The following is a 55,569-nucleotide window of genomic DNA, read 5'->3' on the forward strand; positions in this document are numbered from 1 at the left end:
CGCAGGCCGCCAGCAGACTGCCCAGACCGATCAAGGCCAACACGCTGCGTGCGCCGCGGCACAGTTTGCCCATCGTGGATTGCATCTTGCTTGTCCTATGTCAAAAGACCAGTCTACTGCCGCGCCGAACATCGCAAACGCCATCCGCCTCGCGACCCGTACCCAAAGGTAACATCGATCCATGCGCCAAGGTCTTCCGCCCCTTGCCCCATTTCGCCCGCGCCTGTTGCAGGCTCTGCGCGGCTACGACCGCGACAAGCTGGCGCGCGACGTCGGCGCGGGGGCCACGGTAGGCATCGTGGCGCTGCCGCTGGCCATGGCCTTCGCGATCGCCAGCGGCCTCAAGCCCGAAGCGGGCCTGTGGACCGCGATCATCGCCGGCTTCCTGATTTCGGCCCTGGGTGGCACCTCGATGCAGATCGGCGGGCCGGCCGGCGCCTTCATCGTGATCGTCTACGGCATCGTCGAGCGCTATGGCGTGGCCAACCTGCTGATCGCCACCGCCAGCGCGGGCGTGCTGCTGTTTCTGATGGGCCTGCTGCGCCTGGGCACCCTGGTGCGCTATGTGCCGGTGAGCGTGGTGATCGGCTTCACCAACGGCATCGCGGTGCTCATCGCCCTGTCGCAGGTGCGCGACTTGCTGGGCCTGGAGATCGCCCACATGCCGGCCAGTTTCTTCGGCCAGATGAACGCGCTGGCGCGCCACATCGAGAGCTTCAACCCGTTCGCCTTCGCGCTCGGCGGCCTGTGCGTGCTGGGCCTGGTGGTGTGGCCGCGCCTGTGGGCAACGGACTCTCGCTTTCGCCGCCAACTCGCCGCCATCGAATCGCTGGACAAGGTCAGCGCCCTCAAGGCCACGTCACGCCTGCCAGGGCCGGTGGTGGCGCTGGTCACGCTCACCTTGCTGGCCTGGGCTCTGGCGCTGCCGGTGGAGACCATCGGCACGCGGTTCGGCGGCATTCCTCGAGGCGCGCCGACGTTCGCGCTGCCAGATTTCTCCTGGGAAACGGTGCGCCTGCTGGTCACCCCCACGCTCACCATCGCGATGCTGGGCGCCATCGAGTCGCTGCTGTGCGCGCGCGTGGCCGACCAGCTGAGCGATGCGCCCAAGCACGACCCCAACCAGGAACTCATGGCGCAAGGCATCGCCAACACGGTGGTGCCCTTCTTCGGCGGCATGCCCGCCACCGGCACGATCGCGCGCACGGTGACCAACATCCGCTCCGGCGCGGTCTCTCCCGTGGCGGGCATCGTGCACGCGGGCACCCTGGCGCTGGTGGTCCTGCTGGCCGCACCGCTGGCCTTCCACATTCCGCTGGCGGTGCTGGCTGGCGTGCTGCTGTTCGTGGCCTGGAACATGGGCGAATGGCGCGAGTTCGCGCGCCTCAAGCAGTTCAGCAACCACTACCGGCTGATGCTGCTGTCCACCTTCTTCGTCACCATCGTGTTCGACCTGACGGTGGCGGTCGAACTCGGTTTGGTGCTCGCGGTGGTGCTGTTCGTGCGCCGGCAAAGCGAGATCTTCCGCGCCGAGGCGGTGGCCCGCACCGAGCAGCAGGCCACCTACAGGCTCGTGGGCTCGCTGTTCTTCGGCGCGGTGGCCAAGATCGATCCGATCGTGGCCGAGGTGGAGCGCTCGCCCACGCCGGTCAACGTGATGCTGGACGCCAGCCAGTTGATCTCCCTGGACACCACCGGCCTGGACGCGCTGGAGCAACTGCACAAGGCCGTGCACAAGCGCGGTGGGCACTTGGGCATGGTGGGGCTGCACCCGCAGCCGCGCTCGCTGATCGAGCGCTCGGGGTTCGCCACGCGGCTGAGCACCTGCCAGTGAACCTGGCTGGCGCAGGCGATGCCAACGGCAACGCGCTGCGAAAGCCGCCGCTCAGAAATGCACCACGGTGCGGATCGACTTGCCTTCGTGCATGAGATCGAAGGCCTCGTTGATCTCGCTGAGCTGGCGGGTGTGCGTGACGAAGGGGGCGAGCTGGATCTCGCCCGACATGGCGTCCTGCACCATGCCGGGCAGCTCGGTGCGGCCCTTGACGCCGCCAAATGCTGTGCCCAGCCACTTGCGACCCGTCACCAGCTGGAACGGCCGCGTCGAGATCTCCTTGCCCGCGCCAGCGACGCCGATGATGACGGACTGGCCCCAGCCCCGGTGCGCGCACTCCAGTGCTGCACGCATCACGTTGACATTGCCGATGCATTCGAACGAATGGTCCACGCCCCAGCCCGTCATCTCCACGATGACTTGCTGAATGGGCTTGTCGAAGTCCTTGGGGTTGACGCAATCGGTCGCGCCGAAGGTCCGCGCCAGGTCGAACTTCGACGGGTTGGTGTCGATGGCGATGATGCGTCCCGCCTTGGCCAGCTTCGCGCCCTGCACCACCGCCAGGCCGATGCCGCCCAGACCGAACACGGCCACCGAATCGCCTTCCTGCACCTTGGCGGTGTTCTTCACCGCGCCCAGGCCGGTGGTCACGCCGCAGCCCAGCAGGCAGACTTGCTCGGGGTTGGCTTGCGGGTGAATCTTCGCCAGCGAGACCTCGGCCACCACGGTGTACTCACTGAACGTGGAGCATCCCATGTAGTGGTAGAGCGGCTGGCCCTGGTACGAAAAACGCGTGGTGCCGTCGGGCATGACACCTTTGCCCTGGGTGGCGCGCACGGCCACGCACAGATTGGTCTTGCCGGACTTGCAGAACAGGCATTCGCGGCATTCGGCGGTGTAGAGCGGGATCACGTGATCGCCGGGCTTCACGCTGGTGACGCCTTCGCCCACTTCCACCACGATGCCCGCGCCCTCGTGGCCGAGGACGGCCGGGAAGAGGCCTTCGGGGTCTTCACCGGACAACGTGAACGCGTCGGTATGGCACACGCCGGTGTGGGTGATCTTCACCAGCACCTCGCCCTTTTGCGGTGCGGCGACGTCGATTTCGACAATTTGCAGGGGTTCTCCGGCCTTGAAGGCCACGGCGGCGCGCGATTTCATGGGTCTGATCCTTTGGACGTGATAGCAGCGCGCACAATACCGGCGATTGCGCGCAAGCGAAACCCCAGGCCGGGCGTCTCGCGCCCGATTGGCCGCAGCGCCCACCAGAATGGCCGAATCGGAACGGCACCCTCCCAACACACCCCTCGTCAGCGCATGAAGGATCCTCTGTACGCCTCGCCCATCCGGGTGGATCTGGTCGTGTATCCGGGCTTCAAGTCCCTCGAGGCGATCGGCACCATGAGCGTGTTCGAATACGCCAACATCCACCTCGCGAACAGCGGCCGTGCGCCTGGCTACACGATCCGGATCGCCTCCACGCGGGCCGCGGCGATCGCCTCGGACTTGCCGATGACCCTGGAAGCCACGCACGTTCTGGACGCGGACGACCTGCCCGACGTCGCCGTGATCGTCGGCGCCCGCGCCATCGAAGAGGCCCTGGCATCGAACCCTTCCCTGGTGGATTGGGCCCGTCTGGCCGCCCCCAAGCTGCACCGGTTGGTGGGCCTGTGTTCCGGCAGCTTCTTCCTGGCGCAGGCCGGCGTGCTGGACGGCCTGCGTGCCACCACCCACTGGAGCGCGGCGGATCGGTTGAAACACCAGTTCAAGAACGTGGAAGTCGAGGCTGACGCGATCTACATCCGCGCCGGCCATCTCTGGACGTCCGCGGGCGTCACCGCCTGCATTGACCTGGCACTGGCACTGGTGGAAGAAGACTTCGGCCGCTCCCTGGCCCTGGCGGTCGCGCGCGATCTGGTGGTCTACCTGCGCCGCACCGGCGGGCAGTCCCAATACAGCATGCACCTGGCCAGCCAGAACACCACCCACACCGGCATCCGCGAGACACAGGACTGGATCCTCTCGAACATCGCCATGCCGATGAAACTGGGCGAGCTGGCGAACCGTGCGGCCATGAGCGAGCGCAACTTTCGCCGGGTGTTTCTGAAGGAAGTGGGCATCGGGCCCAACCAGTACATCGACGCGGCCCGGTTCGACAAAGCCTGCCTGCTGCTGCAGGAAGGCCACCTGCCCCTGAAGTCGGTGGCCGGGCGCGTCGGCTATACCTCCGAACAGTCGCTTCGCAAACTGTTCCTGAGGCAATCGGGCATGACCGCGGAAGACTACCGGTTGCGCTTTTGCGGCGCGCCCGCCCGTTAAAATCGCCCACTTCTCCCTTCGCGCACCCTTCGAGCCCGCCATGTCCTTCTTCCGCCGCCCCGACTACCAGTCCGACACGACGCAGTTCATCGAACAGCTCAAGGCCAGCCGGCCGGGCCTGGAAGCCTCGCAGCGCCAGGGACGCGCGCTGCTCTGGGACAAGCAGATCGACCGCCAGTTCCAGGCAGAAGCGCAGGACGCCCGCGTTCCCCAGAAGCCCTACGTCTACCAGACCGGCTCCGACTTCACCTGATCACCGCCGACGACCGCGTCCCTACATGAGCGATCCGCACACGCTCAACGAGGCCCCGCAGGGCCTGGACGAAGTCCTGCCCTCGGTCGTGGACCATGTCGCGCTGGCGCGGCTCTATGGCGAACCGCTGTTTGCCATGCCGCGCGACCTGTACATCCCGCCCGACGCGCTGCAGATCTTTCTCGAAGCGTTCGAAGGTCCGCTGGATCTGCTGCTGTACCTGATCCGCAAGCAGAACTTCAACATCCTCGACATTCCCATGGCCGGGGTGACGCGCCAGTACCTGAGCTACGTCGACGAAATCCGCGCCAGCAACCTGGAGCTGGCCGCCGAGTACCTGCTGATGGCGGCGATGCTGATCGAGATCAAGTCGCGCATGCTGCTGCCGCCCAAGAAGACGGCCGAGGGCGAGGAAGCCGAAGACCCGCGCGCCGAACTCGTGCGCCGCTTGCTCGAGTACGAGCAGATGAAGCTGGCCGCGCAGCGGCTCACAGAGGTGCCGCAGTACGGGCGCGATTTCCTGCGCGCGCAGGTCTATGTGGAACAGGCCCTGGCACCGCGCTTCCCCGATGTGAGCGCGCTCGACCTGCAAAGCGCCTGGCGCGACATCCTCAAGCGCGCCAAGCTGGTGCAGCACCACAAGATCAGCCGCGAAGAACTCTCGGTGCGCGAACACATGAGCATCGTGCTGCGCCAGTTGCAGGGCCGCAAGTTCGTCGAGTTCGGCGAGCTGTTCGACGTCAGCCGAGGCTCGCCAGTGCTCGTGGTCACCTTCATCGCCATGCTCGAACTGGCCAAGGAAACGCTGATCGAGCTCACACAGGCCGAGGCGTTCGCCCCCATCTACGTGCGGCTGGCCTACACACCGGCCTGACCCCAACCCTGCGCACCCGACCGCCGCGAGAGCGGCATCCCTGCCACCCCGAGACACCATGACCGACCTGCACCGCTTCGACGTCCTCATCATCGGCAGCGGCCTGGCCGGCCTCACCACCGCGCTGCACCTGGCCAAGAGCCACCGCGTGGCCGTGGTCACCAAACGCGCCTTGAGCGACGGTTCGAGCAATTGGGCCCAGGGCGGCATCGCGGCCGTGCTGGCCGAAGGCGACACTGTGGACTCGCACGTCGAGGACACCCTGGTGGCCGGCGCAGGCCTGTGCGACCTCGAAGCCACGCAATTCACCGTGGAAAACGCGCCCGCTGCCATCGCCTGGCTGCAGGAGCTGGGCGTGCCGTTCTCGCTGGAAGACGGGGAGCTGCACCTCACGCGCGAAGGCGGTCACAGCCACCGCCGCATCGTGCACGCGGCCGACGCCACGGGCGCGGCGGTGCAGGCCACGCTGATGGAGCGCGTGCGCGCCACGCCGGAGATCCAACTGTTCGAGCACCACATGCTGGTCGACCTGATCACCGATCGGCAACTTCCCGCAGATGCCCAGGCGCGGCGCTGCCTCGGCGCCTACGTGCTCGACACGGTGCGCGACGAAGTGGTCACCTTCAGCGCCACACACACCGTGCTGGCCACGGGCGGCGCGGGCAAGGTCTACCTGTACACCACCAACCCCGACACCGCCACCGGCGACGGCATCGCCGCGGCCTGGCGCGCGGGTTGCCAGGTGGGCAACATGGAATTCATCCAGTTCCACCCGACCTGCCTGTTCCACCCCCATGCCAAGAGTTTTCTGATTTCCGAGGCGGTGCGCGGCGAGGGCGGCCTTCTCAAGCTGCCGCCGCACCTGGGCAGCCACCGCTTCATGCCCGACCACGACCCGCGCGCCGAACTCGCGCCGCGCGACGTGGTGGCGCGCGCGATCGATTTCGAGATGAAGAAGCACGGGCTGGATTGCGTGCACCTGGACATATCGCACCAGAGCCCCGAGTTCCTGCAACACCACTTCCCCAACATCCTGGCGCGCTGCGCCGAGCTGGGCATCGACATCACGAAAGAGCCCATTCCCGTGGTGCCGGCCGCGCACTACACCTGCGGCGGCGTGGTGACCGACCTGGCCGGCCGCACCGGTCTCGCCGGCCTGTACGCGGTGGGCGAAACCACCTGCACCGGCCTGCACGGCGCCAACCGCCTGGCCAGCAATTCGCTGGTGGAGTGCATGGTGTTCGCGCAAGGCGCGGTCAACGCCATCCGCACCGCCGCTGCACCGCAGACGCCGCCAGCCTTGCCATTGTGGGACGACAGCCGCGTGACCGATGCCGACGAACACGTGGTGATCTCGCACAACTGGGACGAGCTGCGCCGCTTCATGTGGGACTACGTCGGCATCGTGCGCACCAACAAACGCCTGGAGCGCGCGGCGCACCGCATCGCCTTGCTGCAATCGGAAATCCAGGAGTTCTACGCACAGTTCCACGTCACGCGCGACCTGCTGGAGCTGCGCAACCTGGTGCAGGTCGCCGACCTGATCGTGCAATCGGCCAAGCTGCGACACGAGAGCCGCGGGCTGCATTTCAGCCGCGACTACCCAACGCTGCTGCCCGAGGCGAAGCCGACCATTCTGGTGCCAGCCGCGCGCTGAGCGCTCAAGCCCCGGTCTCCAACACCGCCGGCAACCAGCCGCGCAGGCTGTTGAAGAACGCGATCTCGCGCACGCGCTGCAAAGCCGACACCGACACCACCGCCTCGCGCACCCGGCCCTCTTCCAGGGCCACCTCGCGCCCGATACCGGGCAACAAGCCACAGTCCAGCGCTGGCGTGACCCAGCCCTGCTCGCCTTCCAGGCGCAGCGCCACGTTGCCGCGCGTGCACTCGGTCAGCTCGCCATCGTCGTTCCACAGCAGCGTGTCGAACACGCCGGGCAACACGCATTCGGCCGCCTCGTAGGCCGCGCGGTGCGTGGTCTTGTGGCGCACAAACGGCGAATGCGCCGCGGCGAACGCGTGGCGGGCGAGCACCAGGCGCACCGGACCCGGCGTGGGCGCCATGGCGTGCGCGCTGGCCTGCATGCGCCCATCGCGCGCGCACAACACGCGCACGCGCCACAGCCCCCGGGGATGCGCGAGCACGAGTGCCTCCAGCGCCGCGTGCCAGGTTTCTGCTCGCCACACGAATCCCAGTTGCGCGGCGGAGCGGGCCATGCGTTCGCGGTGGCGCGCGCCGTGCTGCCATTGGCCTTCTTCCAGCGACAGCGTTTCCAGCAATTCGAAAGTTTGGGCGGCGCGCGCGGCGAAGGCCGCCTTGTATTGCCACTCGCGCCACTCGGCGCGCGGGCGCGACCCGGACGTGATGCCGCTGCCCACGCCCAGGCTCAAGGTGTCACCGCGCGCCACCACGGTGCGGATGCCCACGTTGAACGTGGCACCACCACCCGGGCGCAACACCCCGACCGCGCCGCAATAGACCCCGCGCGGGCCAGCCTCGTGCCGCACGATGCGCCGCATCGCCTGCCGTTTGGGCGCGCCCGTCACGGAGCCACAGGGAAACAAGGCTTGCAAGACTTCGAACAAGCGCGTGCCCGCAGGGGTGCGCGCGCGCACGTCGGAGGTCATCTGCCACACCGACGACAAAGGCTGGACATCGAACAAGCTGGGCACGTTCACCGAGCCCGGCAGCGCCACGCGCGAAAGATCGTTGCGCAGCAGGTCGACCACCATCACGTTCTCGGCACGCTCCTTCGGACAGGACGCCAGCCGCGCGGCCTGCGCCGCATCGTCGTGCGTGTCGCGACCGCGGCAGGCCGTGCCCTTCATGGGCCGGGTGAGCACCGCATCGCCGTCCCAGTCGAAGAACAGCTCGGGCGACACGCTGAGCACTTGCTGGCCGCCGCTGTCGACGTAGGCCGCGTACGCGCCCGGTTGTTCGCGCTGCAGAGCGGTGAACACATCGAGCGCACGGCCCTGTCGCAACGCGCCCTGCCAACGCGCGGTGTGGTTGACCTGGTAGACCTCGCCCTCGCCAATGGCCTGCAGCAGTTCGGCCAGCGTGGCATCAAAGCCGGCCCGTGCGCACGGCGCATCGGCCCAGTCGACCCGCACCGCTTCGCCGGGCGACGGTGCCGCACCGCGCTCGATGGGTGCATCGTGCACACCGAACCAGGCCAGTGGGCCAGCGGGTGCGTGCGTGGGCAAGGCGGGGTCGAAGGCGGCAGCGGCTTCATAGGCCAACCAGCCCACCACCCAGGCACCGCCACGCGCGGCGGATTCGGCGGCTTCGATCACCGACCGGACGTCGGACAAGGTATCGGCGCGAAGCACCTCGCGAGGTACGCCGAAGTCGAGTTGCAGCGCGCCGTGCGACGCCAACCCGCTCGCCGCAAAGGCGATGCGGGCGTGGACAGGGCTCACGCCGCGCCGATGTTGGGCACGAGCGCGCCCGGATTCTGGCCGTTGCGCTGCGCGCCGGTGAAGGCCAGCATGCGGTCGATCGGCATGCGCGCGCGCGGGATCAGCGCCGGATCGACGTGGATCTCGTTCAAGCCCTTCTCCAGGATCTGCGCCACACCGGCCAGGCCGTTCATGGCCATCCAGGGGCAGTGCGCGCAGCTCTTGCAGGTGGCGCTGTTGCCCGCGGTGGGCGCTTCGATGAACACCTTGCCCGGGTTCTGCTGGCGCAGCATGTGCATCATGCCGTTGTCGGTGGCCACGATGAACTCGGTGGCGTCAAAGGTGCGCGCGGCCTTCAGGATGGCCGAGGTCGAGCCCACGGCATCGGCCAGTGCGATCACGTCGGCCGGGCTCTCCGGGTGCACCAGCACCTTGGCCTTGGGGTGTTCCTTCTTGAGAGCTTCGAGTTCAAAGGCCTTGAACTCGTCGTGCACGATGCACGAGCCCGACCACATCACCATGTCCGCGCCGGTCTCGCGTTCGATGTAGGCGCCCAGGTGCTTGTCGGGCGCCCACAGGATCTTGTGGCCCTTTTCCTTGAGCGCACTCACGATGTCGAGCGCGCAGCTGGACGTGACCAGCCAGTCCGCGCGCGCCTTCACCGCCGCACTGGTGTTGGCGTACACCACCACCGTGCGGTCCGGGTGTGCGTCGCAGAAGGCGCTGAATTCGTCGATCGGGCAACCCAGGTCGAGCGAGCAGTTGGCGTCCAGGTCGGGCATGAGCACGGTCTTCTCCGGGCTCAGGATCTTGGCGGTCTCGCCCATGAAGCGCACGCCCGAGACCACCAGCGTGGTGGCGGCATGGTCGCGGCCGAAGCGCGCCATTTCCAGCGAATCGCTCACGATGCCACCGGTTTCAATGGCAAGGTCCTGCAGGTCCGGGTGCACGTAGTAATGCGACACCATCACCGCATTGCGCTCCTTGAGCAATTGCCGGATGCGCTCCTTGAGCGCGGCGCGCTGCCTGGGGCCCGGTTCGACGGGCACGCGCGCCCACGCGTGCTGCGTGGGGCAGGCCGGTTGCTCGTATTCGACGTCGATCACGTCGCTGGAATCGTGGGTGGTCATGTTTGCTTCAGAGCGTCTGGAAACGCATGGAGAAGTCGGTGGCTTTCACATCTTTGGTCAACGCGCCGATGGAGATGCGGTCAACCCCGGTTTCTGCAAGAGCGCGCACGGTGTCCATGTTCACGCCGCCCGAAATTTCGAGCACCGCGCGACCGGCATTGCGGCGCACGGCTTCGTGCAGCGTGGACAGGTCCATATTGTCCAACAGCACCATGGTGGCGCCGCAGGACAGGGCTTCGTCGAGCTGCTCCAGCGTTTCCACCTCGATCTCGACGAACTGCGCCGCTGGCGCGGTCTCGCGCACCCGCTGCAGCACCTGGGCCACGCCCCCGGCGGCAGCGATGTGGTTTTCCTTGATCAGCACCGCGTCGTACAAGCCGATGCGGTGGTTCACCCCGCCACCGGTCTTCACCGCGTACTTTTGCGCCAGACGCAGCCCGGGCAGGGTCTTGCGCGTGTCCACGATCTGGGCCCGCGTGCCCGCCACGGCATCCACGAAAGTGGCCGTGCGCGTGGCCACGGCCGAGAGCAATTGCAGAAAATTGAGCGCCGTGCGCTCGGCGGTGAGCAGCGGTTGCGCACGGCCTTCGATGGTGAGCACGGTCTGCTCGGCCTCGCAGCGCTGGCCTTCGCGCACGTGCCAGGTCAATGTGGCCTGCGGGTCTAGCGCGAGCACTGCCGCTTCCACCCACGGCGCGCCGCACAGCACGGCCGCCTCACGCGCGAGAATGCGCGCCCGCGCGGGGCGCTCGCGGTCCACCAGGGCGGCGGTCAGGTCGCCGGCTCCGACGTCTTCTTCCAGAGCCCGCTCGACATCGCGGCGGGCCAGTTCCTGCAGGTGGGACAGCGTGAATTCAGGGGCTCGATTCATGGGGCGCAAGCATAGCGGTTTGGTCTATAGTGCCGCATTCTCACCCACCCCCCTCCCGCACTGCGGAAACCGACATGAGCACCCCCACGAATTCCACGCCCATGGCCACGCCTTACGGCACGCTGCCCGCGTCCTCGCCTCTGCCCGCGCGCAAGCCGGTCAGCCTGCCGCGCCTGAACGAGCTGCGCGAACGCGGCGAGAAGATCACCATGCTCACCGCCTACGACGCCACCTTCGCGGCCGTGGCCGACGCGGCCGGTGTGGAATGCATTCTGGTGGGCGACTCGCTCGGCATGGTCTGCCAGGGCCTGCCCAGCACCGCGGGCGTGACGCTGGAAACCATGGTCTACCACGTGGAGAGCGTGGCACGCGGCATGCGGCGCGTGCAGGGCACGGCCTGGCTGCTGGGCGACCTGCCGTTCGGCAGCTACCACGAGTCGAAGGAACAGGCCATGCGCAGCGCGGCGCAATTGGTGCACGCCGGCGCGCACATGGTCAAGATCGAAGGCGGCGGCTGGACGGCGGAAACGGTGCGCTTTCTGGTCGAGCGCGGCATCCCGGTGTGCGCGCACCTGGGCCTCACGCCCCAGACCGTGCACGCCCTGGGCGGCTACCGCGTGCAAGGCCGCGGCGACGCGGCGGCGCTCACCCTCAAGCGCCACGCCCTGGAGCTGCAGGACGCGGGCGCGACCATGCTGGTGCTGGAAATGGTGCCGGCCGCACTGTCGGCCGAGATCACGACCCAACTGCCCCAGTGCCACACCATCGGCATCGGCGCGGGCAAAGGCACGGCGGGCCAGGTGCTGGTGATGCACGACATGCTCGGCATCAACCTCGGCAAGAACCCGAAGTTCGTGCGCAACTTCATGGAGGGTGCGAGCAGCGTGCGCGATGCGATGGCGGCCTACGTGGCCGCGGTGAAGGACGGCAGCTTTCCCAACGACGAACTGCACGCCTGGTAGGCAGCAGGCATGCAGGGCCTGTCTCAGTTGGTGGGCGTCTGGCGCTTTTCAGTGCCTTGCGTGACCGGGATGGCTGCGGCCTTGTACTGAACGAGTTGGCCACCTTTCACCGTGAGGTTCAGGGTGGCTTCCAGAGCCTGACGGCTTTCAGCCGTCAGGTTTTCCGCGTTCGAGGCGCTCGACACGGCGCGCGGGCTCTTCTTTTCATCCCATAGCAACATGTCGAGCGAGTTTTGCACCTCATCCAGGTAGGCGACGGCCGCCTTGCTGCCATCGTCCTGCTGCGCGCCCAACAGATTTCGAATGAGCCGGCCTTCGCCCGTGGACAAGCTGGCGAGCAACGATTCCATTCCCTTTGCATAGAGCGGGTCTACACCCACGCGTTCTCCGGAACTTTGGGTGCCACGAACTTTGCCTCCGATCCAGTCGGCAATGCCTTCTTCGAGAAAGTCCCAATTCAACTTTTCGTACGCGGACAAACTCTCGCTCGCGACAGCCGCCGACTCTAAGAGCAGGGTCGTCACCTGGCTGGGCTTGGAGTCTGTCAGCAGTGGTCTGAACGCCTTGCGGAACTTGGCCGCAATGTCCGCCTTGCGCTCCTTAATGGCGTCTTCCACGCCGGTCTTGGCGCATGCGAGTTCCGGCGTCAAAACGTCTTGCTCCACGAGCGTTCTCAGGAGGGCAAGCAGTTGCGCATCCGGCGGGGTTATTGGGTCTGTGAATTTCTGCGAGGTGCCGTAGGGTCTGGCGTTTGTGATCAGCTCATCGTATTTGTTTTGCTCGACCACCTGGATGCGAGCACTGACATCCGTTTGAAGTTGAAGAGGTGAAACGCCCGCAATGATCACCCCTCCGCGACGAGGAAATCGACGGATGCCTTCAGCCGCCCAAGCCGCGGAAGATCGCTTCCCTTGAGAATCGTCTGCGCGGTCTTGACTCTCTCTTCAGCACTCTTCCTGCGAAGAATCTGCTGCACCAGAGACTCTGCATGTTGATCGACTCCTCTCACGCCGGCCAGCGTAAGCCTGGCGCCTGGGAGCATGGCGTTGTCGGGCGTATCAGGCCGCACCATGCGCTCAAGTGAAGCCGTCAACGTGCGCAAAGTGACAAGTTCTTCTTTGGCGTAATCCCTGATTTTTTTCTGTCCATCGTCCAATCGGGGCAGCAGATGGCGGAGGCGAGCGCCACACGCATCGGCCACGAAACCTGGCTTACGCAGACGCATCGTTTCTGCTGCCAGTAACTCTTCCCTCAACGATGCGAGTTCGGGATCCGCCTTTGCGACTTTGTTTTCTACATCGTCTGCATCGATGCGACGCCACCCGCTCGCCCACTGCTTGCGCGGGGATCACCCGATTGGACCTTCGTAAACCAATTGGTGGCCCCTACGGACGTATCGCGCGCGCTTCTCAACGGCCTCGATTGCGGCGGCGTGGTGGTCGGCGGCATTTGCGGCTGGCGCTCTGCGGCTGAGGGCTGGGACGATGGGTACCCAGTGACAGAGGTTTGGCGCTGGAATTGTTCATTTGATCGTCCTTTGTCCACAATGCGGGATAGCGGCTGTTCAACGGACGCCCCGTGCGACCGCTGATTGCAAGTTACAAGTAATAAGGGTTTGAACAAGGTTCCGAGATCCCCCGGGGCGTATGCCCGCCATCGGTTGAGGCAGCGGCCACGGGCGCGCGGCGATAATCCCCCCCGGCCAGCCGTTGCGGCCCCATCTGATCACCGCATGAAACTCGTTCACACCCTCGAAGATCTGCGCGCCACGCTGCGCCCGTTCAACGCACCAGCCCTGGTGCCCACCATGGGCAACCTGCACAGCGGCCACCTCGATCTCGTGCGCGCCGCCAAGCCCCTGGGCGACGTCACCGTCACCAGCATCTTCGTCAACCGCCTGCAGTTCGCCCCGCACGAAGACTTCGACACCTACCCCCGCACACTGCAGGCCGATTGCGACAAGCTCGCGGCCGAGGGCTGCGACGTGGTGTTCGCGCCCGCCGAGAAAGAGCTATACCCCGAGCCGCAGGGCTTCAAGATCCAGCCGCCCACCGAGTTGGCCGACATCCTCGAAGGCCACTTCCGCCCGGGCTTCTTCACGGGCGTTTGCACCGTGGTGATGAAGCTGTTCCTGTGCGCGCTCACCGAAGCCAAGGGGCCGCGCTTTGCGGTCTTCGGGCAGAAGGACTACCAGCAACAGATGGTGATCCGCAACATGGTGCGCCAGTTCGCGCTGCCGGTTCAGATCGTGAGCGTGCCCACGCAGCGCGCCGCCGACGGCCTGGCGCTGAGTTCGCGCAACGGTTACCTGAGCGAGAGCGAACGCACGGAGGCGGTGCAGCTGTCCCTGGCGCTGCGCGCGCTCGGTCGCGATGCGCTGGCCGCCGCCGACGGTCTGGCACGCCATCTGCCCGCGCTGGAAGAACGCGCCATGAAAGACTTGGCCGCGCGCGGCTGGAAGCCCGACTACCTCACCGTGCGCCGCCGCGCCGACCTGCAGACACCACAGGCGGGCGACCCGCTCGTGGTGCTGGGCGCCGCGCGCCTGGGCACCACGCGGTTGATCGACAACTTCGAGATATAGAACGTCCCCCGCGCTGGCCCTTCGGGGCGTGCCGAACTACAGCCCCTCTTCCTTCGGGTCGCGTCCCATGAGCGTGGCCACGGCCTGGCCAGGCTGCAGGCGCCCTTCCAACAGCGCCACCACGCCTTCGCTGATCGGCATGTCCACGCCGAGCAAACGCGCGCGTTGCACCACGGTGCGTGCGCTGTAGACGCCTTCGGCCACGTGGCCCAGGGAATCCACCGCCTGCGCGAGGCTCAGGCCTTGCGCCAGCAACTGCCCCACCTTGCGGTTGCGCGAGAGGTCGCCAGTCGCCGTCAGCACGAGGTCACCCAGGCCCGACAGGCCCATGAAGGTGTCGGCACGCGCGCCCAGCGCCAGTCCCAGGCGCGTCATCTCGGCGAGCCCTCGCGTGACCAGTGCGGCACGCGCATTGAGACCGAGGTTCAACCCGTCGCACAGGCCGGTGGCGATGGCCAGCACGTTCTTCACCGCACCGCCCACTTCGACACCCACGATGTCGTCGTTCGCGTACACGCGCAAGCTGCTGCTGTGAAAGGCAGCCACCAGGAGTTCTCGAACCTCGGCGTGTTCGCTCGCCGCCACCAGTGCCGTGGGCTGGCCCGTGGCCACTTCCTGTGCGAAGCTGGGACCGCTGAGCACGCCTCCCTTGAGATGCGGCGCCGCTTGCGCGCGCACTTCGTGCCCGAGCAGACCGGCCACGGCGCTGTCGCCTTGCGGCGCTTCGAAGCCCTTGCAAAGCCAGGCCACGGGCGCGGGATGCTCGGCCAGGGCTTGCAACATGCCGCGCAGACCGGACATGGGCGTGCCAATGACCACCAGATCGGCCTGTGCCAAGGCCGGCGCGGCCTCCTGCAGCGGACCGGACAGGATGTGCAATGCAGGCGGCAGCCCCACGCCTGGCAAGTAGCGGCGGTTCTCACGCCGGGCCTGCATGTCGCTGGCCTGCTGCGCATCGCGCGCCCACAGGGCCACGCGGCGGTTCGCGCCGCCTTGCGCGGCGGCCGCGCCAATGGCCAGCGCGGTGCCCCAGGCACCGGCTCCCAGCACAACGATGTTCATCGGGCCTTGGTCGACCAGCCGATGGACGAGGCCTTACTGCGTGATGATGCGCGACGCGCCGTCGGACGCGGCCTGCGCCTGCTGCTGCTCGTACATCGCCTGGAAGTTGATTTCGGCCAGATGCACGGGCGGAAAACCACCGCGTTGCACGATGTCCGCCACGTTGCTGCGCAGGTAGGGGTAGACGATCTGCGGACAGGCGATGCCCATGATCGGGCCCATCTGGTCTTCGGGCAGGTGGCGGATTTCAAAGATGCCGGCCTGTTTGGCCTCGACCAGGAACACGGTCTTGTCCTTGATCTTGGTGGTCACGGTGGCGGTCACGCAGACTTCGAACACGCCATCGGCCACGGCGCCGGCTTCCACACCCAGCTGGATGTCCACGCTGGGCTGCTCCTGCTCCAGCAGGATGGCGGGCGAATTGGGCTGCTCCAAAGACGCTTCCTTGAGGTAGACGCGCTGGATCTGGAAGATGGGGTCCTGGTTTTCTGCCATGGTGCAATCTCGGATGGGTAGGAGCAAAAACAAACCCGCCGGGGATCGAAGTCCCTGCGGCGGGCACGGGGCCGATTATGTCAGCCCGGCACGTGCGCTCGGCTCAGGCTTGCAACAAAGGCTCCAGCCCGCCGCGCCCTTCGAGCGCATGCAGATCGTCGCAGCCGCCCACGTGTGTGTCGCCAATGAAGATCTGCGGCACGCTCGTGCGCCCGGTCAGCTGGGTCATGTGGGCGCGCAGGTCGGGCTTGCCATCGACAAAGATTTCTTCCAGATCCACCACCCCCTTGCGATCGAGCAGGGCCCGCGCCCTGCTGCAATAGGGGCAGTACGCGCTGGTGAACATCTTGACTTTTGCCATGTGGAAATCCTCTGAGACCAAACGAAACAGTCTCGATGATCAGGTTTTTTCCACGGGCAGGCCGGCCTTGTGCCAAGCGCCCATGCCGCCGGTCAGGGATTGCGCATTCTCATAACCCAGCTTCTTCGCGATCGCCACACCTCGGTTCGCTGAGGCACCGTTGGCGCACACGAAGATCAGCTGGGCGGCCTTGTTCTTGATCGTGCCGGGCAGCCGGGTTTCCAGCTCGCCCAGCGGCACGTTCTTCGCGCCGATCACATGGCCCTCGGCGAACGCGGCCGCATCGCGCAGGTCCACCACAAACGCCTTTTCGCGGTTCATGAGCTGCACGGCGTCCGTTGTGTTGAGGGAGCCGGCACGTCCGCCAGCGGCGGCCATGGGCCAGAGCAGGAATGCGCCAGAGGTGATGGCCACGGCAAACAAAACCCAGTTGTCGATAAAGAAACTCACAGAACCACCTTTCGAGTAAGCCCGGGATTTTAGAATGCCCGGTCGCGCCGGGGCATTCCTGCGCGCGCATCCTCTTTCTCACCGTCTGCTCTTCAACGCAAGCTCCCCCTGCCATGTACAAACTCGTCCTGATTCGCCATGGCGAATCCACCTGGAACCTGGAAAACCGCTTCACCGGCTGGACCGACGTGGATCTCACCGCCACCGGCCTGGAACAGGCCAAGAACGCCGGCCGGCTGCTCAAGGAGGGGGGTTACGACTTCGATCTGGCCTACACCAGCGTGCTCAAGCGCGCCACGCGCACGCTGTGGCATGCGCTCGACGAGATGGACCGCACCTGGCTGCCGGTGGTGCACAGCTGGCGCCTGAACGAGCGCCACTATGGCGCGCTGCAAGGCCTGAACAAGGCCGACATGGCCAAGCAATACGGCGATGAGCAGGTGCTGGTCTGGCGCCGCAGCTACGACACGCCGCCGCCGGCCCTGGAGCCCACCGACCCGCGCAGCGAGCGCGGCGACCGCCGCTACGACCGGCTCAAGCCCGAGGAGGTGCCGCTGACCGAGTGCCTCAAGGACACCGTGGCGCGCGTGCTGCCGTTCTGGAACGAGGCCATGGCCCCCGCGATCAAGGCCGGCAAGCGCGTGGTGGTGGCCGCACACGGCAACAGCATCCGCGCGCTGGTGAAGTACCTGGACGGCATTTCCGACAGCGACATCGTCGGCGTCAACATCCCCAACGGCATCCCGCTGGTCTACGAACTCGACGTCGAGCTCAAGCCCATCAAGCACTACTACCTGGGCGATGCCGAGGCCGCAGCCAAGGCCGCGGCCGCCGTGGCGGCCCAAGGCAAAGCCTGAATCGGGCGTTGTTCGCGCGCGCGCGAGAAATCGCCGCGCGGCGGCCTGGGGAACCGAAGTACCGCGCGAAGCTCCAAGGTGTATATTGGCCCGACAGGGTCCAGCGGGCTCTGCTCGGGCTTTTTTACTGGGGTATTTCGATGGCAAAACAGGTGGGCGGCAAGCTCAAGATCGTTGGCTGGGTGGCCGCGGGCGCGATCGCCGGGGCCTTGACCACGGTGCAGTTGCAGGCGGTGGCGCGGGGCTCGCTCGCACCCTTGCCGCTGGAAGAGCTGCAGCAGCTCGCGGCCGTGTTCGGCATGGTCAAGAGCGACTACGTCGAACCCGTCGACGAGAAAAAACTCATCTCCGAGGCGATCTCCGGCATGGTGGCCAGCCTCGACCCGCATTCCCAGTACTTCGACAAGAAGTCGTTCAAGGAATTCCGCGAAGGCACCAGCGGGCGCTTCGTCGGCGTGGGCATCGAGATCACGATGGAAGACGGCTTGGTCAAAGTCGTCTCCCCGATCGAGGATTCGCCCGCCTTCCGCGCCGGCCTCAAGACCAACGACTTGATCACCAAGATCGACGACACGGCGGTCAAGGGCTTGAGCATCAACGACGCCGTCAAGCTCATGCGCGGCGAGCCCCGCACCAAGGTGCTGCTCACCATCTTCCGCAAGGACGAGAACCGCAGTTTCCCGGTCACGATCACGCGCGAGGAAATCAAGACGCAGAGCGTCAAGTCGCGCCTGGTGGAGCCGGGCTACGCCTGGATCCGCGTGTCGCAATTCCAGGAGCGCACGATCGAGGACTTCTCTCGCAAGGTGGAAGACCTCTACAAGGCCGACCCCAACCTCAAGGGCCTGGTGCTGGACCTGCGCAACGACCCGGGCGGCCTGCTCGATGCGGCCGTGGCGCTCTCGGCGGCTTTCCTGCCCGAGAACGTGACCGTGGTGTCCACCAACGGGCAATTGGAAGACAGCAAGTTCGTCTACAAGGCCATCCCGCAGCACTACCTGCGCCGCAGCGGCGCCGACCCTGTGAAGCGCCTGACCGATGCCACCAAGGGCGCGCTCAAGCGCATCCCGATGGTGGTGCTGGTCAACGAAGGTTCGGCCTCGGCCAGTGAAATCGTGGCCGGCGCGCTGCAGGACCACAAGCGCGCCACCATCCTGGGCAGCCAGACCTTTGGCAAGGGTTCGGTGCAGACGGTGCGCCCCCTGGGCCCCGACACCGGCCTGAAGCTCACCACCGCGCGCTACTACACGCCCTCGGGCAACTCCATCCAGGCCAAGGGCATCGTGCCCGACGTGATGGTGGACGAGACCGCCGAAGGCAATGTGTTCGCCGCACTGCGCACCCGTGAGGCCGACCTGCAGAAGCACCTGGAAAACGGCCCCGAGGCTGGCAAGAACGGTGCCGCCATGAGCGACGCCGACCGCGCCGCGGCGCAGCAACGCGAAGAAGCCCGCGAAGCCGCGCGCAAGCGCCTGGAAGAAGAAGCCAGGAAGAACCCGAACCAGCGCCTCGTGCCCGAGTTCGGTACCGACAAGGACTTCCAGTTGCAGCAGGCGCTCAACCAGCTCAAGGGCCGCCCGGTGATGGTCAGCAAGACGCTGGAAGTGCGCACCGAAGAGAAAAAAGAGAACTGATGGAATCCGCGGGCGCTGCGCCCGCGGCACGATCTTGGACGACGCACAGCTCCTGCGCTATTCGCGCCACATCCTGCTCAACGAACTCGGCGTCGAAGGCCAGGAGGCACTGCTCGCCTCGCATGCGCTGGTGATCGGCGCGGGAGGCCTCGGCTCGCCGGTGGCGCTGTACCTGGGCAGCGCGGGCGTGGGTCGCATCACGGTGGTGGACCACGACACGGTCGATGTGACCAACCTGCAGCGCCAGATCGCCCACAACCTTGCCCGCGTGGGCCACGCCAAGGCCGAATCGGTGCGCGAGGCGGTCGCCGCGATCAACCCCGACGTGGTCGTGACACCGGTGGTGCAGCGGGCCGATGCCGCGCTGCTTGACGCGCTCGTCGCGCAAGCCGACGTGGTGCTCGACTGCACCGACAACTTTGACACCCGCCATGCCATCAACCGGGCCTGCGTGGCACACCGCAAGCCACTGGTGTCGGGCGCGGCGATCCGCATGGACGGCCAGCTCAGCGTGTACGACAGCCGCACCCCGGGCAACCCGTGTTACGCCTGCGTGTTCCCGCAAGACGCCGGCGTGGAAGAAGCCTTGTGCGCGACCATGGGTGTGTTCGCGCCGCTGGTGGGCCTGGTAGGCACCATGCAGGCCGCCGAGGCTCTCAAGCTGCTCACCGGCCTGGGCTCTCGCATCACCGGCCGCCTGCTCATGATCGATGGGCGCGATCTCGGGTTCACCTCGATCGCGCTACCGCAGAACCCGCAGTGCAAAGTCTGCAGTCACCCCCCTGCGCCGCTGCGCGGCTTCCCCCCTCTGTAGCGCGCCTTCGGCGCTTCGAGGGGGGATGGCATCTTGGGCCGGCGAAGCCGTCCCTCGATGCCCCTGGATTCGGGCACGCTCGCCGGAGGAAAATGCTCAGCGCGGTGGCAAAGGGCACGGCCCATGGCGCTGGCGAAACGCCCTTGGCAGCTCGGGTGATGCGTCGGCGAACAGCCCCTTGCGCGCCTGTCGGGCCTGCGCCTCTTCGCTCTTGAACGGCCCCAGGCTGCGGCCCCAACGGTACGACCAGGCCTGTCCCTGCACCACCATCCAGGCGGCAACGTCGTCGCTCTGGTGACGCAGCTTCGCGATGCCTCGGCCGTAGTCGTCGCTGCCCCGCACGCGCACTTCCACCACCTGGTGGAGCACACGCCGGGCCAATGCATCGCGCGAGGCGATGCCGCCACCTTGGCAGATCTCCGGCGCGTCGATGCCATCGATACGCAACTTGCGGTAGCGGCCGCCGTCGAGGGGCTTGACCCACAACGTGTCGCCATCGAACACACGGCTCACGCGTGCGGCGTACACCGTTTCGGTAGGCGGTTCGTCCGCGCTGGCCACGCCTATGCCCAGACCGAACCAGCAGCCCAGGACCAGGTGGCAAGCAAGAAAGTTCTTCGCCGGCATCAACCTTTCTTGCCACCCAACACCAGCAGCGCCGCGCCAACCACGATGGCGCCCACCCCGGCCCACACCGGCACGTTGACCGTTTCCTTTTCTTTCACGGAAAGCTCCAAAGGCCCGAGTTTCACGGCCTCCGTGTTCTTGGTGAAGCTGAAACCGCCGTACACCAGACCGAGCACACCGCCGACGATGAGGACGATACCGACCAACTTGGCTGCGTTCATGGGATTCCCTCCAATAGCTGCGCGGTCACCACGCGACCCAACTGTCGGTGGTGCGACGCAGGCGACCATGATGCACCAAGCGCGAGGGCAGCGGTGGGCTCGCGACAATTCCGGCAGCTGTCAGTGACGGCTGAACATGCACGCGCATGGGTTGCGGTCGGTCCGCGTGCGCGGCTCGATGCGGTGGGCGGCGACCTCAGCGCAAATCTTTCCACCACCGCACGTTCTGGCGCGGCCGCCCGACCGTGAGCACTTCGCCGATCACCGGCGTGGCCAGCGGCAGGCTTTCACGCTCGGCGATGTCGGCGACGCGCTCCATGGGATCGCGCCAGTGGTGAAAGCCCAGGTTGAAGGTGCTGTTGTGCACCAGGTAAAGCTGCTGCGCACCCAGGTCCTTGAAGGCCTGGATGGTTTCCTCGGGCGACAGGTGCACGGAGGGCCAGTAGCTGTCGTACGCGCCGTTCTCCAGCAGGGCGATGTCGATGCGACCGGCGCGCTCGCCAATGGTCTTGAAGCCTTGAAAATAGCCCGAATCGCCGCTGAAATAGAGGCGCTCTTCACCACTTTGGATGAGCCATGAGGCCCACAACGTGCTGTTGCGGTCCCACAGCGTGCGGCCAGAAAAATGATGCGCCGGCGCGGCGGTGAGTTGCACACCGGCGTGGCTGGCACCTTGCCACCAGTCGAGCTCGCTCACGCGCTGGGGGTCCACGCCCATCGCTTGCAGGCGCGCCCGCAGTCCCAGCGGTACGAAGTAACGCTGCACGCGTTCGCGCAGGTAGGCGATGGTGGCTTCGTCGAGGTGGTCGTAGTGGTCGTGCGACAGCACCAGCCCATCGATCGGCGGGAGCTCGTCGAGCGAGAGCGGCGGCGCGTGAAAGCGCTTCGGGCCCGCCCACTGCACAGGCGATGCGCGCTCGCTGAACACCGGGTCGATCAACCAATAGGTGCCGCGCAGTTTGAGCAGGTGCGACGAATGGCCCAGGCGGATGATGTGGTTGGCGGCCGGATCGAGCGCGTCGAGCTCGGTGCGGCCGATGCGGTGCACCGGAATCGCATCGCGCGGTTCGGCACCGTCCTGCGTCTCGAACAGGAGGCGGCTCCAGATGGCCCAGGTGCCTTGGGTGGGACGGTCGCTCGGGTCGGCAGGGTTGCGGTACAGGCCGTCCTCACCGCGTTGCGCGGAGGGCATGTGCACCGATTCGCTGGAGTGCACTGTGCAGCCCACGAGCAGGCCGACAGAGAGTGAGAACAAAACGGTGGCGGCAAGCGCGCGCGGGAGCAGAGGCATACGACAGCGGCAGAGATGAGACCCCCGCATGGTGCCCGCCCGGCCAGACGGCGTCGATACCCCGCGCGAACTTTTTTGATGACTGCCCGCGTCAATCCGCGTCTGGTTTACCCGCGTTCATCACCTCGGTGTAGCGCCGCTGCATCTCATCGGGGCTGACGTCTTCGATGTGGTGCCCGATCAGCCAGCGGTGACCGAACGGATCGCGCACCACGCCGGAGCGTTCGCCGTAGAAGGCGTCCTGCGCGGCGCGCTCCAGCGTGGCGCCGGCGCTCAGGGCTTGCTCGATCATGCGGTCGGCGTTGTCGACATGCAGGTGGATGGACACGGGCGTGGAACCGATGGTGGACGCCGAGCGGATGCCGTACTCCGGGTACTCCTCGCTGAGCATGATGGTCATGCGTCCGAACGCCATTTCGGCGTGGCCAATGCGCCCGCTCGGCTCGGTGAGGCGGAATTTCTCCGCTGCTCCGAAAGCGCGCTGGTAGAAGGCAATGGCGGCGTTGGCGTCGCTCACGCAGAGATAGGCGAACACTTCTTCGATCTTCATGGGACACCTCGTGGGGAATGGAGCCGCCATCTTCCCCAAGCCGCGCCTCGGGGTATAGCAAAAAATTGACCCCGAATGGACCTCAACCGGCCTTCATCGGCAGGTGGTTCATCTCGGTGCCGTGTTGCAGCCGGTAAGCCAGCGGCGTGACGCCACTGAAGGCCAGGAACTCGCGGCTGAAATGCGACTGGTCGCTGTAGCCCAGGTCCACCGCGACCGCCGCCAGCGGCTGGCCCGCGCGCAAGGCCGGCAAGGCGCGCTGGAAGCGCAGCACGCGCAGAAAGGTCTTGGGCGCAAGCCCCACGCTCCGGCGGAACAATTCGATGAAGCGGCGGTGGCTCACGCCGCCCTGGCGCACCACCTCGGCGACCGAGGCGCCTGCCGGAAACTGTGCGAGGGCCTGGGCCACGGCCGGGTGCAGGCCATGCACGCGCGGCAGGCGCGCCGCCAGTTCGGCTTCGAACACGGCCAGTCGGTCTTCAGGCCGACGTTGCGACAACAACCGTTCGCGCAGCTCGCGCGCGGCCAGGCCCCACAGGTCCTCCAGGGAGGTGTGCCGCTCGGCCAGTGCGTCGGCACCCACACCGAACAAGCATTGGGCCGCACCGGGCCGCAACACCGCGCCGACCGAGCACGACGGCCCCGCCAGCTCGCGCACGTAGTAACGCGAACGCATGCCGCCCACCAACGAGGGCACCACCGCCTGTGCGCTCCCGTGCTGGAAGGGGTCAGCGATGCGCAACACACGGTCGGTCAAGCGCACGACCAGATGCATCGCGCCGCTGGGCAAGGCGTGTTCGCGCCAGGGCGATGCGCCCGCCGCGTCCACGGGATCGCCACTCGCCCACAGCTGCGCCACGAAGGGACGCAGGGCGGGCACAGGCGGGCGCAGGAGCGGCATGGTGAGGGCCGTTGTACTCCATCACCGCGGCCCGCTCAAGGTGCGCGCCGTTCTAGGGCGAACGCGCCTCAGGCTGCGGCGAGCAGGCCGTCGAGCTTGCGCAGACCGGCCACGGTCTGCAGGCAGGCCTGCGCGGCCTCGGTACCCTTCACGGCGAAGTGGCGCATGAAGTACTTGCGGTGCTCGGCGTGCTCGTGGAAGTGGTGCGGCGTGAGCACGGCCGAGATCATGGGCACGCCGGTATCCAGCTGCACGTTCATGAGCGCCTGCACCACCGTGCTGGCGACGAAGTCGTGGCGATAGATGCCGCCATCGACCACGAGCGCGCTGCCCACGACGGCGGCGTAGCGGCCCGAGCGGGCCAGGCGCTGCGCGTGCAGCGGGATCTCGAACGCCCCGGGCACGTCGAACACGTCGATGCTGTCGGCGCCGAAGCCGGCCTGGGCCATCTCGGCGAAGAAGGCATCGCGCGCCTGGTGCACGATGTCGGCATGCCAGGAGGCTTCGACGAACGCGAAGCGCAAGGTGGCAGGAAGGTGGAGGTGTTGGGAAGACTCGGTCTGATTCATGGTGTCCTCGACAAAAGGAGGGGCCAACAAATCAGGGCGCACAAGCACACGCACCGCCGCAACGCCCAAGGCTCACGGAAGTGCCTGGCTCGCGCTCTCTTTCATCCGGACTGTGACCGTCGGTCCCGGGATCTCACCGGGTCTGCTGACCCCATGCGCTGGACTTGCCGGCGCATGGGCGCTCGCGGGACTCGTGCGGCCGTGTCGCCACGCCGCCATCACCGCCGGTGGGGAATTGCACCCCGCCCTGAGAACGCTTGTGTCCGGCACGAGGCCGGACCGGCGAATTCTAGACAGCGCGCGGTTCCCGCGCTGTCGCTCGGGTTTTATGCCCGTCAGGCGGTGACGATCCAGCCTTCGAGCGGGTCGAATTCGGGCAGCCCCCAGCGCGGCGCGCCGGCTCGGTGCCGCTGCTCGGCCCAGGCCGCCTGCAGCAGGCAAAGCACCGCGTCCAGGCTGTCGCCGCTGGCGTCGGCAACCAGCGTGTCGTGCTGGGCATGCGTGAGCTTGAGACGCAGGCCCACGGCTTGCAGCAGGGGCGCCTGGCCGTTTTCCAGCGCGTGGATCAGCGTCTTGCGCGCGATCAGACGCTCGGGGGTTTGCCGGGCCTTGTCGTCGCTCTTGTACGACGTGCTGCCGAGCACGCTGCGCGCGAGAAGGCCGGGGTAAGCCTCCAAGCCGACGCGGCTGCCATCGCCCTCGTGCAAACCCGGCAGCGTGACACCGGCGGCGACCAGGCGCGGCACGCCAGCATGCAGCATGAAAGCGACCGGCGGGTTGACCCACTTCATGCTCGGGCTGGAACCGGCCGGGCCGTCGGTGGCGCGGTGGGCGAACTTGCCACCCACGGGGCGCGCGTCGCAGAAGGCGGCAAAGCTGTCGCGGATGGACTCGCGGCTCAGTGCGGCGTAGTGCGCCATGCAGGCGCTCCAGTCGGTGGGCCAGCCCAGGTGGGTCACCAGTTCGCGCGGCAGGCCAAAGGGCAGGTCGAAGCCGCCGACCCAGCGGCCCGGCGCCGCCATGCGCTCGGCCCAGGCATCGAGTGTCTCGAAGCGCTCGACCGCATCGAGCACCACGCGGCCACGGTCGGCGCGTCCCACCGCCAGCGTGATGGGTTTGCGGCGGCTGGGCGCGCTGGTGAAGTCGCAGCCCAGGAGCGTGAGAGTGGTGGCCGAGTTCATCCCAACGCCAGCGCCGTCACACCAGCGGCGATGCACAGCGCACCGAGAATGCGCGCGAAGCGGTCGCCCTCGCCCAGCAAGTGGCCGCCGATCAGCGCGGCGAACAACATGGACACCTCGCGCGCGGGCGCCACGTGCGACAGCGGCGCTTGCTGCATGGCATAAAGCACCAGCACATAGGCCACGGGGCTGACCACCGCCACCAGCAGGGCGTAACGCCATTGCACGCGCCAGAGCTGGCGCGCGGTGGGCAGGTCGCGCAGCACGCTGGGTGCGAGCAGCAGGAGGCGCACGAAGTTGCCCATGTAGTCGATCAGGATGGGGGACATGAGGAGGAACTTGACGGCATAGCCGTCCACCAGCGTGTAGCCGGCGATGAACACGCCAGTGAGCAAGCCGTAGGCCATGCCTTTGTGCACGCGCTGGCGCGCCTTCGGGTCGTGCGCGGCGCGCAGCAGACCAGGGCCGCCGGCGATGAGAAACACGCCGCCCACCACGCCGGCGATGCCCAAAGCACCGAGCGCGGAAATGTGTTCACCCAGGAAGGCGATGGCGAAAAGCGAAGACAGCAACGGCCCTGAGCCGCGCGCCAGCGGGTACACCACGGTCAGGTCGGCCTTGCGGTAGCCCCGCAGCAAGACCACGAAGTAGACAACGTGCAGCACGCCGCTGGCGACCACAAAGCCCCACTCGATGGCACCCCAGCGCGGCACCTCTTCGCGCCCAAGCCACCAGCCCAGCGGAGCCCAGACCAGCATCAGAACAATGCAGGTGAAGAAGACGAAACGAGCATCTCCCGCGGCCTTTTTGGCGGCGATGTTCCAGCAGGCGTGGATCAGGCCGGCAAGGACGACAAGACTGAAGGCGGTCAATGACATGAAAGCGTGAAGAGATCAGAACTTGGCGTGGGCGACAAGAGGCGCCACTTCTGGCGTGCCCCTCACCCCCGCCCTCTCCCAAGGGGGCGAGGGAGTCAGACCCGCGCTCCGGAGCGAAGTATCGCCATCCAGAAACACCGAGGGTCCGGCTCCGCCGGCCCCAGGTGTTGTCCCCCCTCCAAGCGCCGAAGGCGCGCTAGAGAGGGGGGAAGCCGCGAAGCGGCGCAGGGGGGAGTCTCATCCCCGTCCTATGATGCTGGCGGTGGCCATCAATTCTTCGAGCAGCGCCAGCGAAACGCGACCCGAAACGGCGTAGGGGTCGAACTCGGGCCGCTCGGAATACTTCAATACGATGGACGTGTTGACCTTCGAGAGATTCACCTGGCCCATGGTCCAGCCGCCAAAGCGGCGCTCGGTGATCTCTTCGTACTCCAGCAGTTCCACGTCGGTGTGGCGCGCATCGGCCACGATGTGGTTGTAGAGCGCGTTGACCGCGCTGCGCCCACCTTCGATGGCTTGCAGGAACACGCCACCGCCATAGCAGAGCACGCCGGTGATGCCGTTGCCCATGTTGTGCAGGCGCGAAGCCTCCAGGATGGAGTCGATCGCCTTGGTGCAGTCCTTGTCGACTGCGCGGCTGACGTAGAGCAGGCGTACCAGCATGATGGGCCTCAGGATTTCCGGGGAATAAGGGAGAGGAATTCGCGCCGCAGGTTCGGGTCTTTCAGGAACACGCCGCGCATGACCGAGTTGATCATCTTGCTGTCCATGTCCTTCACGCCGCGCCAGGCCATGCAGTAGTGGCTGGCTTCCATGACCACGGCCAGGCCGTCGGGCTGGGTCTTTTCCTGGATCAGGTCGGCCAGTTGCACCACGGCCTCTTCCTGGATCTGCGGGCGGCCCATGATCCACTCGGCCAGTCGCGCGTACTTGGACAGGCCGATGACGTTGGTGTGCTCGTTGGGCATCACGCCGATCCAGAGCTTGCCGATGACCGGGCAGAAGTGGTGGCTGCAGGCGCTGCGCACGGTGATCGGGCCGACGATCATCAACTCGTTGAGGTGTTCGGCATTGGGGAACTCGGTGATGCTCGGGCCCTTGACGTAGCGGCCATTGAACACTTCCTTGATGTACATCTTGGCCACGCGGCGCGCGGTGTCGCCGGTGTTGTGGTCGTTCTCGGTGTCGATCACCATCGCGTCTAGCACGCCCTGCATTTTTTCAGCGACTTCGTCGAGCAAGAGCTCCAACTCGCCGGGCTGGATGAATTCGGCGATGTTGTCGTTGGAATGGAAGCGCTGGCGCGCGGCCTTGACGCGTTCGCGGATCTTGACCGACACGGGCACGCCCACGTCGTCGTCAGGGGGAGCTGCGGAGGTCATGTCGGTGGCGGTTTTCGTCAGCATCCGGGCATGCTAACACCGGACCCCCAGGGCGTACGCCCCTCGGGGCATTCGGCGCGCCGGGCCGTCAGCCGAGCAGTTGCTCCAGGTCCTGCAGGGTGTTGGCCTCGTGCAAGGGCTTGTCGTAGCGGATGCGCTGCATGCGCGGGAAGCGCAGCGCCACACCGCTCTTGTGCCGCGCGCTGCGCGCGATGCCTTCGAAGGCCAGCTCGAAGACCAGCGTGGGCCGCACGCTGCGCACCGGGCCGAACTTCTCCAGCGTGTTCTCGCGGATCACCTTGTCCACGGCCTTGAACTCCTCGTCGGTCAACCCGGAATAGGCCTTGGTGAAGGCCACGAGTTGCAGCCCGTCGGGATCGGCAGGACGGCGTTGCGCGATGGCGTCGACCACCGCCTGGGCCTCGGCGGCATGGACGGGCGTGCGGTTCCACACCGCGAAGGTGTAGTCGGTGTAGACCGACGCGCGCCGGCCATGCCCGGCCTGGGCGTAGATCAGCACGCCATCGACCGAGAGCGGATCGATCTTCCATTTCCACCACGCCAGCAGCGCCGAGCCGTCGCCGCGCTTTTGCCGCCCGGTGCCGTAGTGGCTGTCGCGGTGTTTGAGCATGAGGCCTTCGACGCCGAGTGCGCGCGCCTGGGTGCGCCAGGCGGCCAGCGCCACCCAGTCTCCGGTCAGCACCGGCGAGAGCCACAGGCGGGGTCCGGGTGTTTCGTTGAGGCGGGCGGCCAGGGCTTCGAGGCGGGCCCGGCGCTCGTGCTGCGGCGTGTGGCGCAGGTCTTCGTCACCGGCTTCCAGCAGGTCGTACGCCATGAAGCCCACCGGCGCGGCGGCCAGCACTTTCGGCCCCAGCGTCTTGCGGCCGATGCGCTGCTGCAGCAGGGCAAACGGCGCCGGCCCCCCAGGGCGTTCGCTCCCCGGCAGGGCGGGCCCGGCGAGTCCGTCGTCCCATACCAGGATCTCGCCGTCGATCACCGTGCCATCGGGCCAGCGCTGCGCAAGCGCCAGCAACTCGGGAAAGCGCTCGCTCATGAGCTCTTCGCCCCGCGACCACACCCACACCTGGCCCGCGCGCTTGACGATCTGGCCGCGGATGCCATCGAACTTCCACTCGGCGAGCCAGTCACCCGGCGCGCCCAGGCGGGCCTGCACCGTGTCGGCCGTACCCGCGCTGGCCAACTCCATCGCCAGCAAGTCGTCGCCCGCCTCGTTGCCCAGTGCACTGGCCAGGAAGAACGGATAGGGTTGGCTCGGGTCGCCCTGCGCAGCGGCGTCGGTGTCCACAGGGGCCACCAGCGCGCGGTAGCGCTCGGCCGTGGGCAGGCGCTTGCTGTCGGTGTAGCCCATCATGCGCGCGGCGATCTGCTTCGCATCCAGCCCGGCGTGCGCCGCCAGCGCGCGCTGCACCAGCAGCTTGCTCACGCCCACACGAAAGCCGCCGCCCACGAGCTTCACCAGCAGGAAGCGGCCGGTGGCGTCGAGTTCGCGCCACCCCTCTCCCAGCGCCTGGGCCACGGCCTCGTCGCTCTGGCCGCGCAGAGGCAGCAGGCGCGTTTCCATCCATTCGCTCAACGAGGTGTCCAGGCCGCGTGCCCCGCGCGGCAGCGGCAGCACGAGCGCAATGGTTTCGGCCAGATCGCCCACCGCCTGGTAGCTGGCTTCGAAGAGCCATTCCGGCAGGCCCGAATCGGCGATCGCCTGGGCACGCAGCTGCGCGGTCTTGATGAGTTGGCGCGGTTTGCCCCCGGACAGGAAGTAGACCGCCCAGGCGGCGTCGGCGTCGTCCACCTCGGTGAGGTAGCGGCGCAGCGCGGCGACCTTGGCGTTGGTCGCCGTGGTGGCATCGAGCTCGTCGAAAAGCGCGGCGAAGCGTTTCATGCGCCCTCTTCCGGATCGTCGCCGTATTCGGTCTCGAAGCCTTCGGCCTGCAGACCTTGTTCCTGCAGATAGCGCACCAGCACCGGAATGCTGCCGTGCGTGACGATGATGCGCTCGGCGCCGCTGGCGCCGATGGCGCTCAGCAGCCCAGGCCAGTCGGCGTGGTCGCTGAGCACGAAGCCCCGGTCGTGCCCGCCGCGCCGCCGCCAGCCGCGCACCTGCATCCAGCCGCTGGCAAAGGCGTCGGAGATGTCGCCAAAACGGCGGATCCACGGCGTGCCCAGGGCGGAGCCGGGGCACAGGACAAGCGCGCGGCGGTAGAGCGTCGGGTCTGTGACCTCGGACACCTGCAGCGTATCGGGCAGCGCCACACCCGCCGCACGGTAGGCGCGGTTCAGCGGCTCGACCGCGCCATGGCAGACGATGGGACCGATGGATGCGTCCACCCCGGCCAGGATGCGCTGCGCCTTGCCCAGGCTGTAGCAGGTGAGCACGCTGGCGCGGCCGGTCTCGGCGTTGTCGTGCCACCAGCGGTTGATCTGGCCAAACAACTCCGTGTCGGAGCGCCAGCGGTAGATCGGCAGGCCAAAGGTGGACTCGGTGATGAAGACGTCGCAACGCACCGGCTCGAACGCGGCGCAGGTGCGGTCGGGCACCGCGCCCGCCGGCGTGGTGCGGTAGTCGCCGCTGGCGACCCATACGCGCCCCTGGTGCTCCACGCGGACCTGGGCCGAGCCCAGCACATGCCCCGCCGGGTGCAGCGAAATGCGCACGCCCCGGTGTTCGACCGTTTCCCCATAGGCCAGGCCCTGGAAGGGAATATCAGGCCCGAGCCGCGCACGCAGCAAACCTTCGGACACCGCCGTCGCCAGGTAGTGGCCGTGTCCGGTGCGCGCGTGGTCCGAATGCGCATGGGTGATGACGGCGCGCTCCACGCGGCGCCAGGGGTCGATGTAGAAGTCGCCGGGCGGGCAGTACAGCCCTTCAGGCCGTTGGACGATCAGGTCCGAAGCCATGGCATCAATACCGGTGGCCCATCACGAACAGGGTCGTGCGCATGATCCCGAAAGCGACGCGGTCCAGGCAGCGCTGCCACCACGGACGCCGCACCAGCGCCGGCGCGTCCACCACCTGGCTGGCGTGCAGCACCAGATCGTCCAGGCAGCTGTGCAACAGGCGGCAGAAGCGCCGGTCGGTGGTCATCACGTTGGCCTCGCGCGCGAGCAGCATCGACAACGGATCCAGGTTGGTGGAACCCACCGTGCACCAGCGTTGGTCCACCACGGCCACCTTGGCGTGCAGCGCGCTGGGCGCGTATTCGTGGATCGCAATGCCGGCGTCCACCAGGCGCTGGTACACCGGGCGCGCGGCGCGGTACTGCAGGAAGTGTTCGTACCGGCCTTGCAGCAGCAAGCGCACGCGCACCCCGCGCTCGGCCGCCAGCGTGAGGGCGCGGCGCAGCTTGCGCCCGGGAATGAAATACGCGTTGGCGATCACGATCTCGTGGCGCGATTCGCCAATGGCCTTGAGGTAGGCCCGTTCGATGTCGTGCCGGTGCGTCACGTTGTCGCGCAGCAGCAGCGTGGCGCGCGCGCCATCCACCCCCAGGGGCGATGGCGAGCTCTCCTCAACCGATCCGTCGGCCTCCAGCGGCGCGTGCGACCCGATCTGCTGCAGCAGGCGCGAGAAATCACCCACCGGGCGCGAGGCGCGAAGGGCATCCCACGCGGCCTTGAATTCGCGCTGGCGCGCGCGGCGCGCGGCCAGGGTCCGCCACCACAGGGTCTCCATGGTGTCGACCATGTCGTCCACCAGGGGCCCGGCCACGCGCAGCGCGAAGTCGAGCCGGGGGGCGGTCAGCCGGCCCAGCGCCACATCGTCCTGGTCGTCGATGATGTTGATGCCCCCACAGAAGCCCAGCACGCCATCGATCACGCAGAGCTTGCGGTGCAACCGGCGCCAGTTGCGCGGCAACAGCAGCCCCAGGCGGCCCAGCGGCGCGTAGATGCGCATGGCCACGCCGGCCTCGGCAAACCGCCGTTGCCACGCCTCGGGCACGGCCGGCGTGCCCACGCCGTCGATGAGCAGGCGCACCACCACGCCACGGCGCGCCGCGCGCTCCAGGGCCTCGGCCACGCGAAGGGCCGATCCCGCGAATTCGAAGATGTAGGTTTCCAGGTGCACCACGGTGCGCGCGGCGTCCATGGCGTCCACCAGGGCCGGGAAGAATTCCGCACCGCCGTTGAGCAACAGAAGCTGATGCCCCGGCCGCATGGGCGGATGGCGCGCGCTCCTGGGTTGTGGAGGTCGCGCGCTCACTGCAGTTCGATCTCTGCAATGAGCGGCAGATGATCCGACATGCGCGCCCACACCCGGCCGTGCGGCACATGGGCCGATACCAGACGCAGGCCCCGCACGAAGATGCGGTCCAGGTGCAGCAGCGGCAGGCGCGACGGATAGGTCGCCAGGCGGATGCCTTCGAAGGTGTGCAGATCCAAGGCCGCCATGGGCCGCAGCAGCTGCGCGCCCCAGTCGTTGAAATCGCCCGCCACCACCATCGGCACCTGGGATGGCACGGCCGTGGCGATGTATTCACCCAGCCGCCGCACCTGGCGTTCACGACCCGCGTGCATCAGGCCGAGGTGCACCACGATCACATGCACCTCGACACCGTCGATCAACAAGTTCACGTGCAACAGGCCGCGCTGCTCGAAACGGTGGTCGGAGACGTCGGAATGCCGGATATCGACCACCGGCCAGCGCGAGAGCAACGCATTGCCGTGTTCGCCGTGCCGCGTGGTGGCATTGGTGCGGTAGACCGACTCGTAGCCTTCGGGAGAGAGGTATCCCGCCTGGTCCAGGTTGGGCCAGCGGGTGAATTGCTTTTCGAACTTGCGGTGGTGGCGGCGCACTTCCTGCAGGCAGACGATGTCGGCGTCGAACTGCTCCACCGCGTGCGCAAGGTTGTGGATTTCCAGGCGGCGCGCGGGGCCCAGGCCCTGCACGCCTTTGTGGATGTTGTAGGTCGCAATCCGAAGGATGCTGCTCATGGCCAAATCATGCCATCAAGAATGCGCCCCCACGCCCCCCAGGCGGGGCAGCCAGGCGATGGCTTCGGCGTTCGAAGGCGAGAAGCACCTTTCAGCCGCTTCGTGCCAGGGCAGCCACACCTGGTCTCGGTGCTCCCTGGGGCTCAAACGCACGGGGACCGTGCGCGGAATGCACAGGCCGAAGAGGTGCTCCGTGTTGTGCGTGACACCCGGCGGGTAGCGGTGTCGCCACTGCGGATAGATCTCGTAGACGTTCTCCAACGCCCAATCGATGAGCACATGACCGGCGGCACGCGCGTCGAGCCCGGTTTCCTCTTTCACCTCGCGCACCGCCGTCGCTTCGAAAGTCTCGGCCTGCGCGTCTTTCGAACCGGTGACCGACTGCCAGAAGCCGGGCGCATCGGCACGTTCGATCAGCAGCACCTCCAGCGCAGGTGTGTGTATCACCACCAGCACCGACTGTGGAATCTTCACCGGCCGTACAGCGTCAACGGCGCGTCGACGCTGCCGTTGAACCAGCCGCCCGCCAACCCCGCACGAGCTTCCAGATCGACCAGAGCCGCATGCCCAGGCCCACGGTGCGCCTCGGCCGCCACAGCGACAGCAGCATCGGCGCGACCAGACCCAACAGCGGATTGCTGCGCAGCCACTGCAGACCGTCCTGCACACGGTCGACCCAGGTGAGTGCCGGTTGCAGTGCCTGCACGTCCCGGGTGATCTGGCGGCGCAGCATGCGCGAGCGCAGCACCAGCCGCTCTCGCCGGCGCGCCAGCAGTTCGGTGCGTGGGTTCACGCGTCCTCCCGTGCGGCGCGCAGGCTTTCGCGGTCCTGCTTGAGCTCTTCCACGCTGGCCGAGAACAGCCGCGTGCCCGAGCGCACCCGACCTCGCGCGAGCACGGCCGCAATGCCCCCCGCTCCGAGGAACAGCGCCGTGAAGATGCCCAGCGGCAACAGGCGGTGAGCGTCCCACAGCGCCACGGTGATCAGCAGCGCCAACAGCACCACCCCCAGGCTGAGGAACACCACCGCCACCGCGCCATAGACCAGCAGCGCGCCCACGCGCAGCACCTCTTCCTGGGCTTCGATGCTGAACAGCTCCAGCCGCAGCTGTGCCATTTCCAGCACGGTGGACACCAGTCCCTTCAGGGACGACGACAGACGCTGCGGCGTGGCCATGGAAGCAGCCGCCCCGATCAGCGGCGGCTGATGAGCATGCCGACCAGCAGGCCCACACCCGCAGCAGCGCCGATGGCCGACCACGGGTGATCGTGCACATAGTCATCGGTGACACGGGCCATTTCGGCGGTGCGCTCCCGGATGGAGGCTTCCGCGTCGGCCAGCTTGTGGCGCGCCTCGCGCAGGTTGTCGGCAATGCGGTCGCGCAACTCGACCACTTTGCCCTCGGTCTGGTGGGCGGTAGCCTGCATGAGCTCCTCGGCATCGCCGATCACACGTTGCAGGTCGGCAATGAGTTTGTCCTTGTTGTCCAGGGATGTTTCGCGAATCTTGGGCATGGGGCACTCCTTTGAAAAGTTCATGGTAACAAAGGGGTGGCGCTCCTGGCTGTTCGTTGGCACACGCAATAGGCTTTCCCTCGCACATCGCGCCGGGATCAGACAAGAAAAAAGGGCGCCTTGCGGCGCCCTTTCGGACATGTCCGACAGACAAGCCGGCTCAAGGCGACTTGTGCGCGTCCACGTTGCGCAGGCGGATGTGCAACTCCCGCAACTGCTTCTCGTCCACCGGGCTGGGGGCCTGGGTCAGCAGGCACTGGGCGCGCTGGGTCTTGGGGAAGGCAATCACGTCGCGGATGGAGTCGGCGCCGGTCATGAGCGTGACGATGCGGTCCAGGCCGAAGGCCAGGCCGCCATGGGGCGGCGCGCCGTACTGCAGCGCATCGAGCAGGAAACCGAACTTGAGCTGGGCTTCTTCGGGCGTGATCTTGAGCGCGTCGAACACCTTCTGCTGCACGGCGGCGGTGTGGATACGCACCGAGCCGCCTCCGATTTCCCAGCCGTTGAGCACCATGTCGTAGCCCTTGGCGATGCACTTCTCGGGCGCGGTGACCATCCAGTCTTCGTGGCCGTCCTTGGGCGCTGTAAAGGGGTGGTGCACCGCCGTCCAGCGGTCGGCTTCCTCGTCGTGCTCGAACATGGGGAAGTCCACCACCCACATCGGCGCCCAGCGGTTCTCGAACAGGCCGTTCTTCTTGCCCAGTTCGCTGTGGCCGATCTTCAGGCGCAGCGCGCCGATGGCGTCGTTGACGACCTTGGCCTTGTCGGCGCCGAAGAAGATGATGTCGCCATCTTGCGCGCCAGTGCGCGAAAGGATCTCGGCCACGGCCTTGTCGTGCAGGTTCTTCACGATCGGGCTTTGCAGGCCATCACGGCCTTCGGCCACCTGGTTGACCTTGATCCAGGCCAGGCCCTTGGCGCCGTAGATCTTCACGAAGTCGGTGTAGGCGTCGATCTCGCTGCGGCTGATGTCAGCCCCACCGCGCACGCACAGCGCCACCACGCGGCCACCCTTCATGGTGGCGGGTGCGGAGAAGACCTTGAAGTCCACGTCGGCCATCACGTCGGTGAGTTCGGTGAACTCCAGCTTGACGCGCAAGTCGGGCTTGTCCGAGCCGAAGCGGTGCATGGCTTCGCTGTAGGCCATGATCGGGAACTCGCCCAGGTCCACGCCCAGCGTATTCTGGAACACCGTCTTGATCATCCCCTGGAACATGTCGCGGATGTCTTCCTCGGTCAGGAACGAGGTTTCGATATCGATCTGCGTGAACTCGGGCTGGCGGTCGGCGCGCAGGTCTTCGTCGCGGAAACACTTGGTGATCTGGTAGTAGCGGTCGAAGCCGGCCACCATCAGCAGTTGCTTGAACAGCTGCGGCGACTGCGGCAGCGCGAAGAACATGCCGTCGTGCACGCGGCTGGGCACCAGGTAGTCGCGCGCGCCTTCGGGCGTGCTCTTGGTGAGCATGGGGGTTTCGATGTCGATGAAGCCGTTGGCATCGAGGAACTTGCGCACTTCCATGGCCACGCGGTAGCGCAGCATGAGGTTGTGCTGCATGTAGGGACGGCGCAGGTCGAGCACGCGGTGCGTGAGGCGCGTGGTCTCCGACAGGTTCTCGTCGTCGAGCTGGAACGGTGGCGTGACCGACGCGTTGAGCACCTTGAGTTCGTGGCACAGCACCTCGATCTGGCCGCTCTTGAGCTTGTCGTTGGTGGTGCCCTCGGGGCGCGCGCGCACCAGGCCGGTGACCTGCACGCAGAACTCGTTGCGCACGTCCTCGGCGACCTTGAACATCTCGGCGCGGTCCGGGTCGCAGACCACCTGCACATAGCCTTCGCGGTCGCGCAGGTCGATGAAGATCACGCCGCCATGGTCGCGGCGGCGGTTGACCCAGCCGCACAGTTGCACGGTTTGGCCCAATTGGGCTTCGGTCACCAGACCGCAATAGTGGGTACGCATCGCCATTTGGGTTTGTCTTTCGTCGTCAGGAAGAAGAAGTGGTGATGGCGCCATCGGCGGCCACCTGGATGTGGGGGTTCTTGGGGCCCCCGGGCACGATCACGCCCATGGACACGATGTAGGTGAGCGCTTCGTCCACGCTCATGCTCAGTTCGATACAGGCGCTCTTGCGCAGCATCACGAAATAGCCACCGGTGGGATTGGGCGTGGTGGGCACGTACACGCTGAGGAACTCGTCGTGTTCGCCCGCACCGGGCGTGCCCTGCAGGTGCCCCAGCACCTCGCCAGCCGGAGAACCGGTGAGGAACGCAATGGTCCACATGCCGTCGTGCGGCCATTGCACCAGCAGGGCCTTGCGAAACGCATTGCCCTTCTCGGAAAACAGCGTGTCGGAGACCTGCTTCACGCCCGAGTAGATCGAGCGCACCACCGGAATGCGGTGCAGCAGCGCATGCCACCAGGTCACCAGCTTGTTGCCGATGATGTTGGACGCCAGTGCACCAATGGAGAGCACCACCACCAACGCGAACAGCACGCCCAGCCCTGGAATGTGGATGCCGAGGAATTGGTCGGGCTGCCAGCTGGTGGGCAGGATGCGCAAGGTCTGGTCGAGCGTGCTCACCACCCACTCCAGCACCCAGAGCGTGATGATCAGGGGCACCAGCACGAGCAGGCCCGAGAACAGCCATTTGCGCAAGGAGGGCATGGGGCAGGGCTCAGGAGGCCGAGGACGGCGGCGCGGCTGCCGCTGGCGCGGCGGCGGCCGGCGCGGGTGCTGGCGCCGGACCCGCGGCAGGCGCAGGCGCCGCGCCAGCGGCAGCCGCGGCGGCGTCGCCGGCCGGCTTGGCGTCGGTGGCGGTAGCGGTAGCGGCCGCAGGCGGTTTGTTGCCTTCGCGGAAGTCGGTGACGTACCAGCCCGACCCTTTGAGCTGGAAGCCGGCGGCGGTCAGCTGCTTCTTGAAACTGGCCTGGCCGCAGGCCGGGCACACGCTGAGCGGGTCGTCGGAGATCTTTTGCAGCACGTCCTTGGCATGGCCGCAGGACTCGCACTTGTAGGCGTAAATAGGCATGGCGTGGACCGGAATTGAGGGCTGGGGCGCCCGCCGAAGAATCGGATCCCAGGCGGCGCGGGACGTTCCCGCGCGAAACGCGGGACAAAACCGGGCATTATAAATTGAGGGTATGTCCTGAAACCATCAGTGGGCAGAGAGGGAGTCGGTCCAGAGGCACCGAGGGACGGCCGGCCCAAGACACAGGGCCATCTCCGGCACAAGTGCCCCCTCCAGAGGCATCGAGGGACGGCTGCGCCGGCCCAAGATGCCGTCCTCCCTCAAAGCGCCGAAGGCGCGCCACGGAGCGGGAGCCGCGCAGCGGCGCAGGGGGGAGTCACAGCTACCAGAGCCGTACGCGCACCAGCACCTGCATCGCGATCAGGCCCAGCAGAAAACCCACACCGCCATAGACGATACCTTGCAGCAGCCGGTTGGTGCGCCGCTGTTCGCTCAGCAGGGTGCCGAGTTCGCGCCGCAGTTCGTGCGGCTTGTGCTGCAGGTAGTCGTGCAGCAGGCGCGGCAGCGCGGGCAACAGCTTGGCGTAGTGCGGCGCTTCCGCCTTGAGCTGTTCCAGCAGCTTGTGCGGGCCGATCTGCTCGACCATCCATTTTTCGAGAAAGGGTTTGGCGGTGCTCCAGAGGTCCAGCTCAGGATCGAGCTGGCGTCCCAGGCCTTCGATGTTGAGCAGGGTTTTCTGCAGCAGCACCAGTTGCGGCTGGATTTCCACGTGGAAGCGCCGCGAGGTCTGGAACAGGCGCATGAGCACCATGCCGAGGGAGATCTCCTTGAGCGGCCGGTCGAAGTAGGGTTCGCACACGGCGCGGATCGCCGACTCCAGTTCGTCGACCCGCGTCTCGGCCGGCACCCAGCCGGACTCGATGTGCAGCTCGGCCACGCGCTTGTAGTCGCGCCGGAAGAAGGCGGTGAAGTTCTGCGCCAGGTATTCCTTGTCGAACTCGGTGAGGGTGCCGACGATGCCGAAGTCCAGCGAGATGTAGCGCCCGAAGGTGGCCGGCGCGGTGCTCACCTGGATGTTGCCGGGGTGCATGTCGGCGTGGAAGAAGCCGTCGCGAAACACCTGGGTGAAAAAGATGGTGACACCGTCGCGCGCGAGCTTCGGGATGTCCACGCCCAGGGCGCGCAGGTCGGCCACCCGGTTGATGGGGATGCCGTCCATGCGCTCCATCACCATCACCTCCGTGTGGCAGTAGTCCCAGAGCATTTCCGGGATCAGCACGAGCTCCAGGCCCTGCATGTTGCGGCGCAGCTGCGCCGCGTTCGCGGCCTCGCGCAGCAGGTCGAGCTCGTCGTGCAGGTACTTGTCGAACTCGGCCACCACCTCGCGCGGCTTGAGGCGCTTGCCGTCGGCCGAGAGCCGCTCCACCCAGCCGGCCATCATGCGCATGAGGCTCAGGTCTTTGTCGATCACCGGGCGCATGTTCGGGCGCAACACCTTCACCGCGACCTCGCGGCCACCGTGGCGGCCGTCCAGCAGGGTGGCGAAATGCACCTGGGCCACCGAGGCGCTGGCCACCGGCACCTGCTCGAAGTGCGAAAACACGGCGGACAAGGGTTTGCCAAAGGCGCGCTCGATCATCGCCACCGCCACCGCGCTGGGAAACGGTGGCACGCGGTCTTGCAGCAGGGCCAGTTCGTCGGCGATGTCGGGCGGCAGCAGGTCGCGCCGGGTCGAGAGCACCTGGCCGAACTTGACGAAAATCGGCCCGAGCCGCTCCAGCGCTTCGCGCAGGCGTGCGCCACGGGGTGCATCGAGCTTGCGGCCGATCGAGACGATGCGCGTGAGCAGGCGCAGGGCCGGCCGCTCGAAACTGGAGAGCACCAGCTCGTCCAGGCCATACCGCAACACCACCCAGACGATGGTGACGCCGCGAAAGAGGTGCCTCATGCCGCCGGTCCGTCCGCGGGCGGGGGCGTGCTTGGCGCCGGGTCCGGTGCGGCGGCGCTGGAGCGCGGTGGCCAGCGGCCCGCGAAGGCCTTGACGGCTTCAGCGGCCGAGCGCGCCATGCGGGCCAAGGTGTGCGCGGGCGCATCGCCCACAAGACGCGAGAGGTCTTCCTCGACATCCCAACGCACGTTGTCCACGAGCCAGGCCACCTCGGCCGCCAATTGCACGTCGCCCTGGATGTCCACGCCCGGTTTCTGCCCGGACAGCAGGCTCTGCGCCACGGCCAGAGGCGAGGTTTGCGTCAGCGTGACACGGAGTTCGGGCGTTGCCTCGGGTAGGCAGCGCTCCAGCAGGCCAGCCGCGGTGGGCGCGAGCGTGAGGTGGAAATCGCCCCACTGGATGCGCACGGGCTTGGCTTTCTGGCGCCGCAGGCGGTCCTGCGCAGCCTTCTCTTGCATGAGCACGTGGTTGAGAAAGAGAACCACGCGGTTCTGCATCTCATCGACCACCCATTCGGGTGGGCGAACGGCACCCAGAAGCGATTGCAGGAAGTTCATGGGAGCCGCCTTGCCAGGCCCGGAAGAAAAATCGGGTGGTGCATTTTTCATGACCACCCGATTCTGACGGATAAAGATGAGGACAGCGCCGAAGCCGTCCCGTCAAACGGTTGCGGTTACTGCAGTGCCTGCACACCCGCGACCAGCCAGCCCCCGGGGCCGCTCTTGGGTCGGGTGATGTTCCAGACCTCGCGAAACGGGTTCGGGCCGGCGGAGACGTCTTCGCGGATCATCCCGGAGAACTCCACGCTGGCCATGTATTCGTCGTCGAGTTCCTCGATGCCCAGCAGCTTGGCTTCCAGCATGACGACGTCGGTCTTGTTGGCGCCTCCACCGGCGCGTTCTCGCTCGGCGAGCTGGCTGCGGATCTGCTCCAGCATGTCATCGGTCATCATGGCCCGCAGTGCCGGGATGTCGGCACGGTCCCAGGCGTTCTGCAGCGTCACGAAGTTGCCCTTCGAGGCGCTGAGGAAGCCCTCGGCGTCGAAGCCATCGGGCACACCCCAGGACTGGCTGCCCTGCAGGGCGGAACCGATCATGGAGCCGCCCGAGCGGGTGTCCAGCAAAGCCGGGCCGCTGCGCTCCCAAGGCCGGGCCGAAGCGTCGTTGCCGACGTTGTGCTCCTTGTACCCACGGGGCGTGACCGGATCGAACTGCGACTGGCCCACACCTTGGTAAGCCATGGAAGGCCCCGTGGCGGCCGGTGCGCGACGGCGCATCACCATGCCCACCACGGCCATGACCACCACGGCCAGCAAGGCGAACATCAGGAATTGGGCAAAGCCTTCGCCAAAGCCCATGGCGTTGGCCAGCCAGGCCAGGCCCAGGCCAGCGGCCAGGCCACCGAGCATGGCGCCCCAGGGCCGCTTCGGCGCGGCGGCAGCCGGATTGGCCGTGGCAGGACGGGCGGCGGCATTCTGGGTCGGCGCCTGCTGAGGCGCGGCGTTCTGCGCGGGCGGCGCGCTGCTGCGCTGCTGCGTCACGTTGCCCGATTGTTTGCCGAACGAGCCACCGCCACCCATGCGCTTGGCAAAAACGTCCTGGGCGCTCAGTGCCATTGCGCACACCAGCAACACGGACCACAACTTGTTCATTTCATTGCCTCCTACAAAACCTTGAAAACCCGACCACACAAAACCCACTCAACACTTGATGCCCACATGCAGCGCCACCACCCCGGCGCTCAGGTTGTGCACATCCACGTGGCCAAAACCGGCGTCGCGCATCATCTGCCTCAAGGCCTCCTGCCCCGGGTGCATGCGGATGGATTCGGCGAGGTAGCGGTAGCTGTCCTCGTCGCCGGCCACCAGCTTGCCCAATTTCGGCAACACATTGAACGAATACCAGTCATAGGCCTTTTCGAGCGGCTTCGCTACCCGGGAAAACTCCAGCACCAGCAATTTGCCGCCCGGCTTGAGGGTCCGATGCATTTCGGCCAGTGCAAGTTCCTTGTGCGTCATGTTGCGCAGGCCAAACGCCACCGACACAAAATCAAACGAGTCGCTCGCAAAGGGCAGCTTCTCGGCGTCGCACACCATGGTGGGCAAGACGATCCCCAGGTCGAGCAGGCGCGTGCGGCCTTCGCGCAGCATGGCTTCGTTGATGTCGGTGTGCACCACGCGGCCAGTGGGGCCGACCTTGCGCGCGAAGGCCAGGGACAGGTCGCCAGTGCCGCCAGCGATGTCGAGCACCTGGTCGCCCGGCTGCGGGTTGGCCACGGTGATCGTGTAGCGTTTCCACACGCGGTGCAGGCCACCCGACATGAGGTCGTTCATCACGTCGTACTTGGGCGCGACCGAGTCGAACACGCTGCGCACGTGGCGTGCTTTTTCGCGCTCGTCGACGTTCTTGAATCCGAAGTGGGTCGAGGCCATGGTGTGAGTACTCAGTGGTTGCCGCAGGCGTGACCGCCCTTGTCCGGCATGGGCGCATCGCGATCGACGCCAGCCGTCTTCAGACGCGCCTCGTAGTCGGCCCAGAGCTCAGATTGCTTCGAGCCCAGGAAATACAAGTAGTCCCAGGAAAAGATGCCGCTGCTGTGGCCGTCGGAAAAGGTGGGTTGGACCGCGTAGTTGCCCACCGGCTCCAGCGCGACGATGCCCACACCGCGTTTGCCGGTCTGCAGCACCTCCTGGCCCTTGCCGTGGCCCTGGACTTCGGCCGAGGGCGAGCAGATCCGCATCAACTCGAACGGAATCTTGAATTCGCTGCCGTCGGAAAACCCGACTTCGAGCACGCGCGATTGCTGGTGCAGCGTGATCGACTGGGGCGTGGGGGTGTCTTTGGTGAGTCCGGCCATGGCGCTCAGACTAGCACGCGTTCGATGCCACCCTGGTTGGCCTTGGCCACGTAGTCGGGCATCCACTGCTCGCCCAGGATCTGGCGCGCCATCTCGACCACGATGTAGTCGGCCTCGAGCAGGCCCGACTGCAGGTCGTCGCCGTAGCGGCTCAGGCCTTGCAGGCAGCTCGGGCACGAGGTGAGGATCTTCACGTTGTCCTTTTCGCCCACGGTGCCGGCAGCCCGCAAGGCGGCTTCGCCCTTGCGGATTTCCTCTTCCTTGCGGAAGCGGACCTGGGTCGACACGTCCGGCCGGGTCACGCCGAGCGTGCCCGATTCGCCGCAGCAGCGCTTGCTCTCCAGCACCTTGTCGCCCATGAGCGCCTTGACCGTCTTCATCGGCTCCTGCAGCTTCATCGGTGTGTGGCAGGGGTCGTGGTACAGGTAGCCCCCCTGCCCTGCCGGCAGGGTAATGCCTTTTTCCAGCAGGTACTCGTGGATGTCGATGATGCGGCACCCGGGGAAGATCTTGTCGAATTCGTAACCCTGGAGCTGGTCGTAGCAGGTGCCGCAGCTCACCACGACGGTCTTGATGTCGAGGTAGTTCAGCGTGTTGGCCACGCGGTGGAAGAGCACCCGGTTGTCGGTGATCATCTTCTCGGCCTTGTCGAACTGCCCGCTGCCGCGCTGCGGGTAACCGCAGCAGAGGTAGCCCGGCGGCAGCACGGTTTGCACGCCCGCGTGCCAGAGCATGGCCTGGGTGGCCAGGCCGACCTGGCTGAAGAGGCGCTCCGAGCCGCAACCGGGGAAATAGAACACCGCCTCGGTCTCGGCGTTGGTGGTCTTGGGGTCGCGGATGATCGGCACGTAGTCCTTGTTCTCGATGTCGAGCAAGGCACGCGCGGTCTTCTTGGGCAGGCCACCGGGCAACTTCTTGTTGATGAAGTGGATCACCTGCTCCTTGATCGGCGCGGTGCCCACGGTGGCACGCGGCGCAGCCGTCTGCTTCTTCGCGAAGCCCTTGAGCAGGTCGTTGGCGAAACGCTGGGCCTTGAAGCCGACCCCCACCATCGCGCTGCGGGCCAGCTTGATGGTCTCCGGGTTGGTGGCGTTGAGCATGAACATGGCTGCGGCATTGCCCGGGCGAAAGCTCTTCTGCCCCATCTTGCGCAACAGGTTGCGCATGTTCATGGTCACGTCGCCGAAGTCGATCTTGACCGGGCACGGGCTCAGGCACTTGTGGCACACGGTGCAGTGGTCGGCCACGTCTTCGAACTCTTCCCAGTGCTTGATGCTGATGCCGCGGCGCGTCTGCTCCTCGTACAGGAAGGCCTCGACCAGCAGCGAGGTGGCCAGGATCTTGTTGCGCGGCGAGTACAGCAGGTTGGCGCGTGGCACGTGCGTGGCGCACACCGGCTTGCATTTGCCACAGCGCAGGCAGTCCTTCACGCTGTCGGCGATGGCGCCGATGTCGCTGCGCTGCATGATGATCGACTCGTGCCCCATCAGCCCGAAGCTGGGTGTGTAGGCGTTGGTCAGGTCGGCGCTGCGCAAGGTGGCATCGCCCGCCGGCCCTTCGCGCAGCAGCTTGCCTTTATTGAAACGGCCTTCGGGGTCGACGCGCTGCTTGTAGTCGGCAAAGGGTTGCAGCTCCGCATCGGTGAGGAACTCCAGCTTGGTGATGCCGATGCCGTGCTCGCCCGAGATCACACCGTCCAGGCTGCGCGCCAGCGCCATGATGCGCGCCACCGCCTCGTGGGCGGTCTGCAGCATTTCGTAGTCGTCGCTGTTGACAGGGATGTTGGTGTGCACGTTGCCGTCACCGGCGTGCATGTGCAGCGCCACCCAGACGCGGCCCTTGAGCACGCGCTTGTGGATGGCATTGATTTCCGCGAGGAGCGGACCGAAGGCGGCACCCGCGAACAGGTTCTGCAACGGCGCGCGGATCTGCGTCTTCCAGCTCGCGCGCAGGCGATGGTCCTGCAACTCGGGAAACACGGTGTCGATGTCGCGCAGCCAGCCGGCCCACTGCGAGCGCACCTCGCGCACCAGCGACAGGGCCTGCTGCACGCGGTCTTCCAGCAATTCGGCACTGGGAATGTCGTTGGCATCGTCGGTCTTGCCCAGGGGCAGATGGCCCTTGTGGAAGAAGGCTTCGATCGCGTCGGCCAGCTTGATCTTGTTGCGCAGCGAGAGCTCGATGTTGATGCGTTCGATGCCCTCGGTGTACTCGCCCATGCGCGGCAGCGGGATCACCACGTCTTCATTGATCTTGAAGGCGTTGGTGTGCTTGCTGATGGCCGCGGTGCGCTTGCGATCGAGCCAGAATTTCTTGCGCGCTTCGGCGCTGATGGCGATGAAGCCTTCGCCGCTGCGCGAATTGGCCAGGCGGATGACTTCACTCGTGGCGCGCGCCACGGCGTCGGCGTCGTCTCCGACGATGTCGCCCACCAGCACCATCTTGGGCAGGGTGCCGCGCTTGCTCTTGGTCGCGTAGCCCACGGCCTTGAGGTAACGGTCGTCCAGGTGTTCCAGACCAGCCAGGATGGCGCCGCCGGGGCGCTTCATCTCGCCGAACATGAAATCCTTGATGTCGACGATCGAGGGCACGCAGTCCTTGGGGTTGCCGAAGAACTCCAGGCACACCGTGCGCACGTGCGAGGGCATGCGGTGCACCAGCCAGCGGCCGCTGGTGATGAGGCCGTCGCAGCCTTCCTTCTGGATGCCGGGCAGGCCGCTGAGGAACTTGTCGGTCACGTCCTTGCCCAGGCCTTCCTTGCGGAAAGTCTTGCCGGGAATCGCGAGCTGTTCGGCGCGCACGGGGGTCTTGCCGTCGGCCTCGAAATACTTCAACTCGAAGGTGGCCACCTCGGCGTCGTGGATCTTGCCCAGGTTGTGGTCCAGGCGGGTGACTTCGAGCCACTGCGCCTGCGGGGTGACCATGCGCCACGACACCAGGTTGTCCAGCGCCGTGCCCCAGAGCACGGCTTTCTTTCCCCCGGCATTCATGGCGATGTTGCCGCCCACGCACGAGGCTTCGGCCGAGGTCGGATCGACCGCGAAGACATGGTCCGCGCGCTCGGCCGCGTCGGCCACGCGCTGGGTGACCACGCCGGCCTCGGTCCAGATGGTGGGCAGGGGCTTGTCGTGCCCGGGCACCTGCACCCATTCAACCTCGGTCATGGCTTCGAGCTTCTCGGTGTTGATCACCGCGCTCTTCCAGGTCAGCGGGATCGCGCCGCCGGTGTAACCGGTGCCGCCCCCACGCGGGATGATGGTCAGACCGAGTTCAAAGCAGCCTTTGACCAGCAGGGCCATTTCGGCCTCGGTGTCGGGCGTTAGCACGACGAAGGGGTACTCCACGCGCCAGTCGGTCGCGTCGGTCACGTGCGAGACGCGCGAAAGCCCGTCGAACTTGATGTTGTCCTTGGCCGTGAGCTTGCGCAGCGCCTTGGTGGCGCGCTGGCGCAGCGCGGCGACCTCCTCGAACGAGCGGGCGAACCGGTCGACCGCGCCCCGGGCGGCGGTCAGCAGCTCGGCCACCAGGCCATCGCGCGCGGCGTCGTCGTTGGGGGTGCGGCGCTTCTGCACCTCGGCCAGGCGGTGGTGCAAGGCCTCCACCAGCTGCTGGCGGCGCTTGGGACTGTCCAGCAGGTCGTCCTGCAGGTAGGGGTTGCGCTGCACGACCCAGATATCGCCCAGCACCTCGTACAACATGCGCGCCGAGCGGCCGGTTCGGCGCTCGCCACGCAGTTCGTCCAGCAGGCCCCAGGCCCGCTCGCCCAGCAAACGCAGGACGATCTCGCGGTCGGAGAAGGAGGTGTAGTTGTAAGGAATCTCGCGCAAGCGCGGCGCGTCGTCGGTGGGGGTGGCGAGCAGCGAGAGCGGAGTGGGTGCGTTCATTTGTGGGGATCGGTCGCCGACACGACAGCGGCGAGCCCGGAATGGTACCGCAGCGCAACATACCCCCCTGCCCCCTGTGGAAACCCTGTTGTCACATGCTGTGAACGCATGTGCAATGGTTTTGACATATCCCGCCCCTACGCTGCCTGTTTCCGACTGTCCTACAAGGAGCAACCATGCACAAGCGTTTCCTATCCCTGACCGGCGCCGCCGCGCTCACCGCCATCCTGAGCGGACCGGCCCAGGCCCAAACCGAGATCCAGTGGTGGCATTCGATGACCGGTGGCCTGAACGACTGGGTCATGGACCTGGCCAACGGCTTCAATTCCAGCCAGAAAGACTACAAGGTGGTGCCCACCTACAAGGGCACCTACGACGAAACCATGCCGGCGGCCGTGGCGGCCTTCCGCGCTGGCAACGCGCCGCACATCCTGCAGGTCTACGAAGTCGGCACCGCCACCATGATGGCCGCCAAGGGCGCGATCGTGCCGGTGGGCAAGGTACTGGCCGATGCGGGTTACAAGTTCGACCCCAAGGCATACATCCCCGCCGTGGTGGGCTACTACACCGCGCCCAACGGGCAGATGCTGAGCTTCCCGCTGAACAGCTCCACCACCGTGTTCAACTACAACAAGGACGCCTTCCGCAAGGCCGGCCTGGACCCGAACAACCCGCCCAAGACCTGGCCTGAGCTGGTGCTGGCCGCGGCCAAGCTCAAGTCCTCGGGGGTAAGCTGCCCGTTCACCACCAGCTGGCAGGGCTGGACCCAGCTGGAGAGCTTCTCCACCTGGCACAACACGGAATTCGCCACCAAGGGCAACGGTTTTGGCGGCACCAGCGCGCGCCTGAACTTCAACAGCCCGCTGCACATCCGCCACATCGAAAACCTGGCCAACATGGCCAAGCAAGGCCTGTTCGTCTATCGCGGCCGCGGCAACGCCGCCGACGCACCGTTCTATTCGGGCGAATGTGCGATGGCCACGGCCTCGTCATCGACCTACGCCACCATCAAGAAGAACGCCAAGTTCGATTTCGGCATTGCACCGCTGCCCTACTACCCGGACGTAGCGGGCGCGCCGCAGAACACCGTGATCGGCGGTGCCTCGCTGTGGGTCATGGCCGGCAAGAAGGCGCCTGAATACAAAGGCGTGGCCGCTTTCTTCAACTACCTGACCAATCCCGAGATCCAGGCCAAGAGCCACCAGCGCACCGGCTACCTGCCGATCACGCTGGCGTCGTTCGAAGCCACAGAGAAATCCGGCTTCTACAAGCAGAACCCTGGCACCGACGTGGCGGTGAACCAGATGATCCGCAAGACCACCGACAAGTCGCGCGGCATCCGCCTGGGCAATTTCGTGCAGATCCGTGCGATCGAGGACGAGGAGCTGGAGCAGGTCTGGGCCGGCAAGAAAACCGCCAAGGAAGCGTTGGACAGCGCCGTCAAACGGGGCAACGAATTGCTGGTGCGCTTCGAAGCCGCCAACAAATAGGTAACGCGAAGAAGCGTGGCTTGGGGGTGGCATGCGTGTGCCGCCTCCCGCCGCCCTGGCGTGGTGATTTGCCTGAACCAATCATTCCTCTGCGGCGATCTACATGGCCTCTGAAAAACGCGTCGTTTTCCGCTCCGGCTGGTTGCCCTGGGTGCTGCTCGCGCCCCAGGTCGCCGTCATCCTGGTGTTCTTCTTCTGGCCCGCCGCCCAAGCGCTTCTGCAGTCGTTTCAACAGTCCGACGCGTTTGGCATTTCGACCGAATGGGTCGGTCTGAAGAATTTTGCCAACCTGCTCGCGGACGAGACCTACTTGGCGTCGTTCAAGACCACCGCTCTCTTTTCGGTGCTGGTGGCTGGGCTGGGCATTGGCATCTCGCTCGTGCTCGCGGTGTTCGCCGACCGGGTCGTCAAGGCCACGCTGGTCTACCGCACCCTTCTGATCTGGCCCTATGCGGTGGCACCGGCGGTGGCCGGCGTGCTGTGGCTGTTCATGCTGGCGCCGTCCATTGGGGTTGTGTCGTATGCGCTGCGGGGCCTGGGCATCGAGTGGAACAGCCTGCTCAACAGCAACCACGCCATGACCCTGATCGTGATGGCCGCGGTCTGGAAGCAGATTTCCTACAACTTCCTGTTCTTCCTGGCGGGCCTGCAGAGCATTCCGAAATCGCTGATCGAAGCCGCCGCCATCGACGGCGCGCACCCATGGCGGCGTTTCTGGAGCATCCAGTTCCCTCTGCTCTCACCCACCACCTTCTTCCTGTTCGTGATCAATGTGGTGTACGCCTTCTTCGACACCTTTGCCATCGTGGACGCGGCCACACAGGGTGGGCCTGGCAAGGACACCGCCATCCTGGTCTACAAGGTGTACTACGACGGTTTCAAAGCCCTGGACCTTGGCGGTTCGGCCGCCCAATCGGTCGTGCTGATGGCGATCGTCATCACCTTGACGGTGATCCAGTTCCGCTTTGTCGAGAAGAAAGTGCAGTACTGACATGATCGAACGCCGCCCCGGCCTGACCTTCCTGTCGCACGCCGTTCTGATCCTCGGCGTGGCGGTGGTGTGTTTTCCGCTCTATCTGACCTTCATCGCCTCGACCCAGACGTCGGAGGCCATCATCCACGCCCCGATGTCGTTGCTGCCCGGCAATCAGCTGATCGAGAACTACACGGCCGCGCTGCAAGGCACCGGCATGGGGGCCGCCTCCAACGCGCCGGTGGGTCGAATGATGATGGTGAGTTTGATCACCGCCCTGGTGATCGCCGTGGGCAAGATCGCGATCTCGCTGCTGTCGGCCTTCGCCATCGTCTATTTCCGCTTTCCGTTCCGCATGTTGTTCTTCTGGTGCATTTTCGTCACGTTGATGCTGCCCGTGGAGGTGCGCATCGGTCCGACATACGCCGTGGTCGCCAGCCTGGGCATGCTCAACACCTATGCGGGCCTGACCGTGCCACTGATCGCATCGGCCACCGCCACCTTCCTGTTTCGCCAGTTCTTCCTCACCGTGCCCGACGAGTTGGTGGAGGCCGCGCGCATGGACGGCGCCGGACCCATGCGGTTTTTCAAGGACGTGCTGGTGCCGCTGTCGGTCACGTCCATCGCGGCGCTGTTCGTCATCCAGTTCATCTACGGCTGGAACCAGTACCTGTGGCCGCTGCTGGTGACCACCGAGGAGAGCATGTACCCGGTGGTGATCGGCATCAAGCGGATGATCAGCGGAGGCGATGCCGCCACCGACTGGAACATCGTGATGGCGACCGCCGTGCTGGCCATGATTCCTCCCGCCCTTGTCGTGATCCTGATGCAACGCTGGTTCGTCAAGGGACTGGTGGACACCGAGAAGTAAGGCCAGTCGAACTTTCTCCCCACAAACAAAAAACCGTTCCATGGCATCCATTTCCCTGCGCAACGTCGTCAAACGCTACCGCACCGGCAAGACCGAACTGCAAGTGATCCATGGTGTCAACGCCGAGATCGACGATGGCGAATTCATCGTCATCGTCGGCCCCTCGGGCTGCGGCAAATCGACCCTGCTGCGCATGGTGGCGGGTCTGGAGGTCGTCAGCGGGGGCGAGATTCGCATTGGCGATCGTGTCGTCAACGACCTCGAACCCGCCGAGCGCGACATCGCGATGGTGTTCCAGAATTACGCGCTCTACCCGCACATGACCGTGTTCGACAACATGGCCTATGGGCTGAAGATCGCCAAGGTGCCCAAGGAAGAGATCCGTGCGCGCGTGGACAAGGCGGCCAAGATCCTGGAGCTGGGCCACCTGCTCGAGCGCAAGCCGCGCGAACTCTCGGGCGGCCAGCGCCAGCGCGTGGCCATGGGCCGCGCCATCGTGCGCCAGCCGCAGGTGTTCCTCTTCGACGAACCGCTGTCCAACCTGGACGCCAAGCTGCGCGCCCAGACCCGGCTGGAAATCCAGAAGCTGCACCGCGAACTCGGCATCACCTCGCTCTTCGTCACGCACGACCAGGTCGAGGCCATGACCCTGGCAGAACGCATGATCGTGATGAACGCCGGCAACATGGAGCAGTTCGGCACGCCCGAGGAGGTCTACTCGACCCCGGCCACCACCTTCGTGGCCAGCTTCATCGGTTCGCCGCCCATGAACCTGCTCAAGCACGCGCCGGGTGGGCGGCCTGGCCGCATCCTGGGCATCCGCCCCGAGCACATCGACATCGGCTCCGACGGCTGGGCGCTGCAGGTGGAAACGGTGGAGCTGCTGGGCGCAGAACGCCTGGTGCACGCCGTGCTGGGCGACGAGCGCCTGATCATCCGCACTCACGAAGACCAGGGTGCGCCGACCATCGGCAGCACCATCCACGCCAGACCCCGCGAAGACCGCTTGCACTGGTTCAACGTGGAAACCGGGCATCGGGCGTGACGGGAGATTGGCCCTACCCGCGCTGGATCGCGCACCGTGGCGCGGGCAAACTCGCCCCCGAAAATACCCTCGCCGCCTTCCGCCTGGGCGCAGCGCACGGCTACCGCATGGTCGAATGCGACGCCAAGCTCAGCGCCGATGGCGTGGTCTTCCTGCTGCACGACGCCACGTTGGAACGCACCACCAACGGCAGCGGTGTGGCCGGTGACAAGACCTGGAATGCCTTGAGCCAGCTCGATGCGGGCCGGTGGCATTCCCGCGCCTTCGCGGGCGAACCGCTGGCCACGCTGGAAGGTGTGGCGCGCCATTGCCAGGCCCACGGCCACTGGATCAACATCGAAATCAAACCCACGCCCGGCACCGAAGGCGCCACGGGTCTCGCCGTCGCGCGGGCCGCTGCACGCCTGTGGTCGAACCATCCCGATCGACTGCCTTTGCTGACGTCATTTCAGCCCGAGGCACTGGCAGGTGCACTGGAAACAGCCCCCCATCTGCCGCGCGGGCTGTTGCTCGACACCCTGCGGGACGGCTGGAGGGAGGCAGCCAGGTCACTGGATTGCGTGGCCGTGGTGTTCAACCACGCGCTGTGGGACGCCACCACCGTGGCCCAGGCGAAGGCGGCCGGCTTGCGAACCCTGGCCTACACCGTCAACGACGAATGGGCCGCGCAGCGGCTGCTGGATCTGGGCCTGGACGGGATCATCACCGACCGCGTCGACTTGTTCCCACCCGCCGAGGGGTAATCAGAGTCGCGCTCAGCGCCGGTGCAGCCACCAGGCCAGCGTGCCTTGCACAGCCACCAAGGCCGCATAGGTCGCGATTTTTCCGTCACGCTCGAAGAACACCAGCCCGGCCAGCAGCACCACGACCCCGGCCACGACCAGCATGAACGCCTCCAGGCGGGCACCCGAACGGGCACGGCCTGCCCGGCGCAAGCGCGGCACCGTCCACAGCATCAGCGCCACGAAAACCGCTGGCGCGATGAAGCCGGCGAGGTGCGCCAAAAACGCGAATGGCGTCATTGAGAAAGGTCAACGGCGTGCATAAGCGATCAATTTTATAATCGCCGCCATGTCTGTCTGGGCTCTCGGCATCAACCACAACACGGCTCCGCTCGATCTGCGGGGCCGTTTTGCGTTCGCGCTCGACCAGATCCAGCCCACCCTCAACGGCTACCGCCAAAGTCTGGCGCGCCAGCCCGAGGCCACGCTGCTCTCCACCTGCAACCGCACCGAGCTCTATGGCGCGGGCGACCAGTCGGCCGTGGATCCGACGCTGGAATGGCTGGCCCAGACCGGCGGCGTGAGCAGCCATGTGCTGCGCGACCATGCCTACGTACTGCGCGACGACGAGGCTGCCCGCCACGCATTTCGCGTTGCCAGCGGCCTGGACAGCATGGTGCTGGGCGAGGCACAGATCCTGGGCCAGATGAAGGACGCCGTGCGTGCCGCAAACGATGCCGGCGCGCTGGGTACCACGTTGCACCAGTTGTTCCAGCGCTCGTTCGCGGTCGCCAAGGAAGTGCGCAGTTCGACCGAAATCGGCAGCCATTCCATCAGCATGACCGCTGCCGCTGTGCGGCTGGCCGCGCAGCTTTTCGAAGACTTGCGCGACATCAAGGTGCTGTTCGTCGGTGCGGGCGAGATGATCGAATTGGCCGCCACGCATTTCGCGGCCAAGAACCCCAAGGGCATGTCCATTGCCAACCGCACGCTGGAACGCGGTGAAAAGCTCGCCGGACGCCTGGGTGCCGAAGTGATGCGCCTGGCCGACGTGCCCGACCGCCTGCACGCGTTCGACGCCGTCATCAGCTGCACCGCCAGCACCTTGCCCATCATCGGCCTGGGCGCTGTCGAGCGGGCGCTGAAAAAACGCCGCCACCGCCCGATGTTCATGGTCGACCTGGCCGTGCCGCGCGATATCGAGGCCGAAGTCAAGGACCTGCCCGACGTGTACCTGTACACGGTGGACGACCTGGCCACGGTCGTGCAAACCGGCAAGGAGCACCGCCAGGCCGCTGTGGCCCAGGCCGAGGCCATCATCGATGCGGGCGTGCTCAGCTTCATGCACTGGATGGAGCAGCGCGACCCGGCCCATGGCGTGGTGCCGCTGATCCAGCAGATCAATGCCCAGGCCGACGCTTGGCGCGCCGCCGAAATGGCGCGTGCGCGCCGGCTGCTGGCCAAGGGTGAACCGGTCGAGGCCGTGCTCGAAGCGCTCTCGCGTGGACTCACGCAAAAGATGCTGCACGGCACCCTGGCAGAGCTGCACACCGGGGACGTCGCCACGCGCGCCGCCACCGCGCAAACGGTCTCGCGCCTGTTCCTGCGCGACGAACTGCCCAAAACCTCGCGCGACGCGCACAACTAGCTGACTAGCTCCGCTGTGGTGGTTGCGGGCGCAGGCCCGCGCCACCGGCGGGCCGTTGACCCATGAAACCCTTTGTCCGAGACACCCTGCTGCGCCAGCGAGCCCGTTTGCACGAACTCGATGCGCTCCTGTCCGCGCCCGACGTGGTCGAGCAGATGGACCGCTTTCGCGCCCTGAGCCGCGAGCATGCCGAGGCCTCCACCGTGGTAGAGGTATTCAACCGCTACCTGCAGCGGGAGGCCGATCTCGCCTCGGCCAGGGAATTGCTGGACGACCCCGACATGGCCGATATGGCGGAGGAAGAAATCCGCGCCGCCGGAGCCGACATCGAACAACTCGACACCGAGTTGCAACAACTGCTGCTGCCCAAGGACCCCGACGACGAGCGCAACGCATTCTTGGAAATCCGGGCCGGCACGGGTGGCGACGAATCGGCGCTGTTCGCGGGCGACCTCGCGCGCCTGTACACGCGGTACGCGGAAAAGCAGCGCTGGCAGGTGGAAACTGTGAGCGAGTCGCCCAGCGAACTCGGCGGCTACAAGGAGGTGGTGCTGCGCGTGGCCGGACCCGGCGCCTACGGACGGCTGCGTTTTGAGTCCGGCGGCCACCGCGTGCAACGCGTGCCCGCCACCGAAACCCAGGGCCGCATCCACACCAGTGCTGCCACCGTCGCCGTGATGCCCGAGCCCGACGAAGCCCAGGCGGTACAGCTCAACCCCAGCGAACTGCGCATCGACACCTACCGCGCCAGCGGCGCGGGTGGGCAGCACATCAACAAGACCGACTCCGCCGTGCGCGTGACCCACCTCCCCACCGGCATCACCGCCGAGTGCCAGGACGGCCGCTCGCAGCACAGCAACAAGGCCAAGGCGCTTCAGGTGCTCACCGCGCGTCTGCAGGAAAAAGACCGCAGCGAACGCGCCGCGGCCGAGGCGGCCACGCGCAAAGGCCTGGTCGGCACCGGCGACCGCAGCGACCGCATCCGCACCTACAACTTCCCGCAAGGCCGCATCACCGACCACCGCATCAACCTCACGCTCTACAAAGTGCTGCAGGTCATGGAAGGCGATCTGGACGAGGTCATCCACGCGCTGCAAGTGGCACGCGGCACCGAGCTTCTGGCCGAGCTCGAACAGCGCAACGGCGCATGACAAACACGTCCCTGCGCGACGCCGTGGCGCGACTGCAGCGCGATGGCGTCGACCGCGTCGACGCCTGCATGCTCGTGTTGCTGGCCTTGCAGCGCAGTCCACACGACCGCGCCTGGCTCCTGGCGCACGACGCAGACACCTTGTCCGCCGAGGCCGCTCAGCGCCTGAGCGGGCTGTCGCAACGCCGCCAACGCGGCGAACCCATGGCCTACCTGCGCGGCGACCAGGAGTTCTATGGCCTCACGCTGCAGGTTGACGCCCGCGTGCTCGTGCCGCGGCCCGACACCGAAACCCTCGTCCTTTGGGCCATGGAGCAACTGGACACAATGTCCTCGCCCGCCCGCGTGCTCGACCTGGGCACCGGCAGCGGCGCCATCGCGCTGGCCATCAAGGCGCAGCGGCCCCACGCAGAGTTGTTTGCCACCGACGCCAGCGAAGACGCCCTGAGCGTGGCGCAAGCCAACGCCAGACGGCTGGGACTGGACGTCCACTTCCATTCGGGCCGATGGCTGGCGGCCGTGCCCGGCCAACGCTTCGACCTGATCGCCAGCAACCCGCCCTACATCGCCGATGCAGATCCCCACATGGCCGCACTGGGGCACGAACCCCGCACGGCCCTCACGGCTGGCGCGGATGGCCTGGACGACCTGCGCACCATCATCGCCACGGCGCCCGGTGCCTTGAACCCGGGCGGCTGGCTGCTGCTGGAACACGGGCACGACCAGGCTGAGGCTGTCCGAGTCCTGCTCCACGACGCCGGTTTCGAGCACGTCGGCAGTCGCCACGACCTCGCGGGCATTGCCCGCTGCAGCGGCGGCCAATGGCCACAGGCGCGATAATGTGGGCCGTTTCCGGGTCCCCCGGACCCGTTTCGCAGAAGGACCTTTCCACCATGAGCGACGACGCACAAACCCGCATCGACCAGCTGGTCAAATCCCACGACATCGTGCTGTTCATGAAAGGCAGCGCGAGCTTCCCCATGTGCGGCTTCTCTGGCCGCGCGATCCAGATCCTCAAGGCTTGCGGCGTCGAGCCGCGCACGCTGACCACCGTCAACGTGCTCGAGGACGACGGGATCCGCCAGGGCATCAAGGAATACAGCCAGTGGCCCACCATTCCACAGCTGTATGTCAAGGGCGAGTTCATTGGTGGCTCCGACATCATGATGGAGATGTACCAGTCGGGGGAGCTGCAGCAGGTCATCAGCGGCGAAGCCTGACCCTTTTTCTCCGCGCAGAAAGCGAGCAGCCACCTCCGGGTGGCTTTGTGCTTTTTGCGTGGGCTGACGCGGCACGCTCGGTTCCGCGCTTTTTCGCACGAGGCCGATCGATCTTTCCGTGTGCGGTCCATGGGTGTTGCTTTTTCGATCCCCACTCGGGCACGTCTTGTGCTTGAATGAAATCGTCGCAAACCCAAGGAGAACCGCATGAGCTCTCGCAGCCTGGTCGCTTCACCCTCCCTCGGTCTGCCCATCGCCCAGATGCGCAGCGTGTTCAGCGCCGACGACGTCGAGCGCAAGCTGGCCCACCTGCAAGCCAGCGGCAACGAACGCGACTACGAAAGCCTGCGCAATACCTGGCAACGCATGTTGGAGCGGGGCCCTCAACGTTTCGCGGTCAAGCCCTCCGGCGTGCCCGACATGGCCGTGCTATACGAACTGCTGCCCAATTTTGGTGAGGTGCTCGACGACGTGAAACGCCATGTCGCGCTCAGCCAGGACAGCTGCGACAGCCTCGAAGTCACCCCGATCCTGCTGCTCGGCCCGCCCGGTGTCGGCAAGACCCACTTCGCCCGCCAACTCGCCGACCTGCTGGGCACCAGCATGAGTCTGGTGCCCATGAGCTCCATGACCGCTGGCTGGCTGCTCTCGGGCTCGTCGTCCCAATGGAAAGGCGCCAAACCGGGCAAGGTGTTCGAAGCCCTGGTCGATGGCCAGTACGCCAATCCCGTGATCGTGGTCGACGAGATCGACAAAGCCAGCGCTGACGCGCAATACGATCCCTTGGGAGCGCTCTACAGCCTGCTGGAGCACGACACCGCACAGAACTT

59 protein-coding genes and 1 riboswitch (2 of these 60 running past the window's edge) are annotated in these 55,569 nt (G+C 66.5%); of the genes, 20 read left to right on the forward strand and 39 right to left on the reverse strand.

Annotation, left to right across the window (positions count from 1 at the left end; translation table 11 throughout):
* On the reverse strand, positions 1–85 hold the start of the coding sequence (gene bamE, locus F9K07_RS24860) for an outer membrane protein assembly factor BamE domain-containing protein (protein ID WP_442907347.1). Its footprint begins 437 nt before the window's first position; only the first 85 of its 522 coding nucleotides appear in the window; it begins with the start codon at positions 83–85; the stop codon falls past the left edge of the window.
* A 96-nt stretch (positions 86–181) separates the two neighbouring features.
* Between bamE and F9K07_RS24865 the strand changes: the two genes are divergently transcribed.
* Positions 182–1,834: a SulP family inorganic anion transporter gene (locus F9K07_RS24865; RefSeq protein WP_159595960.1), complete on the forward strand. Its 1,653-nt coding sequence runs from the start codon at positions 182–184 to the stop codon at positions 1,832–1,834.
* A gap of 51 nt (positions 1,835–1,885) precedes the next feature.
* On the opposite strand, the gene F9K07_RS24870 is transcribed toward F9K07_RS24865, so the two are convergent.
* Positions 1,886–2,995, reverse strand: coding sequence for an S-(hydroxymethyl)glutathione dehydrogenase/class III alcohol dehydrogenase (locus tag F9K07_RS24870; RefSeq protein ID WP_159595961.1), 1,110 nt, complete (start codon positions 2,993–2,995; stop codon positions 1,886–1,888).
* A 156-nt stretch (positions 2,996–3,151) separates the two neighbouring features.
* Between F9K07_RS24870 and F9K07_RS24875 the strand changes: the two genes are divergently transcribed.
* Genes F9K07_RS24875 through nadB form a run of 4 tightly spaced genes read left to right on the forward strand, consistent with a single transcriptional unit; the run spans position 3,152 to position 6,937 of the window.
* Positions 3,152–4,153, forward strand: coding sequence for a GlxA family transcriptional regulator (locus tag F9K07_RS24875; protein ID WP_201451478.1), 1,002 nt, complete (start codon positions 3,152–3,154; stop codon positions 4,151–4,153).
* A gap of 40 nt (positions 4,154–4,193) precedes the next feature.
* Entirely contained in the window at positions 4,194–4,406 is a 213-nt protein-coding gene (locus F9K07_RS24880) for a DUF3460 family protein (protein ID WP_159595962.1), read from the forward strand.
* 25 nt (positions 4,407–4,431) lie between these two features.
* The gene (locus F9K07_RS24885; RefSeq protein ID WP_159595963.1) at positions 4,432–5,280 is read left to right on the forward strand and encodes a segregation and condensation protein A; all 849 of its coding nucleotides are present in this window, start codon (positions 4,432–4,434) and stop codon (positions 5,278–5,280) included.
* Positions 5,281–5,338: 58 nt separating this feature from the next.
* Positions 5,339–6,937, forward strand: a complete 1,599-nt coding sequence (gene nadB, locus F9K07_RS24890; RefSeq protein ID WP_159595964.1) for an L-aspartate oxidase — start codon at positions 5,339–5,341, stop codon at positions 6,935–6,937.
* A 4-nt stretch (positions 6,938–6,941) separates the two neighbouring features.
* Here nadB and F9K07_RS24895 read toward each other — a convergent pair whose 3' ends face one another.
* Genes F9K07_RS24895 through nadC form a run of 3 tightly spaced genes read right to left on the reverse strand, consistent with a single transcriptional unit; the run spans position 6,942 to position 10,682 of the window.
* Positions 6,942–8,702 carry a chorismate-binding protein gene (locus F9K07_RS24895; protein ID WP_236581499.1) on the reverse strand — a complete coding sequence of 587 codons (1,761 nt, stop codon included), beginning with the start codon at positions 8,700–8,702 and terminating at the stop codon, positions 6,942–6,944.
* Complete coding sequence (nadA, locus tag F9K07_RS24900) at positions 8,699–9,811, reverse strand: quinolinate synthase NadA (RefSeq protein WP_159595965.1); 1,113 nt, start codon at positions 9,809–9,811, stop codon at positions 8,699–8,701. Before nadA ends, F9K07_RS24895 begins: the two co-directional genes overlap by 4 nt.
* 7 nt (positions 9,812–9,818) lie before the next feature.
* Positions 9,819–10,682 carry a carboxylating nicotinate-nucleotide diphosphorylase gene (gene nadC, locus F9K07_RS24905; protein WP_159595966.1) on the reverse strand — a complete coding sequence of 288 codons (864 nt, stop codon included), beginning with the start codon at positions 10,680–10,682 and terminating at the stop codon, positions 9,819–9,821.
* 74 nt (positions 10,683–10,756) lie between these two features.
* Here nadC and panB point away from each other — a divergent pair, with 74 nt between their 5' ends.
* Positions 10,757–11,644, forward strand: coding sequence for a 3-methyl-2-oxobutanoate hydroxymethyltransferase (gene panB, locus F9K07_RS24910; protein ID WP_159595967.1), 888 nt, complete (start codon positions 10,757–10,759; stop codon positions 11,642–11,644).
* Positions 11,645–11,667: 23 nt separating this feature from the next.
* Here panB and F9K07_RS24915 read toward each other — a convergent pair whose 3' ends face one another.
* Complete coding sequence (locus tag F9K07_RS24915) at positions 11,668–12,492, reverse strand: hypothetical protein (RefSeq protein ID WP_159595968.1); 825 nt, start codon at positions 12,490–12,492, stop codon at positions 11,668–11,670.
* Entirely contained in the window at positions 12,489–12,869 is a 381-nt protein-coding gene (locus tag F9K07_RS24920; protein ID WP_159595969.1) for a hypothetical protein, read from the reverse strand. The genes F9K07_RS24915 and F9K07_RS24920 overlap by 4 nt, the downstream gene beginning before the upstream one ends.
* Positions 12,870–13,376: 507 nt before the next feature.
* Here F9K07_RS24920 and panC point away from each other — a divergent pair.
* Positions 13,377–14,228 carry a pantoate--beta-alanine ligase gene (gene panC / locus F9K07_RS24925; protein ID WP_159595970.1) on the forward strand — a complete coding sequence of 284 codons (852 nt, stop codon included), beginning with the start codon at positions 13,377–13,379 and terminating at the stop codon, positions 14,226–14,228.
* Positions 14,229–14,264: 36 nt separating this feature from the next.
* On the opposite strand, the gene F9K07_RS24930 is transcribed toward panC, so the two are convergent.
* From F9K07_RS24930 to F9K07_RS24945, 4 genes are all read right to left on the reverse strand, one after another.
* Positions 14,265–15,290: an NAD(P)H-dependent glycerol-3-phosphate dehydrogenase gene (locus F9K07_RS24930; protein ID WP_159595971.1), complete on the reverse strand. Its 1,026-nt coding sequence runs from the start codon at positions 15,288–15,290 to the stop codon at positions 14,265–14,267.
* Between the two features lie 33 nt (positions 15,291–15,323).
* A complete protein-coding gene (gene secB / locus F9K07_RS24935; RefSeq protein ID WP_159595972.1) occupies positions 15,324–15,785 on the reverse strand; it encodes a protein-export chaperone SecB in 462 nt (153 codons plus the stop codon).
* Positions 15,786–15,888: 103 nt separating this feature from the next.
* Positions 15,889–16,146 carry a glutaredoxin 3 gene (gene grxC, locus F9K07_RS24940; RefSeq protein WP_159595973.1) on the reverse strand — a complete coding sequence of 86 codons (258 nt, stop codon included), beginning with the start codon at positions 16,144–16,146 and terminating at the stop codon, positions 15,889–15,891.
* 39 nt (positions 16,147–16,185) lie between these two features.
* On the reverse strand, positions 16,186–16,596 hold the full coding sequence (locus F9K07_RS24945) for a rhodanese-like domain-containing protein (protein ID WP_159595974.1): 411 nt from the start codon (positions 16,594–16,596) through the stop codon (positions 16,186–16,188).
* A gap of 113 nt (positions 16,597–16,709) precedes the next feature.
* Here F9K07_RS24945 and gpmA point away from each other — a divergent pair, with 113 nt between their 5' ends.
* The 3 genes from gpmA (at position 16,710) to F9K07_RS24960 (ending at position 19,901) form a co-directional block, all read left to right on the forward strand.
* Positions 16,710–17,453 (forward strand): 2,3-diphosphoglycerate-dependent phosphoglycerate mutase, encoded by a 744-nt coding sequence (gene gpmA / locus F9K07_RS24950; protein ID WP_159595975.1) that lies wholly within the window; start codon positions 16,710–16,712, stop codon positions 17,451–17,453.
* Between the two features lie 152 nt (positions 17,454–17,605).
* Positions 17,606–19,087, forward strand: coding sequence for a S41 family peptidase (locus tag F9K07_RS24955; protein ID WP_159597097.1), 1,482 nt, complete (start codon positions 17,606–17,608; stop codon positions 19,085–19,087).
* 34 nt (positions 19,088–19,121) lie between these two features.
* Positions 19,122–19,901, forward strand: a complete 780-nt coding sequence (locus F9K07_RS24960) for a HesA/MoeB/ThiF family protein (RefSeq protein WP_159595976.1) — start codon at positions 19,122–19,124, stop codon at positions 19,899–19,901.
* Between the two features lie 96 nt (positions 19,902–19,997).
* On the opposite strand, the gene F9K07_RS24965 is transcribed toward F9K07_RS24960, so the two are convergent.
* The 27 genes from F9K07_RS24965 to F9K07_RS25095 all read right to left on the reverse strand — a co-directional run bounded on the left by F9K07_RS24965 (position 19,998) and on the right by F9K07_RS25095 (position 45,620).
* Positions 19,998–20,528, reverse strand: a complete 531-nt coding sequence (locus tag F9K07_RS24965) for a thermonuclease family protein (protein ID WP_159595977.1) — start codon at positions 20,526–20,528, stop codon at positions 19,998–20,000.
* Positions 20,528–20,749 carry a hypothetical protein gene (locus F9K07_RS24970; protein ID WP_159595978.1) on the reverse strand — a complete coding sequence of 74 codons (222 nt, stop codon included), beginning with the start codon at positions 20,747–20,749 and terminating at the stop codon, positions 20,528–20,530. The genes F9K07_RS24965 and F9K07_RS24970 overlap by 1 nt, the downstream gene beginning before the upstream one ends.
* A gap of 196 nt (positions 20,750–20,945) precedes the next feature.
* Complete coding sequence (locus F9K07_RS24975) at positions 20,946–21,941, reverse strand: MBL fold metallo-hydrolase (RefSeq protein ID WP_236581501.1); 996 nt, start codon at positions 21,939–21,941, stop codon at positions 20,946–20,948.
* A 190-nt stretch (positions 21,942–22,131) separates the two neighbouring features.
* The gene (locus F9K07_RS24980; RefSeq protein ID WP_159595980.1) at positions 22,132–22,590 is read right to left on the reverse strand and encodes a VOC family protein; all 459 of its coding nucleotides are present in this window, start codon (positions 22,588–22,590) and stop codon (positions 22,132–22,134) included.
* Positions 22,591–22,672: 82 nt separating this feature from the next.
* Positions 22,673–23,491, reverse strand: a complete 819-nt coding sequence (locus F9K07_RS24985; protein WP_159595981.1) for a helix-turn-helix domain-containing protein — start codon at positions 23,489–23,491, stop codon at positions 22,673–22,675.
* 68 nt (positions 23,492–23,559) lie between these two features.
* Positions 23,560–24,060, reverse strand: coding sequence for a 6,7-dimethyl-8-ribityllumazine synthase (locus tag F9K07_RS24990; RefSeq protein ID WP_159595982.1), 501 nt, complete (start codon positions 24,058–24,060; stop codon positions 23,560–23,562).
* A gap of 89 nt (positions 24,061–24,149) precedes the next feature.
* A riboswitch (FMN riboswitch) is annotated at positions 24,150–24,319 on the reverse strand.
* A 76-nt stretch (positions 24,320–24,395) separates the two neighbouring features.
* On the reverse strand, positions 24,396–25,241 hold the full coding sequence (locus F9K07_RS24995) for a DUF429 domain-containing protein (RefSeq protein WP_159595983.1): 846 nt from the start codon (positions 25,239–25,241) through the stop codon (positions 24,396–24,398).
* A complete protein-coding gene (locus F9K07_RS25000; protein ID WP_159595984.1) occupies positions 25,238–26,119 on the reverse strand; it encodes a DMT family transporter in 882 nt (293 codons plus the stop codon). The genes F9K07_RS24995 and F9K07_RS25000 overlap by 4 nt, the downstream gene beginning before the upstream one ends.
* Positions 26,120–26,356: 237 nt before the next feature.
* Positions 26,357–26,782, reverse strand: a complete 426-nt coding sequence (locus F9K07_RS25005) for a BLUF domain-containing protein (RefSeq protein WP_159595985.1) — start codon at positions 26,780–26,782, stop codon at positions 26,357–26,359.
* Positions 26,783–26,790: 8 nt separating this feature from the next.
* Positions 26,791–27,525 carry a GTP cyclohydrolase I gene (gene folE / locus F9K07_RS25010; RefSeq protein ID WP_159595986.1) on the reverse strand — a complete coding sequence of 245 codons (735 nt, stop codon included), beginning with the start codon at positions 27,523–27,525 and terminating at the stop codon, positions 26,791–26,793.
* 64 nt (positions 27,526–27,589) lie between these two features.
* Positions 27,590–29,401 carry an ATP-dependent DNA ligase gene (locus tag F9K07_RS25015; protein WP_159595987.1) on the reverse strand — a complete coding sequence of 604 codons (1,812 nt, stop codon included), beginning with the start codon at positions 29,399–29,401 and terminating at the stop codon, positions 27,590–27,592.
* Positions 29,398–30,417 (reverse strand): ligase-associated DNA damage response exonuclease, encoded by a 1,020-nt coding sequence (locus F9K07_RS25020; protein ID WP_159595988.1) that lies wholly within the window; start codon positions 30,415–30,417, stop codon positions 29,398–29,400. Before F9K07_RS25020 ends, F9K07_RS25015 begins: the two co-directional genes overlap by 4 nt.
* A 4-nt stretch (positions 30,418–30,421) precedes the next feature.
* Positions 30,422–31,675: a cardiolipin synthase ClsB gene (clsB, locus tag F9K07_RS25025; RefSeq protein ID WP_159595989.1), complete on the reverse strand. Its 1,254-nt coding sequence runs from the start codon at positions 31,673–31,675 to the stop codon at positions 30,422–30,424.
* A 41-nt stretch (positions 31,676–31,716) separates the two neighbouring features.
* A complete protein-coding gene (locus F9K07_RS25030; protein WP_159595990.1) occupies positions 31,717–32,451 on the reverse strand; it encodes an endonuclease/exonuclease/phosphatase family protein in 735 nt (244 codons plus the stop codon).
* Positions 32,452–32,466: 15 nt separating this feature from the next.
* Positions 32,467–32,925, reverse strand: coding sequence for a dihydroneopterin triphosphate diphosphatase (nudB, locus tag F9K07_RS25035; RefSeq protein ID WP_159595991.1), 459 nt, complete (start codon positions 32,923–32,925; stop codon positions 32,467–32,469).
* A gap of 13 nt (positions 32,926–32,938) precedes the next feature.
* A complete protein-coding gene (locus F9K07_RS25040) occupies positions 32,939–33,244 on the reverse strand; it encodes a YqjK family protein (protein ID WP_159595992.1) in 306 nt (101 codons plus the stop codon).
* On the reverse strand, positions 33,241–33,627 hold the full coding sequence (locus F9K07_RS25045; RefSeq protein WP_159595993.1) for a phage holin family protein: 387 nt from the start codon (positions 33,625–33,627) through the stop codon (positions 33,241–33,243). The genes F9K07_RS25040 and F9K07_RS25045 overlap by 4 nt, the downstream gene beginning before the upstream one ends.
* A 17-nt stretch (positions 33,628–33,644) precedes the next feature.
* Positions 33,645–33,965 carry a DUF883 family protein gene (locus F9K07_RS25050; RefSeq protein WP_159595994.1) on the reverse strand — a complete coding sequence of 107 codons (321 nt, stop codon included), beginning with the start codon at positions 33,963–33,965 and terminating at the stop codon, positions 33,645–33,647.
* A gap of 160 nt (positions 33,966–34,125) precedes the next feature.
* Positions 34,126–35,928, reverse strand: coding sequence for an aspartate--tRNA ligase (gene aspS / locus F9K07_RS25055; protein ID WP_159595995.1), 1,803 nt, complete (start codon positions 35,926–35,928; stop codon positions 34,126–34,128).
* A gap of 19 nt (positions 35,929–35,947) precedes the next feature.
* A complete protein-coding gene (locus F9K07_RS25060) occupies positions 35,948–36,628 on the reverse strand; it encodes a DUF502 domain-containing protein (RefSeq protein ID WP_159595996.1) in 681 nt (226 codons plus the stop codon).
* A 10-nt stretch (positions 36,629–36,638) separates the two neighbouring features.
* The gene (locus F9K07_RS25065; RefSeq protein WP_159595997.1) at positions 36,639–36,992 is read right to left on the reverse strand and encodes an FmdB family zinc ribbon protein; all 354 of its coding nucleotides are present in this window, start codon (positions 36,990–36,992) and stop codon (positions 36,639–36,641) included.
* 322 nt (positions 36,993–37,314) lie between these two features.
* Positions 37,315–38,880 (reverse strand): ubiquinone biosynthesis regulatory protein kinase UbiB, encoded by a 1,566-nt coding sequence (gene ubiB / locus F9K07_RS25070; RefSeq protein ID WP_159595998.1) that lies wholly within the window; start codon positions 38,878–38,880, stop codon positions 37,315–37,317.
* Positions 38,877–39,437 (reverse strand): hypothetical protein, encoded by a 561-nt coding sequence (locus tag F9K07_RS25075; protein WP_159595999.1) that lies wholly within the window; start codon positions 39,435–39,437, stop codon positions 38,877–38,879. The genes ubiB and F9K07_RS25075 overlap by 4 nt, the downstream gene beginning before the upstream one ends.
* Positions 39,438–39,553: 116 nt before the next feature.
* Positions 39,554–40,531 carry a Tim44 domain-containing protein gene (locus F9K07_RS25080; RefSeq protein WP_159596000.1) on the reverse strand — a complete coding sequence of 326 codons (978 nt, stop codon included), beginning with the start codon at positions 40,529–40,531 and terminating at the stop codon, positions 39,554–39,556.
* 48 nt (positions 40,532–40,579) lie between these two features.
* Complete coding sequence (gene ubiE, locus F9K07_RS25085; RefSeq protein ID WP_159596001.1) at positions 40,580–41,311, reverse strand: bifunctional demethylmenaquinone methyltransferase/2-methoxy-6-polyprenyl-1,4-benzoquinol methylase UbiE; 732 nt, start codon at positions 41,309–41,311, stop codon at positions 40,580–40,582.
* 11 nt (positions 41,312–41,322) lie between these two features.
* Positions 41,323–41,736, reverse strand: coding sequence for a gamma-butyrobetaine hydroxylase-like domain-containing protein (locus F9K07_RS25090; protein WP_159596002.1), 414 nt, complete (start codon positions 41,734–41,736; stop codon positions 41,323–41,325).
* A gap of 5 nt (positions 41,737–41,741) precedes the next feature.
* Positions 41,742–45,620, reverse strand: a complete 3,879-nt coding sequence (locus F9K07_RS25095; RefSeq protein ID WP_159596003.1) for a DUF3683 domain-containing protein — start codon at positions 45,618–45,620, stop codon at positions 41,742–41,744.
* Between the two features lie 176 nt (positions 45,621–45,796).
* On the opposite strand from F9K07_RS25095, the gene ugpB reads away from it, so the two are divergent.
* From ugpB to ugpQ, 5 genes are all read left to right on the forward strand, one after another.
* Entirely contained in the window at positions 45,797–47,110 is a 1,314-nt protein-coding gene (ugpB, locus tag F9K07_RS25100) for a sn-glycerol-3-phosphate ABC transporter substrate-binding protein UgpB (protein ID WP_159596004.1), read from the forward strand.
* 103 nt (positions 47,111–47,213) lie between these two features.
* Complete coding sequence (gene ugpA, locus F9K07_RS25105; protein WP_159596005.1) at positions 47,214–48,101, forward strand: sn-glycerol-3-phosphate ABC transporter permease UgpA; 888 nt, start codon at positions 47,214–47,216, stop codon at positions 48,099–48,101.
* Between the two features lies 1 nt (position 48,102).
* Complete coding sequence (gene ugpE, locus F9K07_RS25110; protein WP_159596006.1) at positions 48,103–48,954, forward strand: sn-glycerol-3-phosphate ABC transporter permease UgpE; 852 nt, start codon at positions 48,103–48,105, stop codon at positions 48,952–48,954.
* A gap of 40 nt (positions 48,955–48,994) precedes the next feature.
* A complete protein-coding gene (locus F9K07_RS25115; protein ID WP_159596007.1) occupies positions 48,995–49,999 on the forward strand; it encodes a sn-glycerol-3-phosphate import ATP-binding protein UgpC in 1,005 nt (334 codons plus the stop codon).
* Entirely contained in the window at positions 49,996–50,742 is a 747-nt protein-coding gene (gene ugpQ, locus F9K07_RS25120) for a glycerophosphodiester phosphodiesterase (protein WP_159596008.1), read from the forward strand. The genes F9K07_RS25115 and ugpQ overlap by 4 nt, the downstream gene beginning before the upstream one ends.
* Positions 50,743–50,754: 12 nt before the next feature.
* Here the strand turns inward: ugpQ and F9K07_RS25125 are convergent, their stop codons facing one another.
* The gene (locus F9K07_RS25125; protein WP_159596009.1) at positions 50,755–51,021 is read right to left on the reverse strand and encodes a hypothetical protein; all 267 of its coding nucleotides are present in this window, start codon (positions 51,019–51,021) and stop codon (positions 50,755–50,757) included.
* A gap of 49 nt (positions 51,022–51,070) precedes the next feature.
* On the opposite strand from F9K07_RS25125, the gene hemA reads away from it, so the two are divergent.
* The 5 genes from hemA to F9K07_RS25150 all read left to right on the forward strand — a co-directional run.
* Complete coding sequence (gene hemA, locus F9K07_RS25130; protein WP_159596010.1) at positions 51,071–52,369, forward strand: glutamyl-tRNA reductase; 1,299 nt, start codon at positions 51,071–51,073, stop codon at positions 52,367–52,369.
* A gap of 62 nt (positions 52,370–52,431) precedes the next feature.
* Positions 52,432–53,520: a peptide chain release factor 1 gene (prfA, locus tag F9K07_RS25135; protein WP_159596011.1), complete on the forward strand. Its 1,089-nt coding sequence runs from the start codon at positions 52,432–52,434 to the stop codon at positions 53,518–53,520.
* Positions 53,517–54,359: a peptide chain release factor N(5)-glutamine methyltransferase gene (gene prmC / locus F9K07_RS25140; protein WP_159596012.1), complete on the forward strand. Its 843-nt coding sequence runs from the start codon at positions 53,517–53,519 to the stop codon at positions 54,357–54,359. The genes prfA and prmC overlap by 4 nt, the downstream gene beginning before the upstream one ends.
* 53 nt (positions 54,360–54,412) lie before the next feature.
* Positions 54,413–54,739, forward strand: a complete 327-nt coding sequence (gene grxD, locus F9K07_RS25145) for a Grx4 family monothiol glutaredoxin (protein ID WP_159596013.1) — start codon at positions 54,413–54,415, stop codon at positions 54,737–54,739.
* Positions 54,740–54,946: 207 nt separating this feature from the next.
* Positions 54,947–55,569, forward strand: partial view of an AAA family ATPase gene (locus F9K07_RS25150; protein WP_159596014.1) — the 5' portion only. It continues 382 nt past the right edge of the window; only the first 623 of its 1,005 coding nucleotides appear in the window; it begins with the start codon at positions 54,947–54,949; the stop codon falls past the right edge of the window.

It is taken from the genome of Hydrogenophaga sp. BPS33 (assembly GCF_009859475.1).
GTDB lineage: Bacteria > Pseudomonadota > Gammaproteobacteria > Burkholderiales > Burkholderiaceae_C > Hydrogenophaga.

Coding starts and splice junctions, on each gene's coding strand:
- F9K07_RS24865 (WP_159595960.1), top strand. CDS start 182: ATGCGCCAAGGTCTTCCGCCCCTTGCCCCATTTCGCCCGCGCCTGTTG.
- F9K07_RS24870 (WP_159595961.1), bottom strand. CDS start 2,995: ATGAAATCGCGCGCCGCCGTGGCCTTCAAGGCCGGAGAACCCCTGCAA.
- F9K07_RS24875 (WP_201451478.1), top strand. CDS start 3,152: ATGAAGGATCCTCTGTACGCCTCGCCCATCCGGGTGGATCTGGTCGTG.
- F9K07_RS24880 (WP_159595962.1), top strand. CDS start 4,194: ATGTCCTTCTTCCGCCGCCCCGACTACCAGTCCGACACGACGCAGTTC.
- F9K07_RS24885 (WP_159595963.1), top strand. CDS start 4,432: ATGAGCGATCCGCACACGCTCAACGAGGCCCCGCAGGGCCTGGACGAA.
- nadB (WP_159595964.1), top strand. CDS start 5,339: ATGACCGACCTGCACCGCTTCGACGTCCTCATCATCGGCAGCGGCCTG.
- nadA (WP_159595965.1), bottom strand. CDS start 9,811: ATGACCACCCACGATTCCAGCGACGTGATCGACGTCGAATACGAGCAA.
- nadC (WP_159595966.1), bottom strand. CDS start 10,682: ATGAATCGAGCCCCTGAATTCACGCTGTCCCACCTGCAGGAACTGGCC.
- panB (WP_159595967.1), top strand. CDS start 10,757: ATGAGCACCCCCACGAATTCCACGCCCATGGCCACGCCTTACGGCACG.
- F9K07_RS24920 (WP_159595969.1), bottom strand. CDS start 12,869: ATGCGTCTGCGTAAGCCAGGTTTCGTGGCCGATGCGTGTGGCGCTCGC.
- panC (WP_159595970.1), top strand. CDS start 13,377: ATGAAACTCGTTCACACCCTCGAAGATCTGCGCGCCACGCTGCGCCCG.
- F9K07_RS24930 (WP_159595971.1), bottom strand. CDS start 15,290: ATGAACATCGTTGTGCTGGGAGCCGGTGCCTGGGGCACCGCGCTGGCC.
- secB (WP_159595972.1), bottom strand. CDS start 15,785: ATGGCAGAAAACCAGGACCCCATCTTCCAGATCCAGCGCGTCTACCTC.
- grxC (WP_159595973.1), bottom strand. CDS start 16,146: ATGGCAAAAGTCAAGATGTTCACCAGCGCGTACTGCCCCTATTGCAGC.
- gpmA (WP_159595975.1), top strand. CDS start 16,710: ATGTACAAACTCGTCCTGATTCGCCATGGCGAATCCACCTGGAACCTG.
- F9K07_RS24965 (WP_159595977.1), bottom strand. CDS start 20,528: ATGCCGGCGAAGAACTTTCTTGCTTGCCACCTGGTCCTGGGCTGCTGG.
- F9K07_RS24970 (WP_159595978.1), bottom strand. CDS start 20,749: ATGAACGCAGCCAAGTTGGTCGGTATCGTCCTCATCGTCGGCGGTGTG.
- F9K07_RS24975 (WP_236581501.1), bottom strand. CDS start 21,941: ATGCCCTCCGCGCAACGCGGTGAGGACGGCCTGTACCGCAACCCTGCC.
- F9K07_RS24980 (WP_159595980.1), bottom strand. CDS start 22,590: ATGAAGATCGAAGAAGTGTTCGCCTATCTCTGCGTGAGCGACGCCAAC.
- F9K07_RS24985 (WP_159595981.1), bottom strand. CDS start 23,491: ATGCCGCTCCTGCGCCCGCCTGTGCCCGCCCTGCGTCCCTTCGTGGCG.
- F9K07_RS24990 (WP_159595982.1), bottom strand. CDS start 24,060: ATGAATCAGACCGAGTCTTCCCAACACCTCCACCTTCCTGCCACCTTG.
- F9K07_RS24995 (WP_159595983.1), bottom strand. CDS start 25,241: ATGAACTCGGCCACCACTCTCACGCTCCTGGGCTGCGACTTCACCAGC.
- F9K07_RS25000 (WP_159595984.1), bottom strand. CDS start 26,119: ATGTCATTGACCGCCTTCAGTCTTGTCGTCCTTGCCGGCCTGATCCAC.
- F9K07_RS25005 (WP_159595985.1), bottom strand. CDS start 26,782: ATGCTGGTACGCCTGCTCTACGTCAGCCGCGCAGTCGACAAGGACTGC.
- folE (WP_159595986.1), bottom strand. CDS start 27,525: ATGCTGACGAAAACCGCCACCGACATGACCTCCGCAGCTCCCCCTGAC.
- F9K07_RS25015 (WP_159595987.1), bottom strand. CDS start 29,401: ATGAAACGCTTCGCCGCGCTTTTCGACGAGCTCGATGCCACCACGGCG.
- F9K07_RS25020 (WP_159595988.1), bottom strand. CDS start 30,417: ATGGCTTCGGACCTGATCGTCCAACGGCCTGAAGGGCTGTACTGCCCG.
- clsB (WP_159595989.1), bottom strand. CDS start 31,675: ATGCGGCCGGGGCATCAGCTTCTGTTGCTCAACGGCGGTGCGGAATTC.
- F9K07_RS25030 (WP_159595990.1), bottom strand. CDS start 32,451: ATGAGCAGCATCCTTCGGATTGCGACCTACAACATCCACAAAGGCGTG.
- F9K07_RS25045 (WP_159595993.1), bottom strand. CDS start 33,627: ATGGCCACGCCGCAGCGTCTGTCGTCGTCCCTGAAGGGACTGGTGTCC.
- F9K07_RS25050 (WP_159595994.1), bottom strand. CDS start 33,965: ATGCCCAAGATTCGCGAAACATCCCTGGACAACAAGGACAAACTCATT.
- aspS (WP_159595995.1), bottom strand. CDS start 35,928: ATGGCGATGCGTACCCACTATTGCGGTCTGGTGACCGAAGCCCAATTG.
- F9K07_RS25060 (WP_159595996.1), bottom strand. CDS start 36,628: ATGCCCTCCTTGCGCAAATGGCTGTTCTCGGGCCTGCTCGTGCTGGTG.
- F9K07_RS25065 (WP_159595997.1), bottom strand. CDS start 36,992: ATGCCTATTTACGCCTACAAGTGCGAGTCCTGCGGCCATGCCAAGGAC.
- ubiB (WP_159595998.1), bottom strand. CDS start 38,880: ATGAGGCACCTCTTTCGCGGCGTCACCATCGTCTGGGTGGTGTTGCGG.
- F9K07_RS25075 (WP_159595999.1), bottom strand. CDS start 39,437: ATGAACTTCCTGCAATCGCTTCTGGGTGCCGTTCGCCCACCCGAATGG.
- F9K07_RS25080 (WP_159596000.1), bottom strand. CDS start 40,531: ATGAACAAGTTGTGGTCCGTGTTGCTGGTGTGCGCAATGGCACTGAGC.
- ubiE (WP_159596001.1), bottom strand. CDS start 41,311: ATGGCCTCGACCCACTTCGGATTCAAGAACGTCGACGAGCGCGAAAAA.
- F9K07_RS25090 (WP_159596002.1), bottom strand. CDS start 41,736: ATGGCCGGACTCACCAAAGACACCCCCACGCCCCAGTCGATCACGCTG.
- F9K07_RS25095 (WP_159596003.1), bottom strand. CDS start 45,620: ATGAACGCACCCACTCCGCTCTCGCTGCTCGCCACCCCCACCGACGAC.
- ugpB (WP_159596004.1), top strand. CDS start 45,797: ATGCACAAGCGTTTCCTATCCCTGACCGGCGCCGCCGCGCTCACCGCC.
- ugpA (WP_159596005.1), top strand. CDS start 47,214: ATGGCCTCTGAAAAACGCGTCGTTTTCCGCTCCGGCTGGTTGCCCTGG.
- ugpE (WP_159596006.1), top strand. CDS start 48,103: ATGATCGAACGCCGCCCCGGCCTGACCTTCCTGTCGCACGCCGTTCTG.
- F9K07_RS25115 (WP_159596007.1), top strand. CDS start 48,995: ATGGCATCCATTTCCCTGCGCAACGTCGTCAAACGCTACCGCACCGGC.
- F9K07_RS25125 (WP_159596009.1), bottom strand. CDS start 51,021: ATGACGCCATTCGCGTTTTTGGCGCACCTCGCCGGCTTCATCGCGCCA.
- hemA (WP_159596010.1), top strand. CDS start 51,071: ATGTCTGTCTGGGCTCTCGGCATCAACCACAACACGGCTCCGCTCGAT.
- prfA (WP_159596011.1), top strand. CDS start 52,432: ATGAAACCCTTTGTCCGAGACACCCTGCTGCGCCAGCGAGCCCGTTTG.
- prmC (WP_159596012.1), top strand. CDS start 53,517: ATGACAAACACGTCCCTGCGCGACGCCGTGGCGCGACTGCAGCGCGAT.
- grxD (WP_159596013.1), top strand. CDS start 54,413: ATGAGCGACGACGCACAAACCCGCATCGACCAGCTGGTCAAATCCCAC.